This window comes from Novacetimonas maltaceti (genome assembly GCF_002906255.1).
In the GTDB taxonomy this organism is placed as follows: Bacteria; Pseudomonadota; Alphaproteobacteria; order Acetobacterales; family Acetobacteraceae; genus Novacetimonas; species Novacetimonas maltaceti.
In genome coordinates this window covers 1-44715 of sequence record NZ_POTC01000026.1, presented here as the reverse complement: position 1 = coordinate 44715, position 44715 = coordinate 1, and the positions used below count along the sequence as shown (strand labels likewise).

Below are 44715 nucleotides of genomic sequence, written 5' to 3'. Positions count from 1 at the left end.
CCCGGTGGTCATGCAGCGGGCGGCCGCGCGTCCCGGCCTGTTCAGCGGCCTGCGCGCGCGGCTGGGCCTTGGGGGCGGGCGCGGGGCGCAGGCGGGACCGGCGCGGCCGCGCGGGGTCTACATGGTCTGGCAGGTCGGGCGCGGCAAGACGATGCTGATGGACCTGTTCTTCGACCTCGCCCCGGTGGAGCACAAGCGCCGGGTGCATTTCCACCGCTTCATGCAGGATGTCCACCAGCGCCTGCATGACATGAAGGTGGCGCAGCCCGACCTTGCCGATCCCATCCCGCCGCTGGCGCGCCAGATCGCGCAGGAGGCGTGGCTGCTGTGCTTTGACGAATTCCAGGTCAACGACATCGCCGACGCCATGATCCTTGGCCGCCTGTTCGAATACCTGTTCGCCGATGGCGTGGTGGTGGTCGCGACCTCCAACACGAAGCCCGAGGACCTGTTCCAGGACCGGCCCGGCGCGGATGCGTTCAAGCCCTTCATCGACATCATCATGCGCGAGGTCGATACCGTCATCCTCGATTCCCCGCGCGATTACCGCCGTGGCGGCGTGCGCGGCATGCGCACATGGATCGTGCCCGCCGATGCGGCGGCGAAGGCGGAACTCGACACCATCTTCACCCACCTTGCCGCGGGCGCCCCGGTGCAGGAGGTGGACCTCGACATCATGGGGCGCATCCTGCATGTCGCCCGTGCGGCGGGGCCGGTCGCGCGCTTCGATTTTTCCGAGCTGTGCGGCAGGTTCCTCGGGGCGGGGGACTATCTCGCGCTTGCGACGCGCTTCCCCAACCTCATAATCGACAGCGTGCCGCGCATGGGGCCGGACAATTTCGACGAGGCCCGGCGGTTCATCGTCCTGATCGACGCGCTGTACGAACAGAACGTCAAGCTGTTCGCCTCCGCCGGGGACCAGCCCGATTCCCTGTATGAACGCGGGCAGGGGGCGAAGGCGTTCGAACGCACCGCCTCACGCCTCGAGGAGATGCAGAGCGCCTCCTACGCGCAGTTGCCCCACCTGTCGGCATAGCTGTTGTGACAACGCCGCGCGCCATGGCCGGGGGTCACGCCATCGTGACGCCCATGGCGCGGCTGTGACTGGTGGGGCGGTAGGCAAAGGGGCCCGTCTTTGCTTGGGTAGTCGAGGAAGTTCCCAGGGTCGGAATTGCGCCACGCGGGGCTGTATTTTCACCATGTTTTCCCCGTTTGGCGGGGGCACATACGAAAATGTCAGCATGCGCCCACAGCAATCCTGACCTTGATGAATGATGGCGGTACCCATGGCCGGGTGCCGCTAGGGTAAGGGCCATAAGCCGGCCCGCGGGCAGGGGCCATCACATGGCGCCATGGATGCGGGACCGGGCAAATAACGCGGCCGACAAGGTCGTCAGTGAGGAGATGTCTTCAAGATGGCGGGCGTAGATATTCTTTCGACCGCATTCAGCGGCTCCAATACGGCCTATCTGGCTGAATTGTATGCACGCTGGGCGGTGGACCCCAAAAGTGTCGATCCTTCCTTTGCGTCCCTGTTCTCCGAAATGGATGAGCAGAGCTCGGAAATCGAACACGATGCCGAAGGCGCGTCGTGGGCGCCACGCGCACCCATGATCACCGGCGAGGAAGGCGAGGCGGTCCCGGCGGGCGGCACGGTTTCCGCCGAAAGCCTGCACGCGGCGGCGGATGACAGCCTGCGCGCGACGCAGTTGATCCGGGCGTACCGCGTGCGCGGCCATCTCGAGGCGCGGCTCGACCCGCTCGGGCTGCAGGTGCCCAAGCCCCATGCCGACCTTGATCCCGCGACCTATGGCTTCGGTCCCAACGACCGTGACCGCCCGATCTACCTTGGCCGTATCGTCGCCAGCCTGATCGGGTCGGAAACCGCGACCATCAACCAGGTGCTCGATGCGTTGCGTGCGGTCTATTGCGGGCCGATCGGCACGGAATACATGCATATCCAGGATCCCGAACAGCGGATGTGGGTGCAGGCCCGCCTCGAAGGCGACAACTGGCGCCAGGGGGCCAGCGCACAGGAAAAGAAGGTCATCCTTGAACACCTGACGCAGGCCGAAGGTTTCGAATCTTTCTGCCAGAAACGCTATGTCGGCACCAAGCGCTTCGGGCTTGAGGGCGAGGACGTCACCATCCCCGCGCTGCATGCCGTGATCGACCAGGCGGCCAGCGGCGGCGTGCGCTCCGTTGCGATCGGCATGCCGCACCGCGGGCGCCTGAACACGCTCGTCAACATCGTGCGCAAGCCCTACACCGCGATCTTCAGCGAATTCGCCGGCGCGTCGTTCAAGCCGGACGACGTGCAGGGGTCGGGGGATGTGAAATACCATCTCGGCACCTCCACCGACGTGGAGATCGGGGGAACGCCGGTCCATATCTCGCTCCAGCCCAACCCCTCCCACCTTGAGGCGGTCGATCCCGTGGTGATCGGCAAGGTGCGCGCGACGCAGGACGATGACGACCCGCACCAGCGTGGCCGCCACATGGGCATCCTGCTGCATGGCGATGCGGCGTTCGCGGGGCAGGGCATCGTCTACGAGACGCTGGCGATGTCGCAGTTGATCGGCTATCGCACCGGCGGCACCGTGCATGTCGTGGTGAACAACCAGATCGGCTTCACCACCGTTTCCATCCACGCGTTCTCCGGCCTGTACTGCACCGACATCGCCAAGGCGGTGCAGGCGCCGATTTTCCACGTCAATGGTGACGAGCCCGAGGCCGTTGTCTACTGCGCGCGCCTTGCCGCCGAATTCCGGCAGAAGTTCGCCTCCGACGTGGTCATCGACATCGTGGGCTACCGTCGCCACGGCCACAACGAATCGGACGAGCCGTCCTTCACGCAGCCGATCATGTACAAGGCCATCGCGGCGCGCCCGACCATCCGCACGCTGTATTCCGAGCGTCTGGTCCGTGAAGGCGTCATGACCGAGGCCGAGGTCGAGAGTGAATGGAACGCGTTCCATGACAAGCTCGAGGCCGCCTACCAGGCCGCGCAGGGCTACAAGCCGAACAAGGCCGACTGGCTGGAAGGCGCATGGCAGGGACTGAAGCCGCCGCCGGTCGATGCGGTCGTGACCATGCCCGAGACCGGCATCGCCATCGACAGGCTGCGTGAAATCGGCGCGGCGCTGGCGAAGGTGCCCGACGACTTCACCGCCAATTCCAAGATCGTCCGCCAGCTCAAGGCCAAGGCCAAGATGTTCGAGACGGGCGAGGGAATCGACTGGGCCACGGGCGAGGCGCTGGGCTTCGGCTCGCTCCTGCTTGAAAAGCACCATGTCCGCCTGTCGGGCGAGGACTGCCAGCGCGGCACCTTCAGCCAGCGCCATGCCGTCCTGATCGACCAGGTGAACCAGAACACCTACGTGCCGCTGAACAACATCGACCCCAACCAGGCGCATATCGAGATCTACAACTCGCTGCTGTCGGAATTCGGGGTGCTGGGCTTCGAATATGGCTACTCGCTGGCCGACCCGAACGCGCTGGTCCTGTGGGAAGCGCAGTTCGGTGACTTCGCCAACGGCGCGCAGGTCATCATCGACCAGTTCATCGCCTCGGGCGAGACGAAGTGGCTGCGCATGTCCGGCCTCGTGATGCTGCTGCCGCACGGGTACGAAGGGCAGGGGCCGGAACATTCGTCCGCCCGCCTCGAACGCTACCTGCAGCTTTGCGCGGAAGACAACCTGCGTGTGTGCAACCTGACCACGCCGGCCAACTACTACCACGCGCTGCGTCGCCAGCTGTTCCTGGATTACCGCAAGCCGCTGATCATCATGACGCCGAAGTCGCTGCTGCGGAACAAGCTGGCGGTGTCGGAGCTGAAGGATTTCGGGCCGGGCACGACCTTCAGGCCGGTAATTGGCGAAATCGACGCCATCGACCCCAAGAAGGTGGAACGCGTCGTGATCTGCTCGGGCAAGGTCTATTACGACCTGCTGACCGAACGGCGCGAGCGCAAGCTCGACACGGTCGCGATCGTGCGGCTGGAGCAGTTCTATCCGTTCCCGGCGAAGCTGCTGGGCGACGAACTGGCGCGCTATCCCGATGCGAAGGTCATCTGGTGCCAGGAAGAACCCGCCAACATGGGCGGCTGGGACTTCGTCGATCGCCGGATCGAGGGTGTGCTGGGCAGCATCAAGCACAAGAGCGCGCGTCCCGAATATGTCGGTCGTATCGCTGCGGCCAGCCCGGCGACGGGTCTTGCGAAGGTGCACCTCGCGGAGCAGGCTGCACTGGTCAACAAGGCGCTGGGCGTCGCGTAAGGGGCATGCGGCGGGGCATGTTCCCGCCGCAACCCGGTCATTTCGTCACGCGCGGCATGGAAAATGCCGGATGGGCATTGCGGCGCGTGGCATTGAACAGGGTCCGGCCCGTCATCGGGGACCGGACAGGGTTAACAGGTCGGATGGCGGCCCTGTCGCCATGTGAACAAGGCCTGAGGTCAGGAACTGTCACGCTGGCCCGTCACGCCGTGGGGAACCGCGACACGGGGTGGGCCGGCAAAGGGATTGGAAAATAGGAATGTCTGCCGAGATCAAGGTGCCGACGCTGGGTGAAAGCGTAACTACCGCAACCGTTTCAAAATGGCTGAAGCAGCCGGGCGATGCCGTATCCGCCGATGACCCGGTGGCCGAACTGGAAACCGACAAGGTCAGCGTGGAAGTTCCCGCCCCGCAGGCCGGTGTGCTGGGTCCGCTGCTGGTGCCCGAAGGGGCGGAGGTCGAGGTCGGCACCGTCCTGTCCACGGTCGAGGCCGGCGCGGGCAAGCCTGCCGCCCCCGTGGCGAAGCCGGCGCCCGCGCCTGCCGCCGGCGTGCAGGCACAGCCGCTGAGCACCGGCCCCGTCGCGCGTCCCGCAACCCCCGCATCTGATGTCGCGGCACAGGGCGCGGCCCATGCGCCGTTCCCCGCGGCACAGAAGATCATGACCGAGCAGGGCGTGTCGGCCGCACAGGTCGGCACCGGGTCCGGCAAGGACGGCCGTATCACGAAGGGCGACGTGCAGGCGTTCCTGGCGCAGCCGCGTGCGGCCACCCCCACGGCCGCCCCGCGCCCGCCGCGCCAGGACGACCCGCGTGAGGAACGCGTGAAGATGACGCGCCTGCGCCGCACCATTGCGCGCCGCCTGAAGGATGCGCAGAACACGGCCGCCCTGCTGACCACCTTCAACGAGGTGGACATGTCGGCGGTCAAGGCGATGCGCGCCGAATACAAGGACGCGTTCGCCAAGAAGCATAACGGCGCGAAGCTGGGCTTCATGTCGATCTTCAGCCGCGCGGTCATCGCCGCGCTGCAGGAATTCCCCGCGATCAACGCCGAAATCGACGGCGATGACGTGATCTATCGCGAATTCGTCAACCTCGGCATCGCGGTGGGTGGCCCCAACGGTCTGGTGGTGCCGGTGATCCGTGACGCCGACCAGAAGAGCTTTGCCGAGATCGAAAGCGCGATTGCCGGCTTTGGCAAGAAGGCGCGCGAAGGCACGCTGAAGATCGACGAACTGTCGGGTGGCACGTTCTCCATCACCAATGGCGGCATCTATGGCTCCCTGATGTCCACCCCCATCATCAACGCGCCGCAGTCGGCCATCCTGGGCATGCACTCCATCCAGGACCGTCCGGTGGCCGTGGACGGGCAGGTCGTGATCCGTCCGATGATGTATATCGCGCTGACCTATGACCATCGCATCGTCGATGGCAAGGAAGCCGTCAGCTTCCTCGTCCGGGTCAAGCAGAACGTGGAAGACCCGCGCCGCCTGCTGCTGCAGGTCTGATGCGGCGGGCGGGGGGCCGGTCCATGGCCCTCCCGCCTGATCCTCCACGATACCGCAAGCAGGACAGAATAGAATGACCATTGAAATCAAGGTTCCGACGCTGGGTGAAAGCGTCACCACGGCCACGATCGGCAAATGGCTGAAACAGCCGGGCGAGGCGGTTTCCGCCGATGACCCGATTGTGGAGCTGGAAACGGACAAGGTCAGCGTGGAAGTCCCCGCCCCGCAGGCCGGAGTGCTGGGCGCGCACAAGGTGGCCGAAGGCGACGAGGTCGAGGTCGGCGCGGTCCTGACCACGCTGGAAGCCGGCGGTGCTGGTGCGAAACCTGCCGCCGCCCCCAAGGCCGCGGCCCCTGCGGCCCCGGCCGCCGCCGCACCTGCCGCACCCGCCCCCGCTGCGACGCCTGCGGCCGCCCCCCCGGCGGAGACGGATTACGATGTCATCGTGATCGGTGCCGGTCCCGGCGGTTATGTCTGCGCCATCCGCGCGGCACAGCTTGGCTTCAAGGTGGCCTGCGTCGAAAAGCGCGCGACCCTTGGGGGTACCTGCCTCAATGTCGGGTGCATCCCGTCCAAGGCGCTGCTGCAGCAGTCCGAGAACTTCCACGCCGCCAAGGATGAATATGCCGACATGGGCATCATCATCGACAGCGTGAAGCTCGACCTCAAGCGCATGATGGCGCGCAAGCAGTCGGTGGTCGATGCCAACGTCAAGGGCGTCGAGTTCCTGTTCAAGAAGAACAAGATCACCTGGCTGAAGGGCGAGGGCCGTGTCGAGGGCACGGGCCGCATCACCGTCAACGGCAAGCCCGTGACGGCGAAGCATATCGTCATCGCCAGCGGCAGCGACAGCGCCGTCCTGCCGGGCGTGGATGTCGATGAAAAGCAGATCGTGACCTCGACCGGCGCGCTGGAACTGTCCGCCGTGCCAAAGAAGATGGTGGTGATCGGTGGCGGGGTGATCGGCCTCGAACTTGGCAGCGTGTGGCATCGCCTTGGTGCGGAGGTCACGGTGATCGAATATCTCGACCGGTTGGTGCCGGGCACGGATAACGAGATCGCCAAGACGTTCCAGCGCATCCTGACCAAGCAGGGCCTGCAGATGAAGCTGGGCCACAAGGTCACCAAGGCCGTCAAGGGTCCGAAGGGCGTCACCCTGACGGTGGAACCCTCGGCCGGTGGTGCGGCGGAAACGCTGGACGCGGACATCGTGCTGGTGGCGATCGGGCGTTCGGCGGCCAGTAAGAACATGGGCCTGGAAGAAGCGGGGATCGCGCTGGACAAGCGTGGCCGTATCGTGACCGACGCCCATTATGCGACCAACGTGCCGGGCATCTATGCCATTGGCGACGTGATCGCAGGCCCGATGCTGGCGCACAAGGCCGAGGAAGAAGGCGTCGCCATTGCCGAACTGCTGGCCGGTCAGGCCGGGCATGTCAATTACGGTGCCATTCCCGCCGTTGTCTATACGTGGCCGGAAGTCGCGACCGTGGGCAAGACGGAGGAAGTGCTGAAGGAAGAAGGCGTCGCCTACAAGGTTGGCAAGTTCCCCTTCACCGCCAATGGCCGTGCGCGCGCGATCGGCATGACCGACGGGTTCGTCAAGGTTCTGGCCGACGCCAAGACCGACACGGTGCTGGGTGTGCATATCATTGGCCCGATGGCGGGCGAACTGATTGCGGAATGCACCATGGCGATCGAATTCGGCGCATCGTCCGAAGACATTGCCCGCACCTGCCATGCGCATCCCACGCTGAGCGAAGCCGTCAAGGAAGCTGCCCTCGACGTGGAAAAGCGCGCCATCCACATCTGATCCGCCTGTCGGGGTGGGGCATGCTGTCCCATCCCACACGGGATGTAAGAAAAAAGCCTTCCGCATGGTCCGGGTCATCCCGTCCGTGTGGAAGGCTTTTTTGGTAAAAGGCTGTAAATTTCAAAAAGTTTTTGGGTGCCGCCTTTTTTCAAAAAGGCGGCGTCTTTCGAAGCTTTTTGGAAAAAGCTTCACCAAAAACTTTTATTCCTGTCAGGCGGTTGTCTGGGGTGACTGTCAGCCCAGATCATGCTCCCACGCATGTTCGCGCGTGATCTTCACCAGATCGGTGGCGGATACCGCGCGGGAGATGAAGAAGCCCTGGATGTAATCCACGCCCAACTGCGTTGCGATATCGAACTGCTTGCGCGTCTCCACCCCTTCGACCGTCACCGACAGGCCGAACCCGTGCCCGAGCTTGATAAGAGCGGCAAGGATGTCGCGATCCTGTTCGCGCGTATCGATATAACGCACGAGGCTGCGGTCGATCTTCAGCGACTTCAGCGGCAGGTTCTTCAGCGTGGACAGACGCACGCTGCCATGGCCGAAATTGTCCAGCGCAAGGCCGAACCCGTCTTCCGCCAGGGATTTAAGGCGCAACTGGCTCTTTTCCGCGCGCCGTCCCTGCAGCATGTGTTCCGTCACCTCCAGCATGAAGGTGCTGGGGTCCATCTTCAGGTGCTTGATCTCGCTGAGCAGGTCCACCTGCTGGTCAAGGCTGAGCAGGTCGAGATGCGACAGGTTCACCGCCAGGCGCAGGTTCGGCAGGCCCGCCTTCTTCCACATGGCGATATCGTCGTGGAACGACTGCACCAGATGGGTTTCCATTTCCTGCGCCAGCCCGGAATCGGCGAACACGTCGGTAAAGGCGCCAGCCGACAGCAGCCCGCGCTGCGGATGGTGCCAGCGCATCAGGGCCTCGGCCTGTTCGATCTGTCCGGTACGGCAGCTCAGGATGGGCTGGTAATAGACCTCGAACTGGTTCTGCTTCACGCCCGCGCGGGCTTCCTTCAGGATCTTGGCGCGTTCCAGCGCGGTCTTGTGCAGGCTGGCGCTGAACATGCGCGCCTGCTTGCCGCCGGCCTGCTTGGCGGCATACAGCGCCACGTCGGCATTCTTCTGCACGTCCTCAAGCGTGTCGGTGGCCGTCAGCGGGGTTGCCCCGATACTGCCGGAGACGCGCACGATGGCGGATTCAAGGTCGATCGGCTCCTCCAGCAGCGCCTGCAGGCGCGTGAGGATGGATTCGAGCGAGTTTTCCTTCAGGCTCTTGTGCAGGATGATCGCGAACTCATCGCCGCCTAGGCGGCTGGTCGCTTCTTCCGGCCCGACAAGTTCGACAATCCGCCGCCCGATCGTGCGCAGCACGACGTCACCCGCATGGTGGCCGTGGATGTCATTGATCTGCTTGAACCCGTCAAGGTCGAACATCACCAGCACGCGTTCGTCCGCGCTGGACTTGCACTGTTCCAGCGTGGCGATCAGGCTGGCGTTGAACCCCCCGCGGTTCAGCAGCCCGGTCATCGTGTCGGTCGCGGCCTGGATCTTCAGCCGCTCCTTGGTGTTCATCAGTTCCGTGATCTCGAACCGCGCGGCGACGAAGCCGATGATGTTCCCGTCCGAACCATGGTGCGGGATGATCGTGGTCGCCACCCAGTAATGGCTGCCGTCCTTGGTGCGGTTGCAGATGTTCCCGTGCCATGTCCGCCCGGAATAGATGGTGCGGTACATGTCACGGAAAAACGCCGGCGTATGCGTGCCGGAATTCAGGAGCCGGTGCGTCTGCCCCAGCAGTTCCGAACGCGAGTACTGGCTGACGTCGCAGAACTTCTGGTTGACGTAGGTTATGATGCCATTCCTGTCGGTGACGGCGACAATCAGGACATTATCGACGACATCAGCCCAGAAATCGGCATCTTCATGTGTAAGGGCCCTGAGTCGGTCGTCGTGTCTGGCGGACATATAAAACCTCGGAACAAAGCGATACGCTGGAATGGTGCCTTAACTTTTAATTCGATTTGTTTTTTTCCGATACCGTCTTTGCCTTGCCGGCCGGTTCGGCCAGGTTCTTGATCGTGCGGCGCTGGCGCACCCACTGTTCAAGATCCTTTGGCGCCAGTGGCTTGGCGAACAGGTAGCCCTGCATCACGTCGCACTTGAGCTCCTCCAGCAGGCGACGCTGCTGCTCGGTCTCCACGCCCTCGGTCACGACCGTCATGCCCAGGCGCGACCCGATGCCGATGACCGCCATGGTCACGGCCTGCGCGTTGGTGTCATGCTCGAAATCGTTGATGAAGCTGCGGTCGATCTTGATTTCCGTCAGCGGCAGGCGCGTCAGGCGCGACAGGGAGGAATAGCCCGTGCCGAAATCGTCCATCGACAGGCCCGTGCCAAGGTTGCGGATGGCCTGCAGCACCTCTTCGGTGTCGCTGCTGCTGTCCATCATGACGCTTTCGGTGATTTCCACCGTCAGGCGGTCGGGCGTCAGCTTGTAATGGTCAAGCAGGTTGGAAATGTATTCCGGCAGCGCACGGTTGCGGAAATGCACCGCCGACAGGTTCACCGCAACCGTGGGGACATGGATGCCGTCCTTGTCCCACTGCACCATCTGGCGGCATGATTCCTGCAGGGACCAGCGGCCGATGGCCTCGATCTGGCCGGTTTCCTCCGCCACCGCGATGAAGCGCGAGGGGAAGATGTTGCCAAGGTGCGGATGGTGCCAGCGCGACAGTGCCTCCACCCCGCACAGTTCGAGCGTATGGGTGCGCACCTGTGGCTGGTAATGCAGGTTCAGCGCCCCGCGCGCCAGCGAATCGCGCAGCGCGGAGCCAAGCACCAGCCGGTCCTGCGCCACCTGGTTCTTTTCCGAATTGGCGAAGCGGTAGGTGCCGCGCCCGTCGGCCTTGGCCTGGCGCATCGCCACGTCGGCGTTGCTGAGCAGGGATTCGCTGTCGGGGCCGTTGTCGGGGAAAGTGCTGATGCCGACACTGCACGAGATGGTCAGCGTGTTCTGCCCGATCTGCATCGGCTTCGCGATGGTTGCGATCAGCATTTCCGCGAACTTGATGGCATCGTCATTGCGGCAGTTGGGCACGGCCACGACGAATTCATCCCCGCCGGAGCGGCTGACGATATAGCCATCCTTGGCGATGGAGCGGATGCGCTGCGCGATCTCGACCAGGAACTGGTCGGCATAGACATGGCCGAGCGCATCGTTGATGTCGCGGAAGCGGTCGATGTCGAGCATGAAGATCGCGAAGTGGTGGTTGCCCTCCTGCTTGGCGATCATGCCTTCGAGCACCTTGTGCACCGAGGAGCGGTTGAGCAGCCCGGTCAGGGAGTCGAAGTTCGACAGGTGGGAAATGTGCTGCTTGGTCGCGTTCTGCTCGAACGCGAGGGCGCAGAACGGGATGCACGAATCCACGATGCGCTGCGGCCACGAATTGTGGCGTGCATCGTCGCGCGAATACAGCGCGAAGATGCCCGAAACCTCGCCCGTCTGGGTCTTGACCGGGGTGGAAAAGCACTGCTGCAGCCCCAGAGAGATCCCGAGCGAGCGGTAGCTGTCCCACACCAGGCGGTTGGCCTGCTTCGGGTCGACGCGAAGCTTCTCCATCGCGGAAGGCGAAAGCTGGACCGTCTCGAGCGCGGTGCGGAAGCGTTTGGGCAGGGTGGGCGACGACAGCACGCGCAACTGCCCGTCGGGCATGATCAGCATCAGGACCGCCACGGCGCCGGGCACGAACCCTTCGACCCGGCGGCACAGCAGGTCGGCCACGTCCTGGATCAGCATGTCACTGGCGAGCGCCTGCAGCACGTCATTCTGCAGGATCAGGATCTTGCGCTGCTGGCTTTCGTTGGTGACGTTCTTCATCACCCCCATGTAGTAGATGCGGCCTTCGCCGGTCAGGACCTTCGAAAGCGACAGTTCCCCGCAGATATATTCCCCGTCCGCGCGGGAGAATTCGACCTCCCGCGACGTGCCGACAATCTTGCTGACGCCGGTGCGGCGGTTGGTGTCGATGAAGCTGTCATGGTCCGCGCGATGCTGGAGCGGCACGAGTGAACTGACATTCTTGCCGATCACGTCCTGCCGGGGCAGGCCCCAGAGGTTTTCGGCAGCCTTGTTGAAAAAGATGACGTTGTTCTTGTCATCAATAATCACTGTCGCATCAATGGCCTGCTCAAGTGCCGACAAGAGGACTTCAGCGCTTAGATGGGACTTGCTCATCATCAACCTCAGGGGAAGAAAGGAAAAAGGATCATAGGGCCTGCGGATCTGAAAGTCATGCGTGCCTGCCGCGCAGGGGTGCCCATGCGGGGTCAGGCGTGCCGGTATCCATAATGATGGCAGGCCATGTGTTTCGGATTTGAAATAAAAGCGGTGGCAGCGTGAGTAATTTTTTCAGAGTAAAGGTGCATTTACAGTCTATGTTTATAAAATGAGACAATACAGGCTTAATTGTTTCTATCAATTCGTACCATGATGTCCAGAGGGATGTTTCCCGTCAAAAGGCAAATAAATCTTATGCCCGCCCATGATACCGGGTCATGGTCCCGCTCCTGCGCCGGATTGCCTGCGGCCCGCAGCGTAGGTTGCAGATGCTAATGAAAAGTTAGGGAGCGGGGGATCGCGCGGTCATGGGCGGCGGAAAAAACGGCCCGCGCCAGTCTTCCTGTCTTCCTGTAGGCGGGGCATGCCCGAAAAGTCATCCCCGGCCGGCAGTCCGACCGGAACCGGTTTTTCGTGTCCCCTCCGGCGGGCAGTTGCTGGCGCATCCGCTGCATCCCCCACATCCGCCCCCCGTGCGTGGGGTCGCGCGGCGGGCCGCAAGCGCGCGCCAGCGTTCGGGCGCGCCCATGTGTTGCATCGTGGCCGCGACCATGCGCCATGCTGACAGGCGCGCGCGCGGGAACAGCCGTCCCGTCCAGTACAGGGCGCACGCCACGACGGCGCAGGCCACAAGGATCGTCTGGATCATGCCACCCCTCAGAACAGCAGCGCGAGGCGGTAGGTCAGCAGCGCCATCACATAGGCCAGGGCAAACAGGTAACCCGCCGTGATGGCGACGATGCGCCATGACGCGGTTTCGCGCCGGATGACCGCAAGGGTTGCGATACATTGCGGGGCATAGACATACCACGCCAGCAGCGACAGGGCGGTCGCGACACTCCAGTGCGCGGGCAGCAGTTGCCCCAGCATCGCCGCCTGGTCCGTATCTGCGCCCGCGTCCCCGATGGCATAGACGGTCGCAAGCGCCCCCACCGCGACCTCCCGCGCCGCAAGGCCGGGGATCAGGGCGACGCAGATCTGCCAGTTGAAGCCCAGTGGCGCAAAGACCGGCAGCATGAGATGCCCGATCCGTCCCGCAAGGCTCCAGTCGATGGCGGGGCCGGTCGCGCCGGCAGGCGGCGCGGGAAAGCTGGAAAGCGCCCACAGCAGCACCGTCAGCGAGACGATGGTCGTGCCCACGCGCATCAGGAAGATCCGTGCGCGCTCCGTCAGCCCCAGCAGAAGGTCACGCGGGTTGGGCAGGCGATAGGCCGGAAGCTCCATCAGCAGCGCCGCTTCCTGCCCGCGCCCGCCACGCCGCGCGATGCGCGCCACCAGCAGGGCGGACAGGATGGCCACCGCATAAAGCCCGAACAGCACAAGCCCCTGCATGTTGAGGAACCCCCACACCGCCCGATGGGGAACGAACGCCCCGATCAGCAGCGTATAGACCGGCAGGCGCGCCGAGCAGGTCATCAGCGGCGCGATCAGGATGGTCACCAGCCGGTCGCGCGGATTCTGGATGGTGCGCGTCGCCATGATGCCCGGCACCGCGCAGGCGAAGCTTGACAGCAGGGGAATGAAGGAACGCCCGCTCAGCCCCGCAAGCGACATGACAGGGTCCAGCAGGAAGGCCGCGCGCGGCAGGTAGCCTGATTCCTCCAGCACGAGGATCCACAGGAACAGGATCAGGATCTGCGGCAGGAAGGTCACGACGCTGCCTGCGCCTGCGATGACGCCATTGACCAGCAGGCTGCGCAGCGCGCCTTCGGGCAGCATGTGGCCGACCTGTTCGCCGATCCAGCCCATCCCCGCGTCGATTCCGTCCATCAGCGGCTGCGCCCAGGCGAAGACCGCCTGGAACATCACGAACAGCAGCACCGTCAGGATCAGCGGTCCCCAGACCGGGTGCAGCACCCAGCGGTCGAGGCGTTCCTCAAGCTCGCTGGAGGCCGGGTGGGCGCGGGTGACGCAGTCGGCCAGGATACGCCGCACGACGGCATGCAGGTCCGTCTCGTCCGGCAGGGGGACGGGCGGCGGGGGGAGCGGTGCGTCAAGCTGCGCCAGCAGGTCGCGCGCGCCATCGCGGCGGATGCCCACGGTCGCGACCACCGGCACGCCCAGTTCGGCGGCAAGGCGGGGCAGGTCGATCTCCATGCCCTTGCGCCGGGCGGCGTCGATCATGTTCAGCGCCAGCATCATGGGGCGGCCCAACTGGCGCATTTCCAGCACGAAGCGCAGGTGCAGGCGCAGGTTCGTCGCATCTGCCACGCAGACCAGAAGGTCCGGCGCCGCCTCCCCGCGATAGGTCCCGGCGCAGATGTCGCGCGTCACCGCCTCGTCAGGGCTGGTGGCGACAAGGCTGTAGGCGCCCGGCAGGTCGAGCACCCGGATGTCGTGTCCCTGCGGCGTGGTGAAGCGGCCTTCCTTGCGCTCCACCGTGGCGCCGGCATAGTTGGCGACCTTCTGCCGGCTGCCGGTCAGCAGGTTGAACAGCGCCGTCTTGCCGCAGTTCGGGTTGCCCACCAGCGCGATGCGCAGGGTGCGGGTCGGGGTGATCATGTTCATGGGCGTGACCCGGACTGTGGGGCATGCACGACGACGCGCGCGGCCTCGTCGCGCCGCAGGGCGAAGCGGGTGAAGCCGATGCTGACCGCGATCGGGTCGCCTCCCATGGGCGCGATGGCCACGACGCGCACGGGTTCACCCGGCACGAAGCCGAGTTCGCGCAGCCGTCCCGCCACCGGGTCGGGGTGGCTGGCGTCTTCCACCCGATCGATGATGGCCTCCATCCCGCGTGGAAGTTCATTCAGTCGCATCTGTATCCCGCACACATATCCGATATGGTATGGCGCGCCCAAAATGAAAGCAGGCAGGGCGCACGGCCCGGAACCTGACAGGTTGTAAAGGGGCTGGTCCAGAAAACCGCCCGCACATGGCCCGGCACCGTGGAGATCCCGTCGGGCGGGCCTGCGTGCCAGTCCCCCGGCACCTTGGGGCGCTGGCGCAGCCTTATGCGCCGGGAACGTGGTTTTTGAAACAGTCTCTAAGAATTAATCTTAATTTTCGACACGGACCTTGTCCATCGGCCTCAGGAACTGTTGTAAAGCCCCGCCCACCAGCCCCCTGAAACATCGAAAAGAAGTTTTTGGTGAAGCTTTTTTCAAAAAGCTTCAAAAGACACCGCATTTTTAAAAAAAGACGGCACCAGGAAACGTCAGTCCTTCAAGGGATCATGTCGCGTGAGGACTGGCTTTCGCACCTCAGCCATGCCGTGCCAGCACATGAAAGAACGTGCCGCTGACAGTGCCGCGGATACCGCCCGCCATGCCCCGGTCCTCCCCATTGCCATCGCGCAGGTCCGCCAGTGGCGTGTCGGTGCCGGGACTGGTGATGGTGGCGTAGTGGAATTCGTGCCCGCGCAGGTGCGTGCCCGCAGGGCCCAGCGCGCAGTCATGGCGCAGTCGCGCCGCGCGGTAGCCAAGGTTCATCCGCCGCCGCGCGAACGAGGTTTCATGGTCCAGCAGCCCCACCATGGCATGTGTCTGCCCGTCGCGGTCGGTCAGGCTGGCCCCCAGCGTCATGAACCCGCCGCATTCGCCATGCACCCGCCGGGTGCGGGCGAACTGGCGCAGCCCGGCGTGAAAGCGCGTGGCGGCGGACAGGCGGCCGGCATGCAGTTCGGGATACCCCCCCGGCAGCCAGCACGCATCGCACCCGTCATCCGGTCCCTCATCCGCGAGGGGGGAGAAGAAGCGCAGCTCCGCCCCCATCCCGTGCCATCCCATCACCATGTGCGCATACAGGAAGGAAAAGGCGGCATCGTTGGCCACCGCGATCCGCTGTCCCGGCGGGGGCAGGGCGATGGCGGGCGTTGCCGGTCGCCGATACCGGCCCGCCGCCAGCGCCAGCAGCGCGTCAAGGTCGAGGTCGCGTTCCGCCTGCGTCGCCAGTTGCGCCAGCAGGGCCGCCAGCCCGTCATGTTCACGCGCCTGCACCAGCCCGAGGTGGCGTTCGGGCATGCGCAGGTCCGGATTGCGCATGAACGCGCCAAGCACCGGCAGGCCGATGGCCTCGATCGCGCGGGTCGCCATGGCGCGATGCCGGGCGGAACCGACACGGTTGAGGATCACCCCCGCCACGCGCACGCCGGGGTCCAGCCGTGCGAAGCCCAGCGCGGTCGCCGCCGCCGACTGTCCCTGTCCCGACACGTCGAGGACAAGGACGACCGGCAGGTCGAAACGCGCCGCAATGTCCGACGGCGCGCCGCGTGCGCCATCGGGCGTGTCCAGCCCGTCGAACAGGCCCATCGACGCCTCCACCACCACCATGTCGGCCGTCTGCTGTGCGCGCTCCATGACCGTGTCCAGCAGGGCGGGCGGCATGGTCCAGCTGTCGAGGTTGAGGCCGGGGCGTCCGGTCGCGGCCTCATGAAAGGCGGGGTCGATGTAATCCGGCCCGGTCTTGGCCCCGCCCACCTCCACGCCGCGCGCGCGCAGGGCGGCCATGATCGCCAGGGTCAGCGTGGTCTTCCCCCCGCCCGAACGGGGGGCCGCGATCATCAGTCCCGGTATCGTCACGCGTGCCATCATGTGTCCCCAACTGCTACATGCTGTGCCATCATGTTCCCTGTCCGCCGCCTTTTCCGTCCCCGGTGGCGGGGATGCTCCGCCCATACTGGAACGCCGCGATGACACATACCCGCAACACCCCCGATCAGGCCAGCCTGCGCCGGGGCTGGACCACAGGAAGCTGCGCCACGGCGGCGGCGCGGGCCGCGTGGGTGGCGATGCGGTGCGGTGATTTTCCCGACCCCGTCACCATCACCCTGCCCGGCGGGCAGGACGTGGCCTTCAGCCTTGCCGCCCATGGCCGGGACGATGCGGGGGGCGCGTGGGCATGCGTGGTCAAGGACGCAGGCGATGATCCCGACGTGACGCATGGCGCACTGGTCCGCGCCGACCTGGCCCCCGGCGCACCGGGCACCGGCATCACATTCCGCGCGGGTCCCGGCGTGGGGACCGTAACCCTGCCGGGCCTGCCGATCGCGGTGGGGGAACCCGCGATCAACCCCGTCCCGCGCCGGATGATCCGCACCGCCCTGACCGAAGCGGGCGGGCGGGTGCCGGACGTGCGGGTCACGGTATCGGTTGCCGATGGCGAACGCCTTGCGCGCCGCACGCTCAATGGGCGTCTTGGGATTGTCGGCGGCCTGTCGATCCTCGGGACGACGGGCATCGTCGTGCCCTTTTCCTGTGCCGCGTGGATCGACAGCATCCATCGTGGCGTGGACGTGGCGCGTGCCATGGGGCTTGCGCATGTGGTCGGTTCCACCGGCGACGTGTCCGAACGCGCGGCGCGCGCGCTGTATGCCCTGCCGGAGGAGGCGATGATCGAAATGGGCGATTTTGCGGGCGGGATGCTGAAATACCTGCGTCGCCATCCTGTGCCGCGCGTCACCGTGGCGGGGGGCGTCGCGAAGGTCAGCAAGCTGGCGCAGGGTTTCCTCGACCTGCATTCGCGGCGCGGGCGCGCGGACATGGCGGAACTGGCGCGTGACGCCGCGCGCGCGGGGGCGGATGCGGACCTTGCCGGACAGGTCGCGCGGACCCATACGGTTGCGGCGGCATTCGCGCTGACGGCTGCGGCGGGGATAGACCTTGGCGCCGTCATCACGCGCCGGGCGTGGGGTGTGGCGCGTGACGTGCTGGCGGGCAGTGGATGTGCCCTCGACATCCTGATGTTCGACCGCGCGGGCATGCTGGTTTCACGCCATGGCCCCCATCCGGTCGATGAAGACGGATAAGGCTGATAAAGGTTTTTGGGTGCTGCCTTTTTTCGAAAAGGCGGCGTTTCTCGAAGCTTTTTGAAAAAAGCTTCACCAAAAACTTCTTATAGGTTTTTTAGGAGCGGAAGCGGCGGTGGTAGTCGGGGTTGTAGAGCGCGCTTTCGCGGAAATCATGCTGCCCCAGCGCACGTCCCACCAGCACCAGCGCCGTGCGTTCGATGGGATGTTGGGCCAGTTGCGCGGCAATGGTCCCAAGTGTGCCGCGCAGCACCACCTGGTCGGGCCATGTGGCGCGGGCGACGATCGCCACCGGGCAGTCCGCGCCGTAAAGCGGGGTCAGGTCGGCCACGATCCGGTCCAGCGCATGGATCGCAAGGTGGATCGCAAGTGTGGCCCCCGTCGCGCCAAAGGCCTTCAGCGTCTCGGTTTCGGGCATGGCCGACGCACGCCCGCTGACACGCGTCAGCACGACACTCTGCGCGACTTCGGGCATCGTCAGTTCACGGCCCAGCACCGACGCGGCGGCGGCGAAGGCCGGGACGCCGGGCGTCATGGTCCACGGGATGGCATGCCGGTCGAGCCTGCGGACCTGCTCCGCCACGGCGCTGTAGACCGACAGGTCCCCCGAATGCAGGCGCGCGACATCGTGGCCCGCCGCGTGGGCGGCGACATATTCCGCCTCGATCATGTCCAGCGTCATGGGCGCGGTATCCACCAGCCGCGCATCCGGCGGGCAGTGGGCCAGCATTTCGCGCGGGACGATGGACCCGGCGTACAGGCAGACCGGGCATCGCGCCAGCAGGTCGCGCCCGCGCAGGGTCAGCAGGTCGGCGGCCCCGGGGCCCGCGCCGATGAAATGTACGGTCATGTGTGCTCCGTTCGTGCAATGGCGCATGTGACGCGCCGGTAGGCAATGCGCGCCACGAGCAGGCGCGCCGTGTCTCCTGCCGCCACAAGGGCGCAGCCTTCGGCAACCGAATCCACGCCGCGCGCCGCCATGGCCCGTGCCGAGCGGGTGGCGCAACGCGGTTGCGCCGCCAGCAGGTCGGCGTGGGAAACGACGCGCAGCGGCAGGCCCGCCTGACGTGCCGCCGCGTGAAGGGCGGCGCAGTCGGCGCGGAAATCGGGAATGGCGATCAGTCCGGGCCGGCAGTGCGCCCGTCCGCTGGCCTCATGCAGCGCGGCGAGGATATCGTCCGTGTCGCATGCGCTGCCACACCCGATGCCCGCCACGCACAGGCCCCCCGTGTCCGGCCCCGGTATTGCGGTCTCATTCATGCGGCGGGACGGGTGGCCGCGTACTGGGTGACCGTCATTGCCGGGCGGAAGGCGGACTGCGTGCCGATCCGCTCCACCCGTTCGATGCGCATGCGCGAAAGGCTGCCGCCCCAGCGCGCATGCGCGGCCAGCAGCGCGACCTCTCCCTCAAGGGTGACGGCATTGGCCACCAGTCGCCCGCCGGGGCGCAGTACGTCCCATGTCCCTTCCATCAGGCCGGGACTGCCGATCCCGCCGCCCACGAAGACCGCATCGGGGGGCGGCGTGTTCCTGTCGCGCAGGGCGGCAAGGGTTTCCAGCGCGTCGCCTTCGACAATGCGCAGCGCGGGCGTGCCCAGCGTCAGGGCATTGCGCGCGATGCGCGCCGCGCGGTCGTGGTTGCGTTCGATGGTGACGGCGCGGTTGGCGGGATGGCGCAGCATCCATTCAATGGCGATCGACCCCGCGCCACCGCCGATATCCCACAACATCTCCCCCTGGCGCGGGGCAAGGGCGGACAGGGTGGCGGCGCGGATCTCGCGCTTGGTGATCTGCCCGTCATGGGCGAACATGTCGTCCGGCAGCCCCGCCGACAGCGGCAGGATCATCGCGCCGGGTTCGGCCACGACCTCGATCCCCATCAGGTTCAGCGGATTGATCGTCTCCGCCGTGCCGGCCGCCAGCGCGTCCGCGCGCATGTGCAGGTGGCGTTCATAGGGGCCGCCAAGGGCCTCGAGCACATGGATGACGGAGGGGCCGAAGCCACGTGCCGTCATCCACTTCGCCAGCGTCACGGGCGAACGCCCGTCCGCCGACAGCACGATCAGGCGCGCGCCGGGCTGCAGCGCCGGGGCGACCACCTCCATCGGGCGGCCACAGATCGACAGCACCGTCGTGTCCTGCCGCGCCCATCCCGTCCGCGCGCAGGCCAGCGCGATGGAGGAGGGGGAGGGGATGCAGGTCATCTCCTGCACCGGTATGTGCCGGCACAGCGTCACGCCGATGCCGAAGCTGAACGGGTCGCCCGACGCCAGCACCACCACGCGCCGCCCGCGCCAGCGCAGCATGCGTTCGATCCCTTCGGAGATGCGCGTCGGCCACATCAGGCGTTCACCGCGCATCAGCCCTTCGACCAGCAGCAGGTGCCGCCGTCCCCCCGCCACCAGTTCGGCCGATGCAATCAGCGCCTGCGCCACTTCCGACAGGCCCTCGACACCATCTTCGCCAATGCCGATAACATGCAGCCATGCGGGATGGGTCATTTCAGTCTCCTTGGGGGGTGGCAAGATGCGGGTACTGGTTCTGGGCGGCACGACGGAGGCACGGCTGCTGTGTCGCAGGCTCGAGGCACCGGGCACCGGTTTCGTGGCGACGCTCTCCCTTGCCGGGGTGACACGCGCGCCCGTCCTGCCACGGATGGAGGTGCGAATCGGCGGTTTTGGCGGGGTGGAAGGGCTTGCGCGGTGGCTGTCGCACAATCAGGTGGAGGCTGTCATTGATGCAACGCATCCTTTCGCGGCGCGGATCAGCGCCAATGCGGTTGCGGCCTGCGCGCGCACCGGCGTCGCGCTGGCGCGCGTGCAGCGCCCGGCCTGGAGTGCGGGACCGGGTGACCGCTGGACCATGGTGGCTGACATGGCGGCGGCCGCGCGCGCCATCGGCCCCGCGCCGCGCCGTATCCTGCTGACGATCGGGCGCAAGGACCTGCTGGCGTTTCGTGACCTCGGCACGTGCGGTCATGCGTGGCTGGTGCGCAGCGTCGATGCCCCGGACCCGGCCCTGCTGCCTGCCGGCGCACGCACGATCCAGGCGCGCGGCCCGTTCGACGTGGCGGGGGAGGAAGCCCTGCTGCGGCACGAGGGGATCGACCTGGTCGTGACGAAGAATTCCGGTGGCGCGGCCACCGCGGCGAAGCTTGAGGCCGCGCGTGCGCTGGGGATCGCGGTCATCATGGTGGAACGGCCCGTCCTGCCCCCCGCGACCGTGGTGGGGGATGTGGACCACGCCATGGCATGGCTGCGATCGCGGGCCGTCGATCATGCCGGATCGACCGGAAGATCGACCCTGCGGGACGTATAGAGCCACGGCTGCCCCTGCGGGCGGGGGATCAGGTGGGTGCGTTCGCAGCCGATCAGGACCAGCGTGCTCATGTCCACCTGCTCGGGGTCGGCATGGGCGAGGTCGTGCAGGATGACGCGTTCGTCGGGGCGGCCGATGGCGCGGGCGAAGGCGACCGGCACCGTGCCGGGCAGCACGGCGCGCAGCACCTCGAACGCCTCGGCCAGTTGGCCGGGACGCGCCTTCGAGCGCGGGTTGTACAGCGCGATGACGAATCCCGCCTGTGCCGCGGCGCGCAGGCGTTCATGCACCACCGCGCGCGGCTTGAGGTTGTCCGAAAGCGACATGACGCAGAAATCCCCGCCCAGCGGCGCGCCAAGGCGGGCGGCGGCGGCAAGGACGGCGGACACGCCGGGGATGACCTGCACGTCGATGTCGCGCCACGCCTCGGGGCCGTGGTCGATGGCCTCGAACACGGCGCTGGCCATGCCGAACACGCCCGCATCCCCGCCGGAGACGACCACCACCCGCCGTCCCGCCAGCGCCAGTTCCAGCGCATGGCGCGCGCGCTCAAGCTCGACACGGTTGTCGGTGGCGTGGCGCACCACGTCCGGCCCCGCCACCGCGCGCGCGACATAGGGGCCATAGCCGATCAGGTCCGTCGCCTGCGCCAGTGCGGCGCGCGCCTGTGGCGTCACCTGATCCGGCGCGCCGGGGCCAAGGCCGACAATGAACAGGCAGGGCGGGGAAGGGGGGATGGTCTGTGTCATCTTATGCCAGTGTCATCTTACACCCGTGCGTCCGGGCACGAGGATGATGGAAAAATACGGCGCGCGTTCCCCCGCATCCGCCAGTGGCATGCAGCGCTGCTGCGCCTGTGTGGCGCGTTCGACATAGACCGCCCGCCCGTCGCGCCCGGTGCGGCGCAGGGCGTCGCGCACCTTGGCCATGTTGCGGCCCAGCTTCATGATGACGGCGGCGTTCGCGCGCTCCAGCCACCCACACAGGCTGTCTTCGTCCAGCGTGGCGGGAATGACGCACAGCACGTCATCACCATGGACCATCGGCACCTGCGCCTGCGACCAGCATCCGGCCATGCCGGTGATCCCCGGCACGATGTCGCAGCGAAAGCGTCCATGCAGGCGGTCGAACACATACATGGCCGAGCCGAACAGGAACGGGTCCCCCTCGCACAGCAGCGCCACATTGCGCCCGGCGTCGAGGTGGGCCGCGATGTCTTCGGCGCAGCGGTCATAGAATTCGGCCATCCGTGCCGGATAGCGCGGGTCGCTGACGGGGATTTCCACGGTGAAGGGATAGGCGAAGCGCAGCGCGATGACATCCGCCGACAGCAGGTCGCCCGCGATCTCGCGCGCATGGCCGGTGCGGTCGTGGCGGGCGAACCATGCCGCGACCGGGCTTTCGCGCAGGATCCGCGCGGCCTTGAGCGTCAGGAGTTCCGGATCCCCCGGCCCCATGCCGACAATGGACAGGCAGCCGCGTGCGGGGGCGGTGCTCATTCCGCCTCGCACGCAAGGGCGTTGACGGTGGCCGCCGCCATCGCGCTGCCACCAAGGCGCCCGCGCACGATGATGAAGGGCAGGTCCCCGAATTCGGCCAGCGCTTCCTTCGATTCGGCGGCGCCGACGAAACCGACCGGCATGCCGATGACGGCCGCCGGGCGCGGCGCGCCTGCCGCGATCAGTTCCAGCAGGTGGAACAGCGCGGTCGGCGCGTTGCCGATGGCCACCACCGCGCCCGCCATGTCATCGCCCCACAGGTCCAGTGCGGCGGCGGAGCGCGTATTGCCGATCTGTCGTGCGATTTCGGGCGTGCGCGGGTCGCGCAGGGTGCAGATGACGGCGTTGTCGGCGGGCAGGCGGGTGCGGGTCACGCCACGGGCCACCATTTCCGCATCGCACAGGATGGGCCGCCCCGCCCGCAGCGCGCCCTGTGCCGCGGCGGTGAAATCGGGCGACATGCGGATTTCGCGTGCGACGTCCACCATGCCGCAGGCATGGATGATGCGGACCGCCACGCGGGCCTCGTCCGGGGTGAAACCGCTCAGGTCGGCCTCGGTGCGGATGGTGGCGAAGGAACGGGCATAGATCGCCGCCCCGTCATGGATGTAGTCGTAAGACCGCGTGGTGCCGGTCATGCCGGTGTCTTCTCCCCGTTCTGGTGTTGTGGTGTATCGGCCGAGGCGCGCCCTTCATGCAAGAGGGTGCGTACCTGCGCCACGTCCAGCCCCCGCAGGAGCGGTGCGTCGGCGGCGCGGGCATCGCGGCACAGGCCGTAGCCCGTCCCGTCCGCCACCAGCGTGATGTCGCAGCGCCCGGGATTCGCGCATCCCTTGGGGCATCCGGACACATGCAGCCGCATGCCCCAAGGCACGTCCGAGGCCAGCGCCAGTGCATCCGCGCCGACATCAGCCACCGTACAGGCGCAACCCTGCCGCCCGATGCACGCGACGATGCGCAGGCGCGGGTCATGTGGGTCCGTCACGAACCCGGCGATATCCGGCGCGCCAGCCAGTCCCGGCAGCACGATGGCGCGTCCCGGCCCCATCCGCATGATGCCCGCGCCATCGGTGGCGCACCGGCGCGCCAGGTGCGACAGGTCATGCGCACCCATCCGGCCCAGCGGCGGCGTCACCCCGTAACATCCCCCCGGCAGCGCGCCGACCAGTGCCGGGAAGGTCGGGGCGGGAGCATCATCATGGGGTTCGGCGGGGATGCCGGCCTGCGCGAACAGGGCCATGCCGATGTCGCGCCGGCGCAGCGGGCGGATGGTCCCGCCAATGCGCACGAAGGCTTCGGCCAGGCGGACCATCAGGCCGGGGACGGCATCAGGCGCGCAGGCGCTCCGGGCATTGCCGCAGGTGACATGCCAGTGGCCGTCCTTGGCGCATGCGGTGATGTCGGCGCGGATCGCGCCTGCGGGCACGTATCCGCCGCCATCTACCCCCATGACGAATTTCGCGGGCAGGGCCGACAGGTGGGCCGCCGCCGCCAGATGCGCATCGAGCGCACGGGCAATGGACAGGGTATGGGGATCGCATGCCGGGTCCAGCCCCGCCAGTGGCGACAGCAGCACCGCGCGCCGCCGTTCGGACGCGTCCTCCCCCCCCAGTCCGCAGTCCCGCAGTCCGCACGCGAATTGCTGCGCGGTCTCGGGCGAGAAACCGCGCAGTTGCAGGTTGCCCCTGCTGGTCAGTTCGATGCGCCCGTTGCCAAGGCGCGTCGTGGCATGGGCGATGGCCTCGGCCTGCGCCGCCGTCAGTTGTCCCAGCGGCGGGCGCACGCGCACCAGCCAGCCATCGGCGGCCTCCATCGGGGTGTGCAGGCCGGGGCACCACCCGCGCACGGTGGGGGGGGCACTCATGCGTCGGGGTCCAGCAGCATCGCCGCGCTGTTGGAATGCGGCCGCCACAGGTCCTGCCGCTGCGCCTGCGCCATGCGGTGGCGGATGGCCGCGTGGGCGTCGGGGTTGGCGGTGGCGAGGAAGCGGTCCATGTCCGCATCATTGACGATGGCGGCGAAAACAAGGTCGAACTGCCGGTCGAAACGCGCGGGCACGGTGGCGGCGAAGGCATGCAGGGCCGCAACCCCGCGCGCGATTTCCGCAGCCCCGCGATAGCCATGGCGGCGCATCCCCGCAAGCCACGCCGGATTGGTCAGGCGGCCGCGCACGACGCGCGCGACCTCCTGCGCCGTGGCGCGCAGGCGCGGGGTTTCGGGCCGTGACGTATCGCCATGCAAAATGCGCGGCGTCCGGCCAAGGGACGCGGCGGCGGCGGCCATCCCCCCCGCATGCGCCGCGATGTCCGTGCTTTCGAGGATGTCGATCTCCGCATGGTCCTGCACATGCAGCATGACGTCGGCGGCCCGGATGCGGCGTTGCAGGGCGTCATCGTCGCGCGTGCCTTCCCGCGCGCCGCCATAGGTCCATGCCGATCCCGCCAGCCATGCGCGGCCAAGGTCGTCACGCCCGTCCCAGCCGTCGCGCGCCAGCATCTCCTCCATCCCGGTGCCGTAACAGCCCGGCGCCGCGCCGAAGATGCGCGCCGTCGCCCGCAGCCGTGCCGCCCCCGTCAGGCCGCGCACGCCGTGGGCCAGCGGGTTGAGGGCCGGGTCCTCGTCGCGTTCGGCAATGGCCTGCACCGCCTGCTCGAACAGGGCGATCTGCCCTGCGAACGCATCGCGGAACAGGCCCGAAATCCGCAGCGTCACATCCACGCGCGGCCGGTCGAGCACCGCCATGGGAATGACCTCGATCCCGCGCACGCGGCCCGACCCGCTGTCCCACACCGGGCGCGTGCCCATCAGCAGCAGCGCAAGGGCCAGGTCCTCGCCGCCCGTGCGCAGGCTCGATGATCCCCACAGGTCGATGACGATGGAGGACAGGTGGTCGCCCTCGTCCTGCAGGTGCCCCTCCAGCAGCAGGTCGGCGGCGCGCTGCGCCAGCACCACGGCGGAGCGGGTGGGAATGGCGCGCGGGTCCATGGAAAACAGGTTGCGCCCCGTGGGCAGCACGTCGGCGCGTCCGCGCGTGGGCGCGCCCGACGGGCCGGGCGGGACCATGTGCCCGTCCAGACCACGCAGCAGGCCGCGTGCCTCTGCCGCGCCGCAGTCGTGCAGCCGTGTCGCGATGTCGGGTGGCGTGTCCGCCCCGCAGGCCCGTGCGATGGTCTGCGCGAGTGCATGGGCATGGGGCGGCGGGCGGCCGAAGACATGCAGCCCGTCGCGGATCTGCAGGTCCTTCACGTCGCACAGATAGGCGTCCAGCCGGGCCAGCGCCTCGTCCTCATCCTCGTCCGGGCGCTGGCCGCTTTCGTCGAGCAGGCCGAGATCGCCCGCGCGTTGCAGGATTTCCCCGCGCAGGATCGCGCCGCGCCTGCGGTCCAGTCCGTCGGCGGCGGCATATTCGTCGATCAGCCGTTCCAGTTCGGCGGTGCGCCCATCGCCATGGCCCGCCGCCATGACCGGGGGCGTCATGTGGCCGATGGTCACGGCACCCAGCCGCCGCCGCGCGGTCGCGGCCTCGCCGGGGTTGTTGACGATGAAGGGATAAAGGACCGGCATCCCCCCCGCCAGAAGCGTGGGCCAGCACTGCGCCGAGGGTGCGGCGGCCTTGCCCGGCAGCCATTCCAGCGTGCCATGCGTGCCCAGATGGACCATCGCGTCGGCCCGCACCCCATGGCGCAGCCACAGGTAGAACGCGACATAGGCATGGCGCGGCGGCGTGTCGGGGTCGTGGTACCCGCTTTTGCGGTCCAGCTTCGACCCGCGGTCAGGCTGCAGCGCCATCGTGACATGGCCCAGCGTCAGGTGACGCAGGCACAATGCCCCGTCCACCACCGACGGATCCTCGGCAGGCGTGCGCCAGCATGCGGACAGGGCGTCGCGTGCTTCGCGCGGGAGGGTGGCGAGCAGCGCCTCATACCGCGCCAGCGTCATGAACGGCGTGGCCGGTGCGCGCGCCAGCAGGTGCGCCAGTGTCGCGCTGTCGGGCAGGGTGTCGTGACCCGTGTCATATCCTTCCGCGCGCAGCAGCGTCAGGATGGCCGACAGGCTGGCGAAGCTGTCCAGTCCCACGGCATGGCCCGCCTGCCCGTCGCCAGCGCCGTCACGCTGCGCGCCGGGATAATCCGACAGCACGATCGCCACCCGCCGCGCGGCGGGCGACAGGTGGGCCAGCCGCGCCCAGCCTTCGGCACGGGCGGCGACGGTTTCCAGGCCGGGGGGATAGGGGACATGGCGCGCGGGCAGGCCGGGGGCCGTTTCTTCCTTGAAGGAGATCGGCGCACCGGGCAGCCGCCCGTCCAGTTCGGGCAGCACCACCTGCATCGCAAGGTCGGCCTGCGACAGGCCGCGCGTGCTGTCGCGCCATGCCGCCTGCGTCACGCCGGGCTGCAGTGCCTGGATCACCGGTACGTCGGCGGTATCGAGGGCGGAGATGTCCGTTGCCTCCCCCCGCGCGGAAAAGAAGGTCACGTTGACGATGACATCGGGCGGCGTATCCGTCAGCCAGTCGCGCACCATCGCGGCACATGTCTGGTCCTTGAGCGAGGCGACATAAAACAGGTCCGCCCCGATCCCGTGGCGCGCCAGCGTGTCCGACAGGGCAAGGATGGGGGCGATGTCACCCGCCAGCAGGTGGCTGCGATAGAACACGACGCCTGCGCGCAGCGGCAGCGCCGGGTCGGCGGCGCGCAGCAGGCCTGCGGGGGGCAGGGTTTCGGGTGGGGGCGTGTCTGTCCCCGTATCCGCGTCCTCCCCTCCATCGTCCTGCCGCGCGAGTCCGGCCATCAGGCGCACGGCGGCGGCCATGTTGCGTGGCCCGCCCGCGCGCAGCAGCGCATCGAGGTGGTCCAGTGCCGTGGCGGGGATGGTCGACAGCGCGGCAAGGCGCGGGTCGGGGCGTGCATCGCCCGCCACCAGCGCCAGCGGGATGGAAGCGTCGCGGCAGGCGCGCGACAGTTCCTCCACCCCGTAGCGCCAGTATTCCATCCCGCCCAGCAACCGCACCACGATACAGCGCGAGTGCATGAGGGTATCGGCCACGTACAGGTCGATGGACATGGGATGGAGCAGGCGCGACAGGCAGGTGATGCGCACCGTGGCGTCGCCCGCCGCCCCGGCATCGACCGCCGCGCGCAGGGAGAGCAGGTCGCTGTCGGAAAATGACAGGAACACGATGTCGGCGGGCGCATGGCCGAGATCTTCGGCCACTGCGTCCTCGTCAAGGCTGCGGACCTCACGCGCCAGGAGATGCATGGGCGTCGTCTCTGTGTTTCGTGCTCATGGTCGTCGGCTCATGGCGGTTGCAACGGCATCAGGGGGTGGTGATAAAAAGATAAAAGTTTCTGGGTGTCGCCTTTTTTTAAAAAGGCGACGGCTTTCGAAGCTTTTTGGAAAAAGCTTCACCAAAAACTTTTACCACTTCAGGCCTGTTGCAGGTCTGCCTCGATCGCAGCACACGGCAGGCCCTTCTGCCCGATGATGACAAGGCTGCCGGTACGTGGCGCGCCATCGGGCAGGGGACGGTCGAACTGGTGGCGGAAGCGGCTGCCCACCCCCTGCACCGCAAGGCGCATCGGCTTGCCCCGCACGGCGGCGAATCCCTTCATGCGCAGGATGTCATATTTCTCCGCCACATGCGCGAGATGCGTGACAAAGGCGTCGGCGCTGGCCTGTTCGGGGATGGTGGCGACGAAGCTTTCGAAATCGTCATGCTCGTGCTCGCCCCCTTCCGCATCGTGGTGGGAGGGACGGGCCGACAGGTCGTCTTCCGCCGCCGCGTCCATGCCCAGCAGGACGACAGGGTCCACCTGCCCGTCCACGGCATGCACGATCTTGACCGCGCGGGGGATCTCCGCGCGGATCTCACGCTCCACCATGGCGATCTGTTCGGGCGTCATCAGGTCGGTCTTGTTGATGACCACCATGTCCGCCGACAGCAGCTGGTCCTCGTACACTTCGGCCAGGGGGTTGTCGTGGTCCAGCGACGGGTCCGCCTGACGCTGGCGCGCGATCTCGTCGGGGTCATCGGCGAAGCGCCCGGCGGCGACGGCGGGGCCATCGACCACGGTGATGACGCCATCGACCGTCATGCGCGTGCGCACCGTGGGCCAGCCGAACGCCTTGAGCAGCGGCTTGGGCAGCGCAAGGCCGGAGGTCTCGATCACGATATGCTCCGGCGGGTCGGCCCGGTCGAGCAGGGCTTCCATCGTCGGCAGGAAATCGTCCGCCACGGTGCAGCACAGGCAGCCGTTGGTCAGTTCGACAATGTCTTCCTCCCGGCAGCCTTCCACCCCGCAGGAGCGCAGCGTCTCGCCATCAATGCCCAGCGTGCCGAATTCGTTGACGACAATGGCGATGCGCCGCCCGCGCGCCTGTGACAGCACATGGCGCAGCAGCGTCGTCTTTCCCGCGCCAAGGAAGCCGGTGATGACGGTGACCGGCACCTTTGCGCGGGCGGCAGGGGCACGGGAAGGGGATGTGGTGGTCATGAACTTTGCTCCGTCAGGAGGGAGGCGGGAAAACGGCCCAGCACCATGTCCGACAGCGAGGCCGGGCGGCGCGAAGGCATGACGCTGCCGCCGCGGGAAGCGGCATAGGCGGCAAGGTATGTCATCAGGTCGTCGGCCTTCTCCGGGCCGAGATGGCCGAGCAGCCACCCCCATTTCCCCGGCATGGCGACGACGGCGGTGCAGCCACGGTCGCACGCGGCAAGGCACCTGACCTCATGCACGATGACATTGGTGCCCCGTGCACTGGCGGTCTCCGCCCGTTCGCGCATCGCGTCGTACAGGTCGCGTCCCGGCGGCGGCGCGCCAACCGGCAGGCCACGCAGGCAGGTGACGCAGACATGGACATGGATGGGGGGGATATGGGCGGCGGCGGTGTCGGAACCCGAGAGGGGAGAAGGGGTGTCGCCTGTGGTCATTGCACGTTCATCCTGCGCTGTCGTCGCGCGATTCCCGGTGGGGACGCGGACATGGCCGGGGTGCATCGCCCGTACGGCATCGCGGGCGATGCGTGGCACGGACATCAGGGCATCATCGCATTCCAGGCACCCCGCCGGACCTGCGACAGCAGTCATCGTGCCATGTCCCGGCAGGGGCCGGGCATGGCGATGATGGCAGGTCTCCTGACTTGTGGCCGGGGCATGGACATTGGGCGTCCGTGCCCGCGCGCCCGGCGTCTTCCCGGCCCACCGGGGCCAGTGACGTGCCGCGCCATGCCGGGACATGGTGTGGCCTGCCGGGTGTCTGATGCCACCTACAGTTGCGGGGGCAGTGACGGAATTGCGTGCGGCGGACTGCCGCGCCGCGCACCGTGCTTCCCTGTTTCATCCCTTTTGGGGAACCATCATGCGGGCTTTTACACGCGCGCGCCGGGCAGAGTCAAAACGCCGCTGCCGTCCCCGCTTCACGCACCCGCCAGCGGTTGTGGAATGTCAGGACGGTGCGGGTGCATGGCGCGATGTCGAGGGCCGCGAACGCCCCCGCCCCCGCGCCAAGCGTCGCCAGCACGAGGGCGCGTATGACCAGCGCATCCGCGACAAGCGCCAGTCCCTTGTGATCGGTGGGGCAATGCGCAAGCCACTCCGTCACGCGCGCCAGCACGTCGCGCAGGCTTTCGCCCCCCGGCGGGGCGAAGGCCGGGTCCGTGATCCATGCCGCGACCTCATGTGCCGGCAGGTCACGCAGGGCGCGTCCCTGCCATGCGCCATGGCAGCGCGCGCGCAGGGCAGGATGGGGCAGGGGCGTGCGCCCGGTCCATGGGCCGACCCGCGCGGCATTATCCTCGCCACAGGTGACGGGGACGCCCGCACACCAGTGCGCGGCCTGCCCGGGTGGCAGCGCAGGCAGGTCGTCACGGGCGGGAATGATGGCGCGGCGCAGGCAGTCGGGCGCGGGAAGGGACAGGCAGGTCAGGTGCATGGCGGGATTCGCTTCCGTGCGTGCAGGGAGGGGGGCTTTTATCAGACAGGAAAACGTCTGTTCCTTCAGGCGAAAAGGCAGTCCGGCGGAATTCCCGAAGGTTCTTGGCGAGGCTTTTTTCAAAAAGCGTCGAAGGACGCAGCCATTTTGAGAAAATACGGCATCCGGACAATGCCAATCCCGATCAGCAGGCGTGCCGCAACCTTCCGGCCTTCCCTGAAATGACCTGCCCGCAGGACGGGATCAGCAGGCTTCGTGGGGAAGCCATGGTTTCCCATCCCCCGTCGCGCATGCCCGCCCCCCGCCGTGAAGCGTTTGCCGATGGGCACGAAATCGGTTAGTCGGGGGATCACGTCTGATCAGGGAGTGCATTTGCCATGAACCACACATCTTCCGTCCTGCCCACCGGCGGCCTGTCTTCCGCACCTGCCGCGATTCCGGTTCGTGACCTGCTGCCGTGGGCGGTGTTCGGCCTCGTGATCGCGTCACTGCTGCTGTATTTCGTCGGCGCGGAACAGGGGGCGACCTCGCTGGTGTCGGGGCATTATGTCCATGAATTCGTCCATGACGGACGCCACCTGCTCGGCTTCCCCTGCCACTGACCTGCGGTCGGGTTGACCTGTCCTGATGCCCGCGCGGGTGTCGGGACGGCGTGGGGCTAGCCCTCGCGCGTGTTGACGACGGTGCGGCCGCGGATATTGCCCGCCAGCAGTTGCGGCGCGGTCGTGATCGCCTGCTTCAGGGTAATTTCCGCGCACATCGAATCGATCAGCGCGGGATCAAGGTCGCGTTCCAGCCGCGCCCATGCGGCCATGCGCTGCTCACGCGGGCACATCACGCTGTCGATCCCGCGCAGGGTAATGCCACGCAGGATGAACGGCGCGACCGTCAGCGGCAGGTCCATGCCCGCCGCAAGCCCGCACGCGGCGATGACGCCGCCGGGCCGCATGCTGGCGCACAGCGCGGCCAGCACCTTTCCCCCCGCGACATCAATGGCCCCGCTCCACCGTGCGCCCTGCAGCGGGCGGGGGGTATAGGCCAGCGCCGAACGCCCCACCACTTCGGCAGCACCCAGCATGCGCAGGTATTCCGTCAGGCTGTCGCGCCCGGTCACGGCCACCACCCGGTATCCCAGGCGCGCCAGCAGGGCGATGGCGATGCCGCCCACACCACCACCCGCCCCGGTCACGACGATGTCGCCATCGCCGGGCGTCACGCCGCCCTTCTCCAGCGCCATGACGCACAGCATCGCGGTATAGCCCGCCGTGCCGATGCCCATGCACTGCCGCGCGGAAAAGCCACGCGGGCGCGGCAGCAGCCATTTCCCATGTACGCGCGCCATCTGCGACAGCCCGCCCCAGTGTTCCTCGCCCAGTCCCCATCCATTGGCGATCACCTGGTCGCCGGGGCGATGGACGGGGTCGTCGGATGCAAGGATTTCCCCCGCAAGGTCGATGCCGGGGATCATGGGAAAACGCCGCACCACCGGGCCGCGTCCCGTGATTGCCAGCGCGTCCTTGTAGTTGAGGGAGGAGTAATCGACACGTACCGTGATCTCGCCTTCCGGCAGGTCGGCGGGATCAATGCTGCGTACGCCCGCGCGTGATCCCGCGCGGGTCTTGTCGATCATGATGGCGTTGAACATCGGCGCGCTCTCCGGCGAGTCATGGCAGGCAGGGATGCTCCCCTGTCCAGATTGCGGTCCGTAACCTGTGGCGGATCAGGATAAAACGACCGGATATCAGGAACCTGTACAATTTCAGGAGAGGTCGTCCGCCGCGCCCCACCCGCACATGGGGCCGTGTGGGCACGCGGCCGCCGGGCGTGCGGACGCGCGATAGGCGCAGGTTTTGCGATGCCTGTGCAGCGACATCCGCGTGAACTGTCTGTTTTGTGATCTGGATATGTGCTGCGCTGGGACGCTGATGCCAATATGGCGCGACATGTGCGCACATGACGGATCGTGTAATGAAAGCAGGAAGCCGATGACAGCCTATTGCAATACACAACTCTATATCGACGGGGCATGGACGGACGGCGCGACGGGGCGCACGATCGATGTGGTCAACCCCGCCACCGCGCAGGTGATCGGCCATGTCGCCCATGCCGGGGCGCAGGACCTTCGCCGGGCGCTCGACGCCGCGGCGCGTGGCTTTGCGACATGGAGCAGCACCTCCCCGCTGGAGCGTTCCGACATCCTGCGCCGGGCCGCGGGCCTGCTGCGCGAACGCAGTGGCGACATCGCGGCCCTGATGACGATGGAACAGGGCAAGCCCGTGGGCGAGGCGCGGATCGAACTGCTGGCCGCCGCCGATGTCGTGGACTGGATGGCGGAGGAGGGGCGTCGCGCCTATGGCCGGATCGTCCCTGCCCGCGTGCCCGGTGTCATGCAGGAAGTGATCCGCAGCCCCGTCGGGCCGGTGGCTGCCTTCTGCCCGTGGAATTTCCCCGTCAACCAGGTCGCGCGCAAGGTGGGGGCGGCGCTGGCGGCGGGATGTTCGATCATCGTCAAGGCGGCGGAGGAAACCCCGGCGTCCCCTGCGGCCTTCATCCGCACGCTGGCGGATGCGGGCGTGCCGGCGGGCGTGCTGGCGCTGGTCTATGGCACGCCGGCGGAGATTTCGGAGACGCTGATCGCCGATCCCGTCATCCGCAAGGTCACGTTCACGGGATCCACCCCGGTGGGCAAGCACCTCGCGGCACTTGCGGGCGCGCACATGAAGCGCGCGACGATGGAACTGGGCGGCCACGCGCCGGTGATCGTCAGCGCCGATGCGGACATGGACCGCGCGGTGTCGCTGCTGGCGGGGGCGAAGTTCCGCAATGCGGGGCAGGTGTGCATCTCCCCCACGCGGTTCCTGGTGGAACGCCCCGTCTATGACACGTTCGTCAGTCGCTTTGCCGAGGTCGCATCGGGCCTGCGCGTGGGCGATGGCCTGGCGGAGGGGACGCAGATGGGGCCACTGGCCAATGTCCGGCGGGTGGACATGATGGAAACGCTGGTGGCCGATGCGATGGAGCAGGGCGCGCGCCTTGCCACTGGGGGCAAGCGTATCGGCAATACCGGCTATTTCTTCGAACCCACCGTGCTGGCGGATGTCACGCCCGGCATGCGGATCATGAACGAGGAACCTTTCGGCCCGATCGCGCTGATGGCGCCTTACGATACGCTCGACGCGGCCGTGGCGGAGGCGAACCGCCTGAGTTTCGGGCTGGCGTCCTACGCCTTTACCGGGTCCGGGCGCACGGCGGCCATCCTGCGTGACCGGATGCGCGCGGGCATGCTGACGATCAACCATATCGGGCTGGGCCTGCCGGAAATCCCGTTCGGAGGGATCGGGGATTCGGGCTATGGCTCCGAAGGCGGGACGGAGGCGCTGGAGGCCTATCTGGACACGCGGCTGGTCACGGTGCGGGCGTACGGCTGACGGAACGTTCCGGATCAGGCGTGCGTGAAGAAGGGGGCAGGTGTGACATCGCGTGGCTACCGCCACGCGATGCGATCGTGATGAGGTAGCCTTTCCTTTGTTTTTGTACAAGAAGGGGTATCGCCATGGTGGATGCACCGACTTCATCTTCCTCGCTGGCTGACCTGTGGAAAGCACGCTACCGTCAGCCCCCGCCGGATGTGGCGTTGCCGGAAAACACGGTCGTGCGCGGCCTGATGGCCCATCGTTCCGTCCGCGCCTTTTCCGCCGCCTCCGTGCCGCAGGGCACGCTGGAGGCGGCGATCGCGGCGGCACAGTCCGCGTCGAGTTCGTGCAATTTCCAGGCGTGGAGCGTGATTGCCGTCACCGACCCGCAACGCCGCGCGCGCCTGGCGAAGCTGGCGGGGGACCAGGCGTTTATCGCGCAGGCGCCGCTGTTCCTTGTGTGGGTGGCGGACCTGTCGCGGCTGGAACATGTGGCCGATGCGCACGCGCAGCCACATGTGGCGCTGGACTACCTCGAAAGCTTCACCATGGCGGTGGCCGATACGTCGTTCGCGGCGCAGAATGCGGCGGCGGCGTTCGAATCCTTCGGCCTTGGCATCGTCTATGTCGGCGCGGTGCGCAACCATCCCGGCGAAATCGCCTCCGAACTGGGGCTGCCGCCACGCACCGTCGCCGTCTTCGGCATGTGCGTGGGCCATCCCGACCGCAAGCAGCCCACCGCGATCAAGCCGCGCCTGCCGCAGTCGGCGGTGCTGCACCATGAAAAATATGCAGGCAGCGAGGTGGAAGTCCCCGCCTATGACGCCACCATGATGCAGTTCCGTGCCGAGCAGGGCATGTCGCCACAGGACTGGTCCACCACCGTGATCGGGCGCATCCGTGATGCAAAGGCGCTGCACGGGCGCGACCGCCTGCGCGAGGAACTGGTGCGCCGGGGGTTCGAACTGCGCTAGGAGCCTGGAAAAGATCTGGGAATAAAAGTTTCTGGCGAAGCTTTTTTCAAAAGCTTCGTGGAACGCCGCCTTTTTAAAAAAGGCGGCACCCAAAAACTTTTGGTGATTGCCGAATATTCCCGAGGTGGTTTTCCCCGACTGCCTCCGGGTCGATCAGGCGAAACCGGGGGGGCGGACAGGATATGCCGCCATGGGCGCGGCTGTCGGCCCTTGCCCATGATCAATCGGGTTGGTGGTCGTGGGCTTGACCTGCGGGATATTCTGGGGAAGTTGTTTCCGTTTCCCGTCCGGATGCGCAAAAAACAGCCCGGCATGTCGCCGTGGCGGCCGCGCATTATGAAAGAGAACAATGGTCATGGACAGCGTCAGTACACCCCGTTTCACGCTTTCACCGAATCCTTCTCCGGTTTCGCCGGAGCGTCGGGCGGAGGTATTGGCCAACCCCGGGTTCGGCAAGATCTTCACCGACCACATGGCCCTCATCCGCTATACCGAGGGGCAGGGCTGGCATGATCCCGTGATCCGTGCCTATGCGCCGATCACGCTCGACCCGGCTGCGGCGGTGCTGCACTACGCGCAGGAAATCTTCGAGGGGATGAAGGCCTACCGCACGGCGCAGGGGGGCATTTCGCTGTTCCGTCCCGACGCCAACGCCCGGCGTTTCCGCAAGTCGGCCGAGCGCATGGCCATGGCCCAGCTGCCTGAGGACCTGTTTGTCGAGGCGGTGTGCCAGCTGGTGAAGATGGATCGCGACTGGGTGCCCGCCCGTCCCGATGAGAGCCTGTATATCCGCCCCTTCATGATCGCGAGCGAGGCGTTCCTGGGCGTCAAGCCGGCGTCGGAATACCTGTTCATGGTCATCGCTTCCCCCGTGGGCGCCTATTTCGGGGAGCAGGCCGTCAGCGTCTGGGTGTCCGAATACTGCCGCGCCGCCCCCGGTGGCACGGGCGAGGCGAAGTGTGGCGGCAATTACGCCGCAAGCCTGATGGCGCAGAAGGAGGCCAAGGGCCATGGCTGCGCGCAGGTGCTGTTCCTTGATGCGGTGGAGCGCCGCTGGATCGAGGAAATGGGCGGCATGAACGTGTTTTTCGTCCTTGATGACGGCTCGCTCGTCACCCCGCCGCTGACGGGCACGATCCTGCGTGGCATCACGCGCGACTCCATCCTGCGCATCGCGCGTGACGGGGGGCTTACGGTGCGTGAGGAACCCTATGCGATCGACCAGATGTATGCCGACGCTGCCAGCGGCCGCCTGCGTGAGGTGTTCGCCTGCGGCACGGCGGCGGTGATCTCCCCCATCGGGCGGTTCCGCGGCAAGCAGGGCGAGGTCGTGATTGGCGATGGCATCAGCATCGGCCCGGTGACGGAAAAGCTGCGCACCAACCTGATCGCGATCCAGCGCGGCAATGCACCCGATCCGTATGGCTGGGTGCACAAGGTCATCTGAACCGCACCACCCATGATGGGGAAAGGGGTTCATGGAAATGCGCGTCCGGAATGGACGCGCATTTTTCATATGGAATTTTCTGAAATTAACAAAAGTTTTTTGGTGAAGCTTTTTTCAAAAAGCTTCGAAAGACACCGCCTTTTTGAAAAAAGGCGGCACCCAAAAACTTTTGTTCCTTAAATGTCTTTCACTCCGCCGCGGGTTCGCCCTCGGGCATGGGGACATACAGGCGGTTTCCGCCTTCGCGGAACTCCTCCTTCTTCTGCGCCATCCCGGCCTCACGCGCGGCATTGTCGCGCAGGTCGTGGCTGATGCGCATGGAGCAGAATTTCGGCCCGCACATCGAACAGAAATGCGCGCTCTTGTGCGCCTCGCGCGGCATGGTCTCGTCATGGTAGGCGCAGGCCGTATCGGGGTCGAGCGACAGCCTGAACTGGTCGTTCCAGCGGAAGTCGAAGCGCGCGCGGCTGATCGCGTCATCGCGCAGCTGCGCCGCCGGGTGCCCCTTGGCCAGGTCGGCGGCATGGGCGGCGATGCGGTAGGTGATGACGCCGGTCTTCACGTCGTTGCGGTCCGGCAGGCCCAGATGTTCCTTTGGCGTCACGTAACACAGCATCGCGGTGCCGAACCACCCGATCATGGCCGCGCCGATGCCCGACGTGATGTGGTCATATCCCGGCGCGATGTCGGTCGTCAGCGGGCCAAGCGTGTAGAACGGGGCCTCCCCACATTCGCGCAGCTGCTTTTCCACATTGACCTTGATCTTGTGCATGGGCACGTGGCCCGGCCCCTCGATCATGACCTGGCAGCCCTTGGCCCATGCGATTTTCGTCAGTTCGCCCAGCGTCTCAAGCTCCGCGAACTGGGCCGCGTCATTGGCATCGGCGATGGAGCCGGGACGCAGCCCGTCGCCAAGCGAGAACGACACGTCATAGCGGCGCATGATGTCGCAGATTTCGGGGAAATGTTCGTACAGGAAGCTTTCGCGGTGATGGTGCAGGCACCACCCCGCCATGATCGACCCCCCGCGTGAGACGATGCCCGTGACGCGGTTGACCGTCAGCGGCACATGGCGCAGGCGCACGCCGGCATGGATGGTGAAATAGTCCACGCCCTGTTCGGCCTGTTCGATCAGCGTGTCGCGGAAGATCTCCCACGTCAGGGCCTCTGGCACGCCGCCGACCTTTTCCAGCGCCTGGTACAGCGGCACCGTGCCGATCGGCACCGGCGCGTTGCGGATGATCCAGTCGCGGATGTTGTGGATGTTGCGCCCGGTGGACAGGTCCATCACCGTGTCCGCGCCCCAGCGGATGGACCAGACCATTTTCTCCACTTCCTCCGCCACGGAGGAGGTGACGGCGGAATTGCCGATGTTCGCGTTCACCTTCACAAGGAAGTTGCGTCCGATGACCATCGGTTCGAGTTCTGGATGGTTGATGTTGGCAGGCAGGATCGCCCGCCCCGACGCGATTTCGGAGCGCACGAATTCCGGGGTGATGAAGGCCGGGATGTCCGCCCCGAAATCCTCCCCGTCCGCGCGGCGCGCCTCCGCGCCCGCCACCATTTCCGTCCGGCCAAGGTTTTCGCGGTGCGCGGCATAGATCATCTCCTCCGTGATGATGCCCGCGCGGGCGAATTCGAACTGCGTGACCTTCGTGCCGCGCCTGCCCTCGCGCACCACATGCGGCGCGGGGCAGGGGGGGACAAGCTGCTCGCCCGCGGCGAAGCCGTTATCCTCCGGCCGGACGGCGCGCGGTGTCACGGTGATGGTGTCGCGTGCGGCGATCCAGTCCTCGCGGATGCGCGGCAGGCCCCTGTTCACGTCCGTATGGGCGGGGGAGGCCGTATAGGGGCCGGACGTGTCATAGACGCGCACCGGCGGTTCGTTGGCCGAGGGTTCCAGCGCGATTTCGCGGAACGGCACGCGGATGTCCGGACGGCCGGTGGGGGAAGACCACGCCTTGACCGAGCCCTGGATCGGGCCGGTGGTGACATGGTCGGGAGAGGAAGGCGGGACAATCTTGTTCATGACAGGACACCTCGTGTTTCTCTCCGACAGGGGAAGGGGAGAAACCGGAAAGGTGGTCCTGCGGGCGCGGATCGCGTCGGGAGGCCTGCTGTTCCGATGTCACACCAGTCCCTCCGCCGGTATGAACCGGATCAGGTTCCCCGGGCGCGGCATGCGCCCGGCAGGGTCCCCGCATCCACGCCATGGTGGCGTGCCAGCGGTATCTCAGCCCCTTTGACGGGACTCCCCTTGGTCGGTGCAGGATCGGCAAAGCCGCGCGGATTGTCAATCACCGGGGCGATCGGACAACAGGATGTGAAAAATATGCCCGCCCGGTATCTGCATCGGGGCGGAGTAGGGTAAAAGGGCAAGGGAAATCAGAACGGAAGACAGGCCGATGACCACCCGACCGATCCCCACCCGCATCGCGCAGGGCCGTGGCGGCGAACCCGCCGATACCGTCATCCGTGGCGCGCGCCTCCTTGACCTGGTGACGGGGGAGCTTCTGGATGGTGACATCGCCCTTTGTGGCGATACCATCGTGGGCACGCTGGACCATTACGAGGGGCGCCGCGTCATCGACGCGCATGGCCGCATCGCGGTGCCGGGGTTCATCGACACGCACCTGCATGTCGAATCCTCGCTCATCACGCCGTTCGAATTCGACCGCTGCGTCCTGCCGCACGGGGTGACGACCGCCATCTGCGACCCGCATGAAATGGCCAACGTGCTGGGGCGCGCGGCGCTGGAGTATTTCGTGGCCGCCGCGTCGCGCGTGGTGATGGACCTGCGCGTCAACCTGTCGAGCTGCGTGCCGTCCACCGCGCTTGAAACATCCGGCGCGTGCCTGTCCGCCGCCGACCTGGTGGAATGGCGCGACCATCCGAAGGTCATCGGCCTTGCGGAATTCATGAACGTGCCCGGCGTGATCAACGCGGACCCGGGCTGCATGGAAAAACTGGCGGCCTTTGCGGGGCGGCACATCGATGGGCATGCGCCGCTGCTGCGCGGGCGGGCGCTCAATGCGTACCTGTCAGCGGGGATTTCCACCGACCATGAGGCCACGACCGCGGCCGAGGCGCTGGAGAAGGTACGCAAGGGCATGACGGTGCTGATCCGCGAGGGATCGGTGTGCAAGGACCTGCGCGCGCTTGTCCCGCTGCTGACGCCCGCGACATCGCCGTTCTTCGCCTTCTGCACCGATGACCGCAACCCGCTGGAAATCGCGCATGAGGGGCATCTGGATTACCTGATCCGCCTTGCGATCGCCGAAGGTGTCGAACCCGTCGCCGCCTATCGCAGCGCCTCGCTCAGTGCGGCGCAGGCTTTTGGCCTGCGTGACCGGGGGATGATCGCGCCGGGATGGCGGGCGGATATCGTGCTGCTTGATGACCTGCGCGAATGTCGCGTCTCCGACGTGATCGCGGCGGGGCGCGTGGTCGATGATGCGCTGTTCGCCGCGCGCGAAGTCATCGCGCCGGTGGGACTGGACAGCGTCAGCCTGCCCGCCCCGGTCAGTGCCGCCGACATGGCGCAGGCGGGCGATGGCGTGCAGGCCCCGGTGATCGGCCTGATCCCCGGACAGATCATCACCGAATTCCTGCGTGCCGACATGCCGGTGCGCGACGGTGTGGTGCAGGCCGACCCCGCCCGCGACATCGCGCGGGTGTGCGTGGTGGCGCGACACGGGCATAACGACAATATCGGGCGGGGTCTGGTAAAGGGATTCGGGCTGAAGGCCGGGGCGCTGGCCTCATCGGTCGGGCATGACAGCCACAATATCTGCGTGGTCGGGATCGACGGCGCGGACATGGCCGCCGCCGTCAACCATCTGGAGGCCACGGGTGGCGGCTTTGTCGTCGTGCGCGACGGGCGCGTGGTGGCAGACCTGCCGCTGCCGATCGCAGGATTGATGAGCGACGCCCCGTTCGAGCAGGTGGCCGCCCGTCTGGAGGTGCTGCGCGCCGCCGCGCGCGGGTTGGGCTGCACCCTGGATGAGCCGTTCCTGCAACTGGCGTTCCTGCCGCTGCCCGTGATCCCACACCTCAAGATCACGGATTTCGGGATGGTCGATGTCGATCGCATGGCCCTGCTGTAGGATGCGCGGATAACCGATGGCACAGGACATGACGGCGCACGGCGACACCATTACCCCCCGGCCACAGGCCACGGCGACGCTGCGTGCCTATCGCGCCGACTGGATGCATTTCACCGCATGGTGCGCGCAGCACGGGGTGCGGCCCATCCCGGCCACGGCAGGGGATGTCGCGGCCTATCTGGCATCCCTGCGCGATTATGCCCCGGCCACGATCCGCCGCCGCCTTGCCGCGATCGGCAAGATGCACCGTTTCAACAGCCAGCCATGGAAGGTCAGCGATCCCGTCATCCGCACCGCCCTGCAGGCCGCGCTGGAAGCCGCGACGCCACAGGTCGCCCCCCAGCCGGAAATCCTGACGGCGGCACAGTTGCGGGTGATGGTCGAACGCTGCGACGACAGCGCGCGCGGGCGGCGTGACCGGTGCCTGCTGGTCTTCGGCTTCGCGGGCGCGCTGCGGCGCTCCGAACTGGTGGGGTTGATGGTGGAGGACGTGCGCATCGTGCCGCATGGCGTGGTGCTGCATGTCCGCAACCGCGCGGCGTCCGCCCCGGCAGGTGCGCCGGACACGTCGGAAGGGGAAGACGTCATGATGCCGCAGCGTCCCGATGACCTGCTGCTCTGTCCCGCCGATGCGTTTGCCGCGTGGCAGAAGGTGGCGCATCGCCAGACCGGCCCGCTGTTCCGTCCCATTTCCAAGGGCGACCGGGCCGGGGGACGCGCGCTGACCCCATTTGCCGTGACGCGCATCCTGCAACGTCGCGCGGCCCTGGCGGACATGGACGCGTCCCATGCGGCGCGGCTGAGCGCCCATGCCCTGCGGGCGGGGTATATCGTCGATGCGCTTGCCCGTGGCGTCGATGTGGAGGAGGTGCGCCGCCATACGCGCCATCGTGACCCGCGCGGGATGCTCGCCTACGTCCGGGCCAGCGCGCCATGACCGGGAACCTGCGTTTCCCATGGGCCGACCTGCCACCGGTCAAGGGGGATGAACCGCCGCCCGACTCCGCCGCGCCTGCGCCCGCGCCACGCGGGCGGCGCGGGCGCAGGCCCCTTGCGGCCTGGCGTGCCGCGGCGGGGGAGGGGTACTGGCAGTGGTGGCACCTGCTGGTCCATGGCCCGGTCGCGGCCGTGGATGACTTTGCCGCTGCGGCGCGCGGGCGGGGCCTGATCCCGTGGCCCTTTGACGGGGACCGGGTGGAGGAGGACATGTTCGCGCTGGCGATTGGCGACGGGGCCTCGGCCCATACCCATCGTGGCCTGTCGATCGAGGGATGCCGCATCCTTGCGCGGCAGTTCCGCGATGCGGCGGAGGTGCGCCATTCGCACAACCTGATGCGCATGGACCGTCCCTGCGTGCTGGATTTCCACGCGCTGGTGCCCGTCCCCCCCACCATCCTGCGGCTGGGGGCGACGCATCCCGATGCGCTGTCATGGCTGCGGCGGCACTGGGGCACGGCGGAGGCCCCGCGCAACGTGCAGCGGCTGGTGGGGCGCAAGGCGGGACGCCGCCTGCCCAACGGGCACAGGCCCGTGGTCTATGGCTTCTTCACCCCCCGTGCGGAAGCCCCCGAACCGCTGGTTGCCGCCGTGCGCGCGCGCTGGCCGGACCTGTCCTTCGTCCTGTCGGCACGGGACATGGCCTGATGGCGCAATACGACCTGTTCGAGGAAGATGGCCGTCCGGAACCCGTCATCCGCATGGAGGCGTACCAGGGCGGCCTGACGCACCTGCTGGCGCTGGCGCAGGCACGCAGGATCGATATCCGTGCGCTCGACCTTGTCGCGCTGGTGGACCAGTTGACGGTCGCCATCCGCACCTCGTCCTCCCTGCCGCTGGGGCGGCGGGCGGAATGGGCGGTCATGGTGTCGGGGCTGCTGCTGCTGCGTTCGCGCCTGATGCTGCCGGCCGACGACCCGCGACGGCAGGAAGCCACGGACGAGGTCTCGCGCCTGCGCGCGCAACTGCTGGCGGCGGAGGAGGCGGCCCGTCTTGCCGCGTGGCTGTCGGCCCGCCCGCAACTGGGCCGCGACATCCACGTTTACGGGGCCGGGCCTGCCTGCGCCCTGACGGAGCAGCCGCCCGAATGGGAAACCGACCGGATCGAATTCCTGTGGGGATGCCTTGCGGTCTTTGACGGCAACTGGGGCGTGCCGCCGCCCGAACCCGGTTACGCGCCGGTGCAGCTTGACCTGTTCGGCGTGGAGGATGCGCGCGTGCGCGTGCGCCACGCCCTGCGGATGGCCGATGGCCCGGTCATGCTGGACCGGATGCTGCCGGAGGCGGCGTCACACGCGATGCCCGGCCCCCCCGGCCTGGTGCCCGTGCGTGCGCGCTCCGCATGGACCAGCACCTTTACCGCCTGCCTGGAACTGGTGAAGCAGGGAGAGGCCCTCGCCATGCAGGAGGAACCCGACCCGCTGCCGGCATTCAGCCGCAGTTGAGGGCGGCCCTGCCGGGATGTGGCGGAATTGTGGCCCTGCGCGCCGGGGGCAGTAATATTTTGTTAGCCGTAAATATAACATCTGGTGTATGATGCCTTTCGCCGCGATGCATTGATCGGGGCGACGAACCGCATGAACAGTGCGACGAAATTGCGTGAATACATCGTGTAATAACGAAAAGTGATCTGGCGATGCGGAACCCGCTACCGCATATCGTTTCGATATGATAACTTTATGTCGCGCAATTGTCATTCTGGCCAAGAAACGTAAAGCAGGGGGCGGGGCGCGCCGTGGACGGAAGGTGGGGACCACGGTGGCATCACGGGCTGCGGGCGCTGCCCGCAGGGTTATCAACGATGTGCGAAAGTGGGTTCCATGACGCGTCGCCAGTGTGTTTTTTCCATTAATTGTTGTCCCTTAGCTTGACTGCGCGGGGTTTTTGCTCAAGCTGGCAAAATCAGTTTTTCATCGGGTGGGGATGGCGTTTCTGGTTTGTTATTTTCGGTAATCGATTCACGAAGCATGACGCGTGTCCTCCCATGCCGTTTCGGCCACAAGAGGGTTGATTTCGGAGAGTTAATAATGTTTATGGACGTTTATGGATAAATCATGATGGACAAGCGACTTTCCTTGCAGGGAGGGAACCGGCTACCGGCTTCGCGACTGTTTGCCAGTCCTTCTGACACGCTGTCTGCCGCAATCCGTGGCGATGATGCAGGCAGTGCTATCCGGTTGGAGGAATGTCGGGCTGGCGCAGTCGGATTCAACCAGACGTTTCGTAGATATCTGGTCATACTCTCGTAGTATTCGGTCAAATCAGAACATCAGGAAACTTTCTACAAACTCCATTAACTATGCCGTTCTGAATGAGGTATGGGTATGACGTATGCGGAACAAAGTGACAATCGATTACAGAAAGCCATAATATTTGGCGTCGTTTTACTTTTCGAGGGCGCTCTTGTCACGGCGCTGATGTACGGCCTTGGCGCGCCCAAGTCCTCGCCGCCGCCGCCGCCGCGTCCGCCAGTGCAGGCCCGGGTCATAAAGCCGCCGCCGCCGCCGTACATCCCGCCGCCGAAGATCCAGGTGCAGGCCCCGCCGCCGCCGATCAAGCACGTGACGCATACGAAGCCGCCCAAGCCCATGCCGCCGGCCAAGGTGACCCCGCCGTCGTCGTCGGATGCGCCGGTGTCCAATGCGCCGCCCGTGCCCGATCACATGGCCGGTTCGTCGCCGCTGAACCATGTGGTGCCCGAATATCCGGAAGAAATGTCGGATGCGGGTCGTGAAGGCGTCGTGACCGTTGCGTGTGACGTTGAAACGACGGGCGCGACCAGCAACTGTCAGGTCATGAGCGTGAAGGGTGGGCAGCCGTTTGCCGATGCCGCGCTGCGTGCCGTGCGTCAGTCGCGTTACGCTCCGGCCGTGAAAAATGGTGTTCCGGTCAAGGAATTTCATCACCTTTATACCATCACATTCAGCCTGAACGACTGAGTGTGGCGGTGTCAGCCAATGTTGCGATGCGGGGGCTCGCAGTCCCCCGCAGCTTCTAAAAACAACACGTCCTGTCTAGCAGCCTGTCGGGTTGGGCATTTTGCGGCTGATAACGCCAAGGCTGACCTGGCTTATGCTGCCTGAAGCCGCGCCATTCTTTTACAGTTGTATGCGAGAGCAACTAGTGTCCATTCGGTCGTGACTTTTGCAAGGCCACGCAGGCTGAACCTTCTGAAGCCCATGATGCTTTTGATAATTCCAAAGACCGGCTCCACGGTCTGTTTTCGTAGTCTGTAAAGATCTCCGGCTTCTGTAGTTTCCAGCCTGTCCTTCATGGCAAGCCGCCAGGGTTCGGTTATCCGGCGTGGCTCCCTTTCTGCGGGCCGGGGTCGGAAGTCGTAAGGTCTGCGGGCACA

General features: G+C 66.8%; 35 protein-coding genes and 1 riboswitch. Of the genes, 15 read left to right on the top strand and 20 right to left on the bottom strand.

Annotated features, from left to right (window positions below; translation table 11 throughout):
- The 4 genes from zapE to lpdA form a co-directional block, all read left to right on the top strand.
- The coding region (gene zapE, locus KMAL_RS10185; RefSeq protein ID WP_110095603.1) for a cell division protein ZapE at positions 1-1036 on the top strand (1036 nt) is incomplete at its 5' end.
- 379 nt (positions 1037-1415) lie between these two features.
- The gene (locus tag KMAL_RS10180; RefSeq protein WP_110095595.1) at positions 1416-4277 is read left to right on the top strand and encodes a 2-oxoglutarate dehydrogenase E1 component; all 2862 of its coding nucleotides are present in this window, start codon (positions 1416-1418) and stop codon (positions 4275-4277) included.
- A gap of 259 nt (positions 4278-4536) precedes the next feature.
- On the top strand, positions 4537-5787 hold the full coding sequence (gene odhB, locus KMAL_RS10175; RefSeq protein ID WP_110095594.1) for a 2-oxoglutarate dehydrogenase complex dihydrolipoyllysine-residue succinyltransferase: 1251 nt from the start codon (positions 4537-4539) through the stop codon (positions 5785-5787).
- Positions 5788-5860: 73 nt separating this feature from the next.
- On the top strand, positions 5861-7600 hold the full coding sequence (gene lpdA / locus KMAL_RS10170; protein ID WP_110095593.1) for a dihydrolipoyl dehydrogenase: 1740 nt from the start codon (positions 5861-5863) through the stop codon (positions 7598-7600).
- A gap of 234 nt (positions 7601-7834) precedes the next feature.
- Here the strand turns inward: lpdA and KMAL_RS10165 are convergent, their stop codons facing one another.
- The 6 genes from KMAL_RS10165 to KMAL_RS10140 form a co-directional block, all read right to left on the bottom strand.
- Positions 7835-9559 carry a putative bifunctional diguanylate cyclase/phosphodiesterase gene (locus KMAL_RS10165; RefSeq protein ID WP_110095592.1) on the bottom strand — a complete coding sequence of 575 codons (1725 nt, stop codon included), beginning with the start codon at positions 9557-9559 and terminating at the stop codon, positions 7835-7837.
- A 46-nt stretch (positions 9560-9605) separates the two neighbouring features.
- Positions 9606-11828 carry an EAL domain-containing protein gene (locus KMAL_RS10160; RefSeq protein WP_110095591.1) on the bottom strand — a complete coding sequence of 741 codons (2223 nt, stop codon included), beginning with the start codon at positions 11826-11828 and terminating at the stop codon, positions 9606-9608.
- A gap of 478 nt (positions 11829-12306) precedes the next feature.
- Positions 12307-12579: a DUF6587 family protein gene (locus KMAL_RS10155; protein WP_110095590.1), complete on the bottom strand. Its 273-nt coding sequence runs from the start codon at positions 12577-12579 to the stop codon at positions 12307-12309.
- Positions 12580-12587: 8 nt separating this feature from the next.
- Complete coding sequence (gene feoB, locus KMAL_RS10150) at positions 12588-14438, bottom strand: ferrous iron transporter B (protein WP_110095589.1); 1851 nt, start codon at positions 14436-14438, stop codon at positions 12588-12590.
- Entirely contained in the window at positions 14435-14689 is a 255-nt protein-coding gene (locus KMAL_RS10145) for a FeoA family protein (protein ID WP_110095602.1), read from the bottom strand. The genes feoB and KMAL_RS10145 overlap by 4 nt, the downstream gene beginning before the upstream one ends.
- 444 nt (positions 14690-15133) lie before the next feature.
- Positions 15134-16432 (bottom strand): cobyrinate a,c-diamide synthase, encoded by a 1299-nt coding sequence (locus tag KMAL_RS10140; RefSeq protein ID WP_110095601.1) that lies wholly within the window; start codon positions 16430-16432, stop codon positions 15134-15136.
- Between the two features lie 128 nt (positions 16433-16560).
- Between KMAL_RS10140 and KMAL_RS10135 the strand changes: the two genes are divergently transcribed.
- A complete protein-coding gene (locus KMAL_RS10135) occupies positions 16561-17676 on the top strand; it encodes a cobalt-precorrin-5B (C(1))-methyltransferase (RefSeq protein ID WP_239020067.1) in 1116 nt (371 codons plus the stop codon).
- Positions 17677-17773: 97 nt separating this feature from the next.
- Here the strand turns inward: KMAL_RS10135 and cobM are convergent, their stop codons facing one another.
- The 3 genes from cobM to cbiE are packed head-to-tail and all read right to left on the bottom strand — an operon-like array spanning position 17774 to position 20177.
- Positions 17774-18526 (bottom strand): precorrin-4 C(11)-methyltransferase, encoded by a 753-nt coding sequence (gene cobM / locus KMAL_RS10130; RefSeq protein WP_110095587.1) that lies wholly within the window; start codon positions 18524-18526, stop codon positions 17774-17776.
- The gene (locus tag KMAL_RS10125) at positions 18523-18936 is read right to left on the bottom strand and encodes a cobalamin biosynthesis protein (RefSeq protein WP_239020066.1); all 414 of its coding nucleotides are present in this window, start codon (positions 18934-18936) and stop codon (positions 18523-18525) included. Before KMAL_RS10125 ends, cobM begins: the two co-directional genes overlap by 4 nt.
- Positions 18933-20177 carry a precorrin-6y C5,15-methyltransferase (decarboxylating) subunit CbiE gene (gene cbiE, locus KMAL_RS10120; protein ID WP_110095586.1) on the bottom strand — a complete coding sequence of 415 codons (1245 nt, stop codon included), beginning with the start codon at positions 20175-20177 and terminating at the stop codon, positions 18933-18935. The genes KMAL_RS10125 and cbiE overlap by 4 nt, the downstream gene beginning before the upstream one ends.
- Positions 20178-20202: 25 nt before the next feature.
- Here cbiE and KMAL_RS10115 point away from each other — a divergent pair, with 25 nt between their 5' ends.
- On the top strand, positions 20203-20994 hold the full coding sequence (locus KMAL_RS10115; protein ID WP_110095599.1) for a cobalt-precorrin-6A reductase: 792 nt from the start codon (positions 20203-20205) through the stop codon (positions 20992-20994).
- Here KMAL_RS10115 and cobJ read toward each other — a convergent pair.
- From cobJ to KMAL_RS10075, 8 genes are all read right to left on the bottom strand, one after another.
- On the bottom strand, positions 20952-21743 hold the full coding sequence (cobJ, locus tag KMAL_RS10110) for a precorrin-3B C(17)-methyltransferase (protein WP_110095585.1): 792 nt from the start codon (positions 21741-21743) through the stop codon (positions 20952-20954). The two genes, KMAL_RS10115 and cobJ, sit on opposite strands and share 43 nt — an antisense overlap.
- A 12-nt stretch (positions 21744-21755) precedes the next feature.
- The gene (locus tag KMAL_RS10105) at positions 21756-22493 is read right to left on the bottom strand and encodes a precorrin-2 C(20)-methyltransferase (protein ID WP_110095584.1); all 738 of its coding nucleotides are present in this window, start codon (positions 22491-22493) and stop codon (positions 21756-21758) included.
- A complete protein-coding gene (locus KMAL_RS10100; protein WP_110095583.1) occupies positions 22490-23131 on the bottom strand; it encodes a precorrin-8X methylmutase in 642 nt (213 codons plus the stop codon). Before KMAL_RS10100 ends, KMAL_RS10105 begins: the two co-directional genes overlap by 4 nt.
- Positions 23128-24357, bottom strand: a complete 1230-nt coding sequence (gene cobG, locus KMAL_RS10095) for a precorrin-3B synthase (protein WP_110095598.1) — start codon at positions 24355-24357, stop codon at positions 23128-23130. The genes KMAL_RS10100 and cobG overlap by 4 nt, the downstream gene beginning before the upstream one ends.
- Positions 24354-27752: a cobaltochelatase subunit CobN gene (gene cobN / locus KMAL_RS10090; protein ID WP_110095582.1), complete on the bottom strand. Its 3399-nt coding sequence runs from the start codon at positions 27750-27752 to the stop codon at positions 24354-24356. Before cobN ends, cobG begins: the two co-directional genes overlap by 4 nt.
- A gap of 167 nt (positions 27753-27919) precedes the next feature.
- Positions 27920-28987: a cobalamin biosynthesis protein CobW gene (gene cobW, locus KMAL_RS10085; protein ID WP_110095581.1), complete on the bottom strand. Its 1068-nt coding sequence runs from the start codon at positions 28985-28987 to the stop codon at positions 27920-27922.
- Complete coding sequence (locus tag KMAL_RS10080; RefSeq protein ID WP_110095597.1) at positions 28984-29424, bottom strand: DUF1636 domain-containing protein; 441 nt, start codon at positions 29422-29424, stop codon at positions 28984-28986. Before KMAL_RS10080 ends, cobW begins: the two co-directional genes overlap by 4 nt.
- A 177-nt stretch (positions 29425-29601) precedes the next feature.
- Positions 29602-29866, bottom strand: a riboswitch (cobalamin riboswitch).
- Between the two features lie 18 nt (positions 29867-29884).
- Complete coding sequence (locus tag KMAL_RS10075) at positions 29885-30424, bottom strand: histidine phosphatase family protein (RefSeq protein ID WP_110095580.1); 540 nt, start codon at positions 30422-30424, stop codon at positions 29885-29887.
- A 377-nt stretch (positions 30425-30801) separates the two neighbouring features.
- Here KMAL_RS10075 and KMAL_RS10065 point away from each other — a divergent pair, with 377 nt between their 5' ends.
- Positions 30802-31026 (top strand): CbtB domain-containing protein, encoded by a 225-nt coding sequence (locus KMAL_RS10065; RefSeq protein ID WP_110095578.1) that lies wholly within the window; start codon positions 30802-30804, stop codon positions 31024-31026.
- Between the two features lie 56 nt (positions 31027-31082).
- Here the strand turns inward: KMAL_RS10065 and acuI are convergent, their stop codons facing one another.
- Positions 31083-32069 carry an acrylyl-CoA reductase (NADPH) gene (acuI, locus tag KMAL_RS10060; protein WP_110095577.1) on the bottom strand — a complete coding sequence of 329 codons (987 nt, stop codon included), beginning with the start codon at positions 32067-32069 and terminating at the stop codon, positions 31083-31085.
- A 340-nt stretch (positions 32070-32409) separates the two neighbouring features.
- Here acuI and KMAL_RS10055 point away from each other — a divergent pair, with 340 nt between their 5' ends.
- The 3 genes from KMAL_RS10055 to KMAL_RS10040 all read left to right on the top strand — a co-directional run bounded on the left by KMAL_RS10055 (position 32410) and on the right by KMAL_RS10040 (position 36258).
- Positions 32410-33852: an NAD-dependent succinate-semialdehyde dehydrogenase gene (locus tag KMAL_RS10055; RefSeq protein WP_110095576.1), complete on the top strand. Its 1443-nt coding sequence runs from the start codon at positions 32410-32412 to the stop codon at positions 33850-33852.
- 125 nt (positions 33853-33977) lie between these two features.
- Complete coding sequence (locus KMAL_RS10050; protein WP_110095575.1) at positions 33978-34811, top strand: nitroreductase family protein; 834 nt, start codon at positions 33978-33980, stop codon at positions 34809-34811.
- A gap of 355 nt (positions 34812-35166) precedes the next feature.
- Positions 35167-36258, top strand: coding sequence for a branched-chain amino acid aminotransferase (locus KMAL_RS10040; RefSeq protein ID WP_110095596.1), 1092 nt, complete (start codon positions 35167-35169; stop codon positions 36256-36258).
- Between the two features lie 187 nt (positions 36259-36445).
- Here the strand turns inward: KMAL_RS10040 and thiC are convergent, their stop codons facing one another.
- Positions 36446-38287, bottom strand: a complete 1842-nt coding sequence (gene thiC / locus KMAL_RS10035) for a phosphomethylpyrimidine synthase ThiC (protein ID WP_110095573.1) — start codon at positions 38285-38287, stop codon at positions 36446-36448.
- Between the two features lie 376 nt (positions 38288-38663).
- Between thiC and ade the strand changes: the two genes are divergently transcribed.
- The 5 genes from ade (at position 38664) to KMAL_RS10010 (ending at position 44299) form a co-directional block, all read left to right on the top strand.
- A complete protein-coding gene (gene ade, locus KMAL_RS10030) occupies positions 38664-40364 on the top strand; it encodes an adenine deaminase (protein WP_110095572.1) in 1701 nt (566 codons plus the stop codon).
- A gap of 16 nt (positions 40365-40380) precedes the next feature.
- Positions 40381-41301, top strand: a complete 921-nt coding sequence (locus KMAL_RS10025; protein WP_110095571.1) for a site-specific integrase — start codon at positions 40381-40383, stop codon at positions 41299-41301.
- A complete protein-coding gene (locus KMAL_RS10020; protein WP_110095570.1) occupies positions 41298-42008 on the top strand; it encodes a hypothetical protein in 711 nt (236 codons plus the stop codon). Before KMAL_RS10025 ends, KMAL_RS10020 begins: the two co-directional genes overlap by 4 nt.
- Complete coding sequence (locus KMAL_RS10015; protein ID WP_110095569.1) at positions 42008-42805, top strand: hypothetical protein; 798 nt, start codon at positions 42008-42010, stop codon at positions 42803-42805. The genes KMAL_RS10020 and KMAL_RS10015 overlap by 1 nt, the downstream gene beginning before the upstream one ends.
- A gap of 873 nt (positions 42806-43678) precedes the next feature.
- The gene (locus KMAL_RS10010; RefSeq protein ID WP_110095568.1) at positions 43679-44299 is read left to right on the top strand and encodes an energy transducer TonB; all 621 of its coding nucleotides are present in this window, start codon (positions 43679-43681) and stop codon (positions 44297-44299) included.
- Between the two features lie 131 nt (positions 44300-44430).
- Here the strand turns inward: KMAL_RS10010 and KMAL_RS17615 are convergent.
- Positions 44431-44715: transposase (locus KMAL_RS17615; RefSeq protein ID WP_239020065.1), on the bottom strand; the 285-nt coding region annotated here is incomplete at its 5' end.

Excerpts from the sequence above, each read along its gene's own strand:
- KMAL_RS10180 (WP_110095595.1), top strand. The coding sequence starts at position 1,416 with ATGGCGGGCGTAGATATTCTTTCGACCGCATTCAGCGGCTCCAATACG.
- odhB (WP_110095594.1), top strand. The coding sequence starts at position 4,537 with ATGTCTGCCGAGATCAAGGTGCCGACGCTGGGTGAAAGCGTAACTACC.
- lpdA (WP_110095593.1), top strand. The coding sequence starts at position 5,861 with ATGACCATTGAAATCAAGGTTCCGACGCTGGGTGAAAGCGTCACCACG.
- KMAL_RS10165 (WP_110095592.1), bottom strand. The coding sequence starts at position 9,559 with ATGTCCGCCAGACACGACGACCGACTCAGGGCCCTTACACATGAAGAT.
- KMAL_RS10160 (WP_110095591.1), bottom strand. The coding sequence starts at position 11,828 with ATGAGCAAGTCCCATCTAAGCGCTGAAGTCCTCTTGTCGGCACTTGAG.
- KMAL_RS10155 (WP_110095590.1), bottom strand. The coding sequence starts at position 12,579 with ATGATCCAGACGATCCTTGTGGCCTGCGCCGTCGTGGCGTGCGCCCTG.
- feoB (WP_110095589.1), bottom strand. The coding sequence starts at position 14,438 with ATGAACATGATCACCCCGACCCGCACCCTGCGCATCGCGCTGGTGGGC.
- KMAL_RS10145 (WP_110095602.1), bottom strand. The coding sequence starts at position 14,689 with ATGCGACTGAATGAACTTCCACGCGGGATGGAGGCCATCATCGATCGG.
- KMAL_RS10140 (WP_110095601.1), bottom strand. The coding sequence starts at position 16,432 with ATGATCGCGGCCCCCCGTTCGGGCGGGGGGAAGACCACGCTGACCCTG.
- KMAL_RS10135 (WP_239020067.1), top strand. The coding sequence starts at position 16,561 with ATGACACATACCCGCAACACCCCCGATCAGGCCAGCCTGCGCCGGGGC.
- cobM (WP_110095587.1), bottom strand. The coding sequence starts at position 18,526 with ATGACCGTACATTTCATCGGCGCGGGCCCCGGGGCCGCCGACCTGCTG.
- KMAL_RS10125 (WP_239020066.1), bottom strand. The coding sequence starts at position 18,936 with ATGAATGAGACCGCAATACCGGGGCCGGACACGGGGGGCCTGTGCGTG.
- cbiE (WP_110095586.1), bottom strand. The coding sequence starts at position 20,177 with ATGACCCATCCCGCATGGCTGCATGTTATCGGCATTGGCGAAGATGGT.
- KMAL_RS10115 (WP_110095599.1), top strand. The coding sequence starts at position 20,203 with ATGCGGGTACTGGTTCTGGGCGGCACGACGGAGGCACGGCTGCTGTGT.
- cobJ (WP_110095585.1), bottom strand. The coding sequence starts at position 21,743 with ATGACACAGACCATCCCCCCTTCCCCGCCCTGCCTGTTCATTGTCGGC.
- KMAL_RS10105 (WP_110095584.1), bottom strand. The coding sequence starts at position 22,493 with ATGAGCACCGCCCCCGCACGCGGCTGCCTGTCCATTGTCGGCATGGGG.
- KMAL_RS10100 (WP_110095583.1), bottom strand. The coding sequence starts at position 23,131 with ATGACCGGCACCACGCGGTCTTACGACTACATCCATGACGGGGCGGCG.
- cobG (WP_110095598.1), bottom strand. The coding sequence starts at position 24,357 with ATGAGTGCCCCCCCCACCGTGCGCGGGTGGTGCCCCGGCCTGCACACC.
- cobN (WP_110095582.1), bottom strand. The coding sequence starts at position 27,752 with ATGCATCTCCTGGCGCGTGAGGTCCGCAGCCTTGACGAGGACGCAGTG.
- cobW (WP_110095581.1), bottom strand. The coding sequence starts at position 28,987 with ATGACCACCACATCCCCTTCCCGTGCCCCTGCCGCCCGCGCAAAGGTG.
- KMAL_RS10080 (WP_110095597.1), bottom strand. The coding sequence starts at position 29,424 with ATGACCACAGGCGACACCCCTTCTCCCCTCTCGGGTTCCGACACCGCC.
- KMAL_RS10075 (WP_110095580.1), bottom strand. The coding sequence starts at position 30,424 with ATGCACCTGACCTGCCTGTCCCTTCCCGCGCCCGACTGCCTGCGCCGC.
- KMAL_RS10065 (WP_110095578.1), top strand. The coding sequence starts at position 30,802 with ATGAACCACACATCTTCCGTCCTGCCCACCGGCGGCCTGTCTTCCGCA.
- acuI (WP_110095577.1), bottom strand. The coding sequence starts at position 32,069 with ATGTTCAACGCCATCATGATCGACAAGACCCGCGCGGGATCACGCGCG.
- KMAL_RS10055 (WP_110095576.1), top strand. The coding sequence starts at position 32,410 with ATGACAGCCTATTGCAATACACAACTCTATATCGACGGGGCATGGACG.
- KMAL_RS10050 (WP_110095575.1), top strand. The coding sequence starts at position 33,978 with ATGGTGGATGCACCGACTTCATCTTCCTCGCTGGCTGACCTGTGGAAA.
- KMAL_RS10040 (WP_110095596.1), top strand. The coding sequence starts at position 35,167 with ATGGACAGCGTCAGTACACCCCGTTTCACGCTTTCACCGAATCCTTCT.
- thiC (WP_110095573.1), bottom strand. The coding sequence starts at position 38,287 with ATGAACAAGATTGTCCCGCCTTCCTCTCCCGACCATGTCACCACCGGC.
- ade (WP_110095572.1), top strand. The coding sequence starts at position 38,664 with ATGACCACCCGACCGATCCCCACCCGCATCGCGCAGGGCCGTGGCGGC.
- KMAL_RS10025 (WP_110095571.1), top strand. The coding sequence starts at position 40,381 with ATGGCACAGGACATGACGGCGCACGGCGACACCATTACCCCCCGGCCA.
- KMAL_RS10020 (WP_110095570.1), top strand. The coding sequence starts at position 41,298 with ATGACCGGGAACCTGCGTTTCCCATGGGCCGACCTGCCACCGGTCAAG.
- KMAL_RS10015 (WP_110095569.1), top strand. The coding sequence starts at position 42,008 with ATGGCGCAATACGACCTGTTCGAGGAAGATGGCCGTCCGGAACCCGTC.
- KMAL_RS10010 (WP_110095568.1), top strand. The coding sequence starts at position 43,679 with ATGGGTATGACGTATGCGGAACAAAGTGACAATCGATTACAGAAAGCC.